Origin of the sequence: Agromyces cavernae (assembly GCF_021044935.1) — a bacterium.
Taxonomy (GTDB): Bacteria; Actinomycetota; Actinomycetes; order Actinomycetales; family Microbacteriaceae; genus Agromyces; species Agromyces cavernae.
This window is the reverse complement of record NZ_JAJNMP010000004.1, coordinates 400231-457901: the sequence shown is the minus strand read 5'-3', so window position 1 is coordinate 457901 and position 57671 is coordinate 400231. Positions and strand designations below refer to the sequence as shown.

Annotated in this window: 52 protein-coding genes (2 of these 52 only partly in view); 33 read left to right on the top strand and 19 right to left on the bottom strand. The window is 70.0% G+C overall.

Translation table 11 applies throughout. From position 1 onward, the window contains the following. The 6 genes in view from LQ757_RS17695 to sdhC are tightly spaced (at most 27 nt apart) and all read right to left on the bottom strand, a layout consistent with a single transcriptional unit that may run on beyond the window. A protein-coding gene (locus LQ757_RS17695) for an exodeoxyribonuclease III (RefSeq protein ID WP_231048590.1) crosses the window boundary here: on the bottom strand, window positions 1–754 show its 5' portion. The gene continues 86 nt to the left of window position 1, outside the view; only the first 754 of its 840 coding nucleotides appear in the window; it begins with the start codon at window positions 752–754; its stop codon lies beyond the left edge, outside the window. A 10-nt stretch (window positions 755–764) separates the two neighbouring features. Further along, on the bottom strand, window positions 765–2045 hold the full coding sequence (locus tag LQ757_RS17690) for a YhjD/YihY/BrkB family envelope integrity protein (protein ID WP_231048589.1): 1281 nt from the start codon (window positions 2043–2045) through the stop codon (window positions 765–767). A 27-nt stretch (window positions 2046–2072) separates the two neighbouring features. Beyond that, entirely contained in the window at window positions 2073–2834 is a 762-nt protein-coding gene (locus LQ757_RS17685; protein WP_231048588.1) for a succinate dehydrogenase iron-sulfur subunit, read from the bottom strand. A gap of 1 nt (window position 2835) precedes the next feature. Continuing rightward, complete coding sequence (sdhA, locus tag LQ757_RS17680) at window positions 2836–4644, bottom strand: succinate dehydrogenase flavoprotein subunit (RefSeq protein ID WP_231048587.1); 1809 nt, start codon at window positions 4642–4644, stop codon at window positions 2836–2838. A gap of 7 nt (window positions 4645–4651) precedes the next feature. After that, complete coding sequence (locus tag LQ757_RS17675) at window positions 4652–5104, bottom strand: succinate dehydrogenase hydrophobic membrane anchor subunit (RefSeq protein WP_231048586.1); 453 nt, start codon at window positions 5102–5104, stop codon at window positions 4652–4654. A gap of 10 nt (window positions 5105–5114) precedes the next feature. Beyond that, the gene (gene sdhC / locus LQ757_RS17670; RefSeq protein ID WP_231048585.1) at window positions 5115–5537 is read right to left on the bottom strand and encodes a succinate dehydrogenase, cytochrome b556 subunit; all 423 of its coding nucleotides are present in this window, start codon (window positions 5535–5537) and stop codon (window positions 5115–5117) included. Window positions 5538–5713: 176 nt separating this feature from the next. Between sdhC and LQ757_RS17665 the strand changes: the two genes are divergently transcribed. The 10 genes from LQ757_RS17665 to LQ757_RS17620 all read left to right on the top strand — a co-directional run bounded on the left by LQ757_RS17665 (window position 5714) and on the right by LQ757_RS17620 (window position 17172). Next, on the top strand, window positions 5714–6835 hold the full coding sequence (locus LQ757_RS17665; RefSeq protein WP_231048584.1) for a mannose-1-phosphate guanylyltransferase: 1122 nt from the start codon (window positions 5714–5716) through the stop codon (window positions 6833–6835). A gap of 17 nt (window positions 6836–6852) precedes the next feature. Continuing rightward, a complete protein-coding gene (locus tag LQ757_RS17660; protein WP_231048583.1) occupies window positions 6853–7914 on the top strand; it encodes a BMP family lipoprotein in 1062 nt (353 codons plus the stop codon). Window positions 7915–8104: 190 nt separating this feature from the next. Beyond that, window positions 8105–9196 carry a BMP family lipoprotein gene (locus tag LQ757_RS17655; protein WP_372459673.1) on the top strand — a complete coding sequence of 364 codons (1092 nt, stop codon included), beginning with the start codon at window positions 8105–8107 and terminating at the stop codon, window positions 9194–9196. 166 nt (window positions 9197–9362) lie between these two features. Next, entirely contained in the window at window positions 9363–10880 is a 1518-nt protein-coding gene (locus tag LQ757_RS17650; RefSeq protein WP_231048581.1) for an ABC transporter ATP-binding protein, read from the top strand. Then, entirely contained in the window at window positions 10877–12259 is a 1383-nt protein-coding gene (locus LQ757_RS17645) for an ABC transporter permease (protein ID WP_231048580.1), read from the top strand. The genes LQ757_RS17650 and LQ757_RS17645 overlap by 4 nt, the downstream gene beginning before the upstream one ends. Further along, window positions 12256–13569, top strand: a complete 1314-nt coding sequence (locus LQ757_RS17640) for an ABC transporter permease (protein ID WP_231048579.1) — start codon at window positions 12256–12258, stop codon at window positions 13567–13569. The genes LQ757_RS17645 and LQ757_RS17640 overlap by 4 nt, the downstream gene beginning before the upstream one ends. A 58-nt stretch (window positions 13570–13627) precedes the next feature. Beyond that, entirely contained in the window at window positions 13628–14047 is a 420-nt protein-coding gene (locus tag LQ757_RS17635) for a cytidine deaminase (RefSeq protein ID WP_231048578.1), read from the top strand. After that, window positions 14044–15345, top strand: coding sequence for a thymidine phosphorylase (locus tag LQ757_RS17630; RefSeq protein ID WP_231048577.1), 1302 nt, complete (start codon window positions 14044–14046; stop codon window positions 15343–15345). The genes LQ757_RS17635 and LQ757_RS17630 overlap by 4 nt, the downstream gene beginning before the upstream one ends. 161 nt (window positions 15346–15506) lie before the next feature. Continuing rightward, a complete protein-coding gene (locus LQ757_RS17625) occupies window positions 15507–16619 on the top strand; it encodes an adenosine deaminase (protein WP_231048714.1) in 1113 nt (370 codons plus the stop codon). A 64-nt stretch (window positions 16620–16683) separates the two neighbouring features. Further along, window positions 16684–17172, top strand: a complete 489-nt coding sequence (locus tag LQ757_RS17620; RefSeq protein WP_231048576.1) for a PTS sugar transporter subunit IIA — start codon at window positions 16684–16686, stop codon at window positions 17170–17172. A 34-nt stretch (window positions 17173–17206) separates the two neighbouring features. Here LQ757_RS17620 and LQ757_RS17615 read toward each other — a convergent pair whose 3' ends face one another. Continuing rightward, complete coding sequence (locus LQ757_RS17615) at window positions 17207–18928, bottom strand: phospho-sugar mutase (protein ID WP_231048575.1); 1722 nt, start codon at window positions 18926–18928, stop codon at window positions 17207–17209. Window positions 18929–18949: 21 nt separating this feature from the next. Then, the gene (locus tag LQ757_RS17610; protein WP_231048574.1) at window positions 18950–19777 is read right to left on the bottom strand and encodes a purine-nucleoside phosphorylase; all 828 of its coding nucleotides are present in this window, start codon (window positions 19775–19777) and stop codon (window positions 18950–18952) included. An 86-nt stretch (window positions 19778–19863) separates the two neighbouring features. Between LQ757_RS17610 and LQ757_RS17605 the strand changes: the two genes are divergently transcribed. From LQ757_RS17605 to LQ757_RS17590, 4 genes are all read left to right on the top strand, one after another. Beyond that, the gene (locus LQ757_RS17605) at window positions 19864–21294 is read left to right on the top strand and encodes an NAD(P)H-quinone dehydrogenase (RefSeq protein WP_231048573.1); all 1431 of its coding nucleotides are present in this window, start codon (window positions 19864–19866) and stop codon (window positions 21292–21294) included. 225 nt (window positions 21295–21519) lie between these two features. Next, the gene (locus LQ757_RS17600) at window positions 21520–22548 is read left to right on the top strand and encodes a TRAP transporter substrate-binding protein (RefSeq protein ID WP_231048572.1); all 1029 of its coding nucleotides are present in this window, start codon (window positions 21520–21522) and stop codon (window positions 22546–22548) included. A 222-nt stretch (window positions 22549–22770) separates the two neighbouring features. Continuing rightward, on the top strand, window positions 22771–23283 hold the full coding sequence (locus LQ757_RS17595; protein WP_231048571.1) for a TRAP transporter small permease: 513 nt from the start codon (window positions 22771–22773) through the stop codon (window positions 23281–23283). A 4-nt stretch (window positions 23284–23287) separates the two neighbouring features. Further along, on the top strand, window positions 23288–24607 hold the full coding sequence (locus tag LQ757_RS17590) for a TRAP transporter large permease (RefSeq protein WP_231048570.1): 1320 nt from the start codon (window positions 23288–23290) through the stop codon (window positions 24605–24607). A gap of 56 nt (window positions 24608–24663) precedes the next feature. Here the strand turns inward: LQ757_RS17590 and LQ757_RS17585 are convergent, their stop codons facing one another. Continuing rightward, complete coding sequence (locus tag LQ757_RS17585; RefSeq protein ID WP_231048569.1) at window positions 24664–25737, bottom strand: LacI family DNA-binding transcriptional regulator; 1074 nt, start codon at window positions 25735–25737, stop codon at window positions 24664–24666. Window positions 25738–25918: 181 nt separating this feature from the next. Between LQ757_RS17585 and LQ757_RS17580 the strand changes: the two genes are divergently transcribed. After that, a complete protein-coding gene (locus tag LQ757_RS17580) occupies window positions 25919–27433 on the top strand; it encodes an APC family permease (RefSeq protein ID WP_231048568.1) in 1515 nt (504 codons plus the stop codon). A gap of 48 nt (window positions 27434–27481) precedes the next feature. Here the strand turns inward: LQ757_RS17580 and LQ757_RS17575 are convergent, their stop codons facing one another. After that, window positions 27482–29251, bottom strand: coding sequence for an acetyl/propionyl/methylcrotonyl-CoA carboxylase subunit alpha (locus LQ757_RS17575; protein WP_231048567.1), 1770 nt, complete (start codon window positions 29249–29251; stop codon window positions 27482–27484). A 171-nt stretch (window positions 29252–29422) separates the two neighbouring features. Then, complete coding sequence (locus tag LQ757_RS17570; protein WP_231048566.1) at window positions 29423–30073, bottom strand: Maf family protein; 651 nt, start codon at window positions 30071–30073, stop codon at window positions 29423–29425. Between the two features lie 46 nt (window positions 30074–30119). Here LQ757_RS17570 and LQ757_RS17565 point away from each other — a divergent pair, with 46 nt between their 5' ends. From LQ757_RS17565 to LQ757_RS17550, 4 genes are read left to right on the top strand one after another with little or no spacing between them, the layout of a single operon-like run. Next, window positions 30120–31463, top strand: a complete 1344-nt coding sequence (locus LQ757_RS17565) for a class I SAM-dependent RNA methyltransferase (RefSeq protein WP_231048565.1) — start codon at window positions 30120–30122, stop codon at window positions 31461–31463. Between the two features lie 22 nt (window positions 31464–31485). Continuing rightward, the gene (locus LQ757_RS17560) at window positions 31486–32181 is read left to right on the top strand and encodes a response regulator transcription factor (protein WP_231048564.1); all 696 of its coding nucleotides are present in this window, start codon (window positions 31486–31488) and stop codon (window positions 32179–32181) included. Then, entirely contained in the window at window positions 32168–33421 is a 1254-nt protein-coding gene (locus tag LQ757_RS17555; protein WP_231048563.1) for a sensor histidine kinase, read from the top strand. The genes LQ757_RS17560 and LQ757_RS17555 overlap by 14 nt, the downstream gene beginning before the upstream one ends. Continuing rightward, complete coding sequence (locus LQ757_RS17550; RefSeq protein WP_231048562.1) at window positions 33418–34464, top strand: DUF8320 family protein; 1047 nt, start codon at window positions 33418–33420, stop codon at window positions 34462–34464. The genes LQ757_RS17555 and LQ757_RS17550 overlap by 4 nt, the downstream gene beginning before the upstream one ends. A 195-nt stretch (window positions 34465–34659) precedes the next feature. Here LQ757_RS17550 and LQ757_RS17545 read toward each other — a convergent pair whose 3' ends face one another. The 3 genes from LQ757_RS17545 to LQ757_RS17535 are packed head-to-tail and all read right to left on the bottom strand — an operon-like array spanning window position 34660 to window position 37701. Further along, window positions 34660–35790, bottom strand: coding sequence for an acyltransferase family protein (locus tag LQ757_RS17545; RefSeq protein ID WP_231048561.1), 1131 nt, complete (start codon window positions 35788–35790; stop codon window positions 34660–34662). A 51-nt stretch (window positions 35791–35841) separates the two neighbouring features. Then, window positions 35842–36093 carry an acyl-CoA carboxylase subunit epsilon gene (locus LQ757_RS17540; protein ID WP_231048560.1) on the bottom strand — a complete coding sequence of 84 codons (252 nt, stop codon included), beginning with the start codon at window positions 36091–36093 and terminating at the stop codon, window positions 35842–35844. Window positions 36094–36102: 9 nt separating this feature from the next. Continuing rightward, on the bottom strand, window positions 36103–37701 hold the full coding sequence (locus LQ757_RS17535) for an acyl-CoA carboxylase subunit beta (RefSeq protein ID WP_231048559.1): 1599 nt from the start codon (window positions 37699–37701) through the stop codon (window positions 36103–36105). Window positions 37702–37910: 209 nt separating this feature from the next. On the opposite strand from LQ757_RS17535, the gene LQ757_RS17530 reads away from it, so the two are divergent. The 3 genes from LQ757_RS17530 (at window position 37911) to LQ757_RS17520 (ending at window position 40314) form a co-directional block, all read left to right on the top strand. After that, window positions 37911–38795, top strand: a complete 885-nt coding sequence (locus tag LQ757_RS17530; RefSeq protein ID WP_231048558.1) for a biotin--[acetyl-CoA-carboxylase] ligase — start codon at window positions 37911–37913, stop codon at window positions 38793–38795. Between the two features lie 7 nt (window positions 38796–38802). After that, window positions 38803–39366: a PH domain-containing protein gene (locus LQ757_RS17525; protein ID WP_231048557.1), complete on the top strand. Its 564-nt coding sequence runs from the start codon at window positions 38803–38805 to the stop codon at window positions 39364–39366. Window positions 39367–39483: 117 nt separating this feature from the next. Then, complete coding sequence (locus tag LQ757_RS17520; protein ID WP_231048556.1) at window positions 39484–40314, top strand: DarT ssDNA thymidine ADP-ribosyltransferase family protein; 831 nt, start codon at window positions 39484–39486, stop codon at window positions 40312–40314. On the opposite strand, the gene LQ757_RS17515 is transcribed toward LQ757_RS17520, so the two are convergent. Continuing rightward, window positions 40272–40847 carry a GtrA family protein gene (locus LQ757_RS17515; RefSeq protein ID WP_231048555.1) on the bottom strand — a complete coding sequence of 192 codons (576 nt, stop codon included), beginning with the start codon at window positions 40845–40847 and terminating at the stop codon, window positions 40272–40274. The two genes, LQ757_RS17520 and LQ757_RS17515, sit on opposite strands and share 43 nt — an antisense overlap. Before the next feature lie 96 nt (window positions 40848–40943). Between LQ757_RS17515 and LQ757_RS17510 the strand changes: the two genes are divergently transcribed. The 3 genes from LQ757_RS17510 to LQ757_RS17500 all read left to right on the top strand — a co-directional run bounded on the left by LQ757_RS17510 (window position 40944) and on the right by LQ757_RS17500 (window position 44019). Continuing rightward, window positions 40944–42062, top strand: a complete 1119-nt coding sequence (locus LQ757_RS17510; RefSeq protein WP_308195663.1) for a 5-(carboxyamino)imidazole ribonucleotide synthase — start codon at window positions 40944–40946, stop codon at window positions 42060–42062. A 122-nt stretch (window positions 42063–42184) separates the two neighbouring features. Further along, entirely contained in the window at window positions 42185–42652 is a 468-nt protein-coding gene (gene purE / locus LQ757_RS17505; RefSeq protein WP_231048713.1) for a 5-(carboxyamino)imidazole ribonucleotide mutase, read from the top strand. After that, window positions 42649–44019, top strand: a complete 1371-nt coding sequence (locus LQ757_RS17500) for an LCP family protein (protein ID WP_231048553.1) — start codon at window positions 42649–42651, stop codon at window positions 44017–44019. Before purE ends, LQ757_RS17500 begins: the two co-directional genes overlap by 4 nt. 84 nt (window positions 44020–44103) lie before the next feature. On the opposite strand, the gene LQ757_RS17495 is transcribed toward LQ757_RS17500, so the two are convergent. Then, the gene (locus tag LQ757_RS17495; RefSeq protein WP_231048552.1) at window positions 44104–45240 is read right to left on the bottom strand and encodes a glycosyltransferase family 4 protein; all 1137 of its coding nucleotides are present in this window, start codon (window positions 45238–45240) and stop codon (window positions 44104–44106) included. Between the two features lie 146 nt (window positions 45241–45386). Here LQ757_RS17495 and LQ757_RS17490 point away from each other — a divergent pair, with 146 nt between their 5' ends. The 3 genes from LQ757_RS17490 to LQ757_RS17480 all read left to right on the top strand — a co-directional run bounded on the left by LQ757_RS17490 (window position 45387) and on the right by LQ757_RS17480 (window position 49667). Continuing rightward, window positions 45387–46337 carry a glycosyltransferase gene (locus LQ757_RS17490; protein WP_231048551.1) on the top strand — a complete coding sequence of 317 codons (951 nt, stop codon included), beginning with the start codon at window positions 45387–45389 and terminating at the stop codon, window positions 46335–46337. Then, a complete protein-coding gene (locus LQ757_RS17485; RefSeq protein ID WP_231048550.1) occupies window positions 46334–47161 on the top strand; it encodes a glycosyltransferase in 828 nt (275 codons plus the stop codon). Before LQ757_RS17490 ends, LQ757_RS17485 begins: the two co-directional genes overlap by 4 nt. A gap of 157 nt (window positions 47162–47318) precedes the next feature. Further along, window positions 47319–49667, top strand: a complete 2349-nt coding sequence (locus LQ757_RS17480) for an FG-GAP-like repeat-containing protein (RefSeq protein WP_231048549.1) — start codon at window positions 47319–47321, stop codon at window positions 49665–49667. Between the two features lie 12 nt (window positions 49668–49679). Here LQ757_RS17480 and LQ757_RS17475 read toward each other — a convergent pair whose 3' ends face one another. After that, window positions 49680–50759 (bottom strand): acyltransferase, encoded by a 1080-nt coding sequence (locus LQ757_RS17475; RefSeq protein WP_231048548.1) that lies wholly within the window; start codon window positions 50757–50759, stop codon window positions 49680–49682. A gap of 89 nt (window positions 50760–50848) precedes the next feature. Here LQ757_RS17475 and galE point away from each other — a divergent pair, with 89 nt between their 5' ends. After that, the gene (galE, locus tag LQ757_RS17470; protein WP_231048547.1) at window positions 50849–51835 is read left to right on the top strand and encodes a UDP-glucose 4-epimerase GalE; all 987 of its coding nucleotides are present in this window, start codon (window positions 50849–50851) and stop codon (window positions 51833–51835) included. Beyond that, window positions 51832–53790, top strand: coding sequence for a DUF6541 family protein (locus tag LQ757_RS17465; RefSeq protein WP_231048546.1), 1959 nt, complete (start codon window positions 51832–51834; stop codon window positions 53788–53790). Before galE ends, LQ757_RS17465 begins: the two co-directional genes overlap by 4 nt. A gap of 85 nt (window positions 53791–53875) precedes the next feature. On the opposite strand, the gene LQ757_RS17460 is transcribed toward LQ757_RS17465, so the two are convergent. Then, on the bottom strand, window positions 53876–54304 hold the full coding sequence (locus LQ757_RS17460; RefSeq protein ID WP_231048545.1) for a DUF2304 domain-containing protein: 429 nt from the start codon (window positions 54302–54304) through the stop codon (window positions 53876–53878). 2 nt (window positions 54305–54306) lie between these two features. After that, entirely contained in the window at window positions 54307–55008 is a 702-nt protein-coding gene (locus LQ757_RS17455) for a glycosyltransferase family 2 protein (RefSeq protein WP_231048544.1), read from the bottom strand. Between the two features lie 87 nt (window positions 55009–55095). Between LQ757_RS17455 and LQ757_RS17450 the strand changes: the two genes are divergently transcribed. The 3 genes in view from LQ757_RS17450 to LQ757_RS17440 are tightly spaced (each overlapping or abutting the next) and all read left to right on the top strand, a layout consistent with a single transcriptional unit that may run on beyond the window. Further along, window positions 55096–55707, top strand: coding sequence for an acyltransferase (locus LQ757_RS17450; RefSeq protein ID WP_231048543.1), 612 nt, complete (start codon window positions 55096–55098; stop codon window positions 55705–55707). Next, the gene (locus LQ757_RS17445; protein ID WP_231048542.1) at window positions 55700–56800 is read left to right on the top strand and encodes a DegT/DnrJ/EryC1/StrS family aminotransferase; all 1101 of its coding nucleotides are present in this window, start codon (window positions 55700–55702) and stop codon (window positions 56798–56800) included. The genes LQ757_RS17450 and LQ757_RS17445 overlap by 8 nt, the downstream gene beginning before the upstream one ends. Next, window positions 56800–57671, top strand: partial view of a Gfo/Idh/MocA family protein gene (locus LQ757_RS17440; protein WP_231048541.1) — the 5' portion only. 115 nt of this gene lie beyond the right edge of the window; the window shows 872 of its 987 coding nt (coding positions 1–872); its start codon is at window positions 56800–56802; its stop codon lies beyond the right edge, outside the window. Before LQ757_RS17445 ends, LQ757_RS17440 begins: the two co-directional genes overlap by 1 nt.

The window sequence follows — 57671 nt, the reverse complement described above, 5'->3', positions numbered from 1 at the left end:
CGGTCGCGGCGAGTGCCGGCGACGCCAGGTGGTAGTCGATGCGCCACCCGGTGTCGGTGTCGAACGCCTTGCCGCGCATCGACCACCACGTGTAGGGGCCGGGAACCTCGCCGGCTGCCCGGCGGCCCACGTCGACCCAGCCGAGGCCCGCGCCGGCGTTGTAGTCGGGTGCGTCTTCAGCACCAACGAACCGGTCGAAGTACTCGCGCTCGCGCGGCAGGAAGCCGGCCTTCTTGACGTTGCCCTTCCAGTTCTTGATGTCGAGCGTGCGGTGGCCGACGTTCAGGTCGCCGACGATGACCGCGAGCTCGGAGTGCTCGACGAGCCGGGGCATCCGCTCTTCCATCGCATCGAGGAATCGGTACTTCTCGACCTGCTTCGGCGTGCCGTCTTCACCGGAGTGCACGTACGCCGAGACGACAGTGAGGACCCGCCCGCCGACCTCGTAGTCGGCCTCGAGCCAACGGCCGGCGCTGTCGAAGTCGGGGGCGCCGAGTTCGACCCGGTGGATGTGTGCGCGGTTGCGGCTCGCGATCGCGACGCCGGCGCGGCCCTTCGCGGTCGCGGGATCGTGCAGGATGTCCCAGTCGTCACCGAGCAGCCCCTGGAGGTCTTCGATCGACGCGCGCACCTCTTGCATGGCGAGGATGTCGACGTCGCGAGCGGCCAGCCACTCGCCCATGCCCTTGCGGAACGAGGCGCGCACCCCGTTGACGTTGACGCTGGCGAGACGGAGGGGCTTCGCAGAGGGCATGCATTCGATCCTAGGGGAGGCCTCCGACGTGCTTTCGCGTCGCTTCACGAGGGGCGGATGCCTCGAGCTCGGCGAGCTCGGATTCGGCGCGGTCGAGGCGGCGCTTGGCCGCGAACCGCCCCATCCAGTTCGCGGCGGCCACGTCGGCGGTCGCCTCGCGAACACGCACGCGCGCCGCCGTGACGAGCGCCTCCTGCTCGCGCTCGAGCTGCTCGGCGGCAAGCTGCTCGGGCGTCACCTTGCGCAGCGACTCATGGGCGTCGGCGGCCTCGACGGCGATCCAGCTCGCCGCGACGAGGATGATGATGCTCGTGATGCGGAACCAGAGCAGCATTCCGATGAACACGGCGAACGTCGCGAGCAGCGGGTTCGTCGACGCCCGCCCGAGCAGGAACCCTCCGAGCAGCTGCAGCACCGACAGTGCCGCCGAACCCAGCAGCGAGCCGACCCACACGCGCCGCCAGGGCATGGCCGCCCCCGAGAGGAACCGGAACATGACGGCGAGGGCGAGCGTGTCGATCGCGAACACGACGAGGAACGCACCGGCCTGCACGAGGAGGTCGGACCAGCCCGAGTCGCTGTCGATCCCGAAGAGTCCGAGCAACCAGTCGAGGAACGACGTCGTCGCGACCGACAGGCCCGTGGCGACCAGGAGGATCGAGCCGAACGCCAACCCCGCGAGGAGATCCCGCGCCTTCAGCAGCACATAGGCCCTCATGTCCTTCGGCAGGCCGAAGATGCTGCGCACGGCGGTTCGCGCGTACGTGATCCACGCGATGGCGGTCCAGATCAGGCCGGCGAGGGCGACGGCGCCGGTCCAGCCGAAGAGGCTCGTGCTCTGGGTGGCGATCTCGGTGAGCTCCTCGGTCGTGAGCACACCGCTCGGGCCGATGAGCCCCGGCGCATAGGTATTGAGGAGTGTCACGAACGCGTCGAGGGTCGCGGGGTTGCCGGTGAGCCAGATGCCCGCGACCGCGAGCACCACGTACAGCGCCGCGAAGATCGCGAAGAGCGCCTGGTAGCTGAGCCCCGAGGAGAGGATGAACCCGTTCTGGTACAGGAAGTGCCGCCACACGCGAACCGGGAACAGTGCGAGCGTCTTCTGCGTGATCGTGCCGACCGTGCTGATCGGCTCCTCGAAGCGCTCGCGGATGGGCTCGGTGAACGCGTCGAACCGCTCCCTGGCCGACGTGCTCACCTCGCCGCCGTCATGCGGTGCGCCGGATGTCGCGGGGGGCACGTCGAGCGGGCGACCGTGGTCGCCGGAACGGCTCCCCGTGCGCTCGCTCACGCTGCCCCTCTCGCCGAGCGCGGAACCCTACGGCTTGCCGCGCATGACGGCCTGCTTGACCTCGGCGATCGCCTTCGTGACCTCGATGCCGCGCGGGCAGGCGTCGGTGCAGTTGAAGGTCGTGCGGCAGCGCCACACGCCCTCGGCGTCGTTGAGGATGTCGAGGCGCGTCTGGGCGTTGTCGTCGCGCGAGTCGAAGATGAAGCGGTGCGCGTTCACGATCGCGGCGGGGCCGAAGTACTGGCCGTCGGTCCAGAACACGGGGCACGAGGAGGTGCACGCGGCACAGAGGATGCACTTCGTGGTGTCGTCGAAGCGGGCACGCTCGGCGACCGACTGCACGCGCTCCTTGCCGGGCTCAGGCGTGCTGTTCGAGACCAGGAACGGCTGCACTTCGCGGAAGCTCGCGAAGAACGGCTCCATGTCGACGATGAGGTCCTTCTCGAGCGGCAGGCCCTTGATCGCCTCCACGTAGATGGGCTTCGAGATGTCGAGGTCCTTGATGAGCGTCTTGCAGGCCAGCCGGTTGCGGCCGTTGATGCGCATCGCATCGGAGCCGCAGATGCCGTGCGCGCACGAACGGCGGAACGTGAGCGAGCCGTCCTGCTCCCACTTGATCTTGTGCAGCGCGTCGAGCACGCGGTCGGTGGCGTACATCTCGACGTCGAAGTCCTGCCAGCGCGGCTCGGTGTCGACATCGGGGTCGAATCGCCGGATCAGGAAGGTGACCGTGAACGACTGGATTGCGGCCTCCGCGGCCGGCGGCTGCTCGAGCGTTGCAGTGCTCACGTCAGTACTTCCTCTCCATCGGCTGGTAGCGCGTCACGACGACCGGCTTCCAATCGAGCCGGATGTGGTCGGCCGCATCGGACGAGTGCGCGTCACCCGAGAGGTAGGCCATCGTGTGCTGCATGTAGTTGGCGTCGTCGCGGTCGGGGAAATCGTCGCGCATGTGGCCGCCGCGGCTCTCTCTGCGATTGCGCGCCGAGAACACGACGACCTCGGCGAGGTCGAGCAGGAACCCGAGCTCGACCGCCTCGAGCAGGTCGGTGTTGAACCGCTTGCCCTTGTCGTGCACCGCGATGTTCCGGTAGCGCTCGCGCAGTGAGGCGATGACCTGCGTGACGTGGGCGAGCGACTCGTCGGTGCGGAACACCTGGGCGCTGCGGTCCATCTCGTCCTGCAGCTCCTTGCGGATCGCGGCGATGCGCTCGGTGCCGTTCGAGCCGCGCAGCTGCGCGAGCAGGTCGCGCACGGCGCCGGCGGGGTCGTCGGGCAGGGGAGTGAAGTCGACCGTCTTGACGTACTCGACCGCGTTGTTGCCCGCGCGCTTGCCGAAGACGTTGATGTCGAGCAGCGAGTTCGTGCCGAGGCGGTTCGAGCCGTGCACCGAGACGCACGCGCACTCGCCCGCCGCATAGAGGCCGGGAACGACCGTGGTGTTGTCGCTGAGCACCTCGGCCTTGTTGTTCGTGGGGATGCCGCCCATGGCGTAGTGCGCCGTCGGCATCACCGGCACCGGCTCGAAGACCGGGTCGACGCCGAGGTACGTGCGCGCGAACTCGGTGATGTCGGGGAGCTTCGTCTCGAGCACCTCGGCGCCGAGGTGCGTGCAGTCGAGGTAGACGTAGTCCTTGTGCGGGCCGGCGCCTCGGCCCTCGGCCACCTCTTTCACCATGCACCGGGCGACGATGTCGCGCGGCGCGAGGTCTTTGATGGTGGGGGCGTAGCGTTCCATGAAGCGCTCGCCCGAGGCGTTGCGCAGGATGGCGCCCTCGCCTCGCGCGCCCTCGGTGAGCAGGATGCCGAGGCCGGCGAGCCCCGTGGGGTGGAACTGGAAGAACTCCATGTCCTCGAGCGGGAGGCCCTTGCGCCAGATGATGCCGACGCCGTCGCCGGTGAGCGTGTGCGCATTCGAGGTGGTCTTGTAGATCTTGCCGAAACCGCCCGTGGCGAAGATCACGGCCTTCGCCTGGAAGACGTGCAGCTCGCCCGATGCGAGGTCGTAGGCGACGACGCCCGAAGGCTTCCGCACGCCGTCGACCTCGGTCATCACGAGGTCGAGCACGTAGTACTCGTTGAAGAAGTTGATTCCGAGCTTCACGCAGTTCTGGAACAGGGTCTGCAGGATCATGTGGCCCGTGCGGTCGGCCGCGTAGCAGGCACGGCGAACGGGCGCCTTGCCATGGTCGCGCGTGTGGCCGCCGAAGCGGCGCTGATCGATCTTGCCCTCGGGGGTGCGGTTGAAGGGCAGGCCCATGTTCTCGAGGTCGATGACCGCGTCGATCGCCTCTTTCGCGAGGATCTCAGCCGCGTCCTGGTCGACGAGGTAGTCGCCGCCCTTGACGGTGTCGAAGGTGTGCCACTCCCAGCTGTCCTCCTCGACGTTGGCGAGTGCCGCGGCCATACCGCCCTGCGCCGCACCGGTGTGCGACCGGGTGGGGTACAGCTTCGAGATCACCGCGGTCTTCGCGCCGGGGCCTGCCTCGATCGCCGCACGCATGCCGGCGCCGCCGGCGCCCACGATGACGATGTCGAACTGGTGGTGGTGGACGCCGTCGATGATCTGGGTCTCGGCGTCGGCGGTCTGGGTGTTCACGGATCTCCTATGCGGAACAGAACGAGGGGAGCAGGTCGGCCGCGTCGGCTGCGACGGGAGGGCACGGGTCGAAGGTGAAGACGACGAGCGTGCCGAGCACGATGAGCACCGCGGCGGCGGCGAACAGGGCGCCCTTCAGTACCTTCTGCACGGCGCCGGGGTTCGTGTAGTCGTTCACGATCGTGCGCATGCCGTTGGTGCCGTGGATGAGCGCCAGCCAGAGCATCAGCACGTCCCACCACTGCCAGAACGGGTCGGCCCACTTGCCGGCGACGAAGCCGAAGTCGATGGCGCTCACGCCGTCGCCGACCAGGAGGTTCATGAACAGGTGGCCGAAGATGAGCACGATGAGCACGACGCCCGACGCGCGCATGTAGATCCAGCCCCACTTCTCCCAGTTGGTGCCGCGCTTGCGCGCGGGCCGCGCAGGGCTGCGGGGGGCTTCGATGGTGTCAGTCATGTCGCGACCCTTAGTGGCTGAAGACGTTGATGAGGTGCCGCGGCGTGAACGCGAGCATCGTAATGATCCACAGCGCGACGACGATGTAGAACAGCACCTTCTGATTGCGCGTGGCCCACGACCAGAAGTCGACGAGGATGATGCGCAGCCCGTTGAAGGCGTGGAACACGATGGCTCCGACGAGCGCGACCTCGCCGAGGCCCATGATGGGTGTCTGGTAGGTGCCGATCACCGCGTTGTACGCCTCGGGGCTCACGCGGACGAGGGCCGTGTCGAGGATGTGCACGAGCAGGAAGAAGAAGATGGCGACACCGGTGATGCGGTGCAGCACCCATGACCACATGCCCTCGCGACCGCGGTAGAGCGTGCCGCCCGGCTTCTCTCTCGCCGGCTTCGCGGGTGTGGCCAGGGTTCCTGCCGAGTTCTCTGGCATGAACAACCCTCCCTGGGATGGAACGTGCCCGAGCATGCGGGCATCCTGGGGCGCAGCGGCCCGATCCCGAGTGTAGTCCGACGGTCGAAGACGCGCCCCTTAGGTCTGCCTAATGTCTTGACGTCGAGACATCCGCCGAGCGACTGCCGCTCACCGCCGCCCGCTATCCTGAGCGGATGCATCTGGACCAGCCTCTCGACCGGTTCTACGCGGTCATCCCCGCGGGCGGTGTCGGCTCCCGGCTCTGGCCGCTCTCACGCGCCGACGCGCCGAAGTTCCTGCACGACCTGACCGGCTCCGGGCAGACCCTGCTGAAGGACACGTGGGACCGGCTCGCCCCGCTCTCGGGCGAGCAGCGCATCATGGTCGTCACCGGCCGTGCGCATCGCGCCGCGGTCGAAGCCCAGCTCCCCGGTCTGAGCGACGCCAACATCGTGCTCGAGAGCGAGCCGCGCGACTCGACGGCCGCGATCGGCCTCGCCGCTGCGATCCTCGAGCGCCGCGAGCCGGGGGTGATCATCGGCTCCTTCGCCGCCGACCACGTGATCTCCGGCGCTGCGCTCTTCCGGCAGGCCGTCGCCGAGGCGGTCGCCGCCGCCGGCGCCGGATACATCGCGACGATCGGCATCACCCCGACCGAGCCCGCGGTCGGGTTCGGCTACATCGAGTGCGGCGAGGCGCTCGACATCACAGGCGCCGAACACGCCGAGGCCGTGTCGAGCTTCGTCGAGAAGCCCGACCTCGAGACGGCCAAGCGCTACCTCGCCGGAGGACGGCACCTCTGGAACGCGGGGATGTTCATCGCCCGAGCCGACACGCTGCTCGCCGAGATCGCCCGCAACAAGCCCGACCTGCACGCCGGGCTCGTCGAGCTCGCGGCCGCCTGGGACGACCCGGCGACGCGCGGCCCGGCCGTCGACCGCATCTGGCCGGGACTCGAGAAGATCGCCATCGATTACTCGGTCGCCGAGCCGGCTGCGGCCGCCGGCCGACTCGCCGTCACCCGGGGCCACTTCCAGTGGGACGACGTGGGCGACTTCGCCTCGCTCGCGAAGCTCAACACCGCGGGACGGTCGGGCGAGCTCGCGATACTCGGCGAGAACGCGCGAGTGCTCGCCGACGCCTCGAGCGGCATCGTCGTGAGCCGGTCGAAACGGGTCATCAGCCTCATCGGCGTGCACGATATCGTCGTGGTGGACACACCCGACGCGCTCCTCGTCACCACGAGCGAGCACGCCCAGCGCGTCAAGGCGGTCGTCGACGCACTGCGGCTCGGCGGCTCGAGCGACGTGCTCTAGCAGAAACGAGGTAGCGGATGTCCCAGGGTCGGCGTTTCACCGTCGGGGCCGTGCTGGTCGCGACATCCGCTCTGCTCGTCTCGTGCGCACCCGCACCCGACGCGGGCGACGGGGTCGCGGCATCCGAGACGTGCGTTCGCATGGTGACGAACTCCGGCGGCCTCGAGGACCGTTCGTTCAACCAGTCGACGTGGGAGGGCCTGCAGGCGGCCGAAGACGAGTTCGGCGTCGAGGCCGAGGCGCTCGTCTCGACCGGCGAGACCGATCTCGCCCCCAACGTCGAGCAGGCCGTCGGGTCGGGTTGCGAGCTCGTCGTCACGGTCGGGTTCGAACTGGCCGAGTCCACGCTCGACCAGGCCGGCAAGAACCCCGACCTCGCGTTCGCGATCGTCGACGAGATCGTCACGGCGCCCAACGTGAAGCCCGTCATCTTCGACACCGCCCAGGCGTCGTACCTCGCGGGCTACCTCGCGGCGGGAGTCTCGAAGACCGGCGTCGTCGCCACGTTCGGCGGCGGCAACCAGCCGCCCGTGACCCTGTTCATGGACGGCTTCGTCGACGGCGTCGCCAAGTACAACGAGGCGCACGGCACGAACGTGCGCGCCCTCGGCTGGGACAAGGCGGCGCAGGACGGCGCGTTCACGGGCGACTTCGAGGACATCAACAAGGGCAAGGCCCTGAGCGAGGGGTTCATCGACCAGGGCGCCGACGTGATCCTCCCCGTGGCCGGGCAGGTCGGCGAGGGGGCGGCGTCGGCGGCCGTCGAGCGCGGCGGGGTCTCGGTCATCTGGGTCGACAGCGACGGGTACGAGACCCTCACCGAGGCGTTCCGGCCCGTGATCCTCACGAGTGTGCTGAAGAACACGCAGGACGCGATGGTCGAGATCGTCGGTGACGTCGTCGACGACTCGTTCGTCAACGAGGCGTACGTCGGCACGCTCGAGAACGGCGGCGTCGAGATCGCGCCGTACCACGACCTCGCGCCGCTCGTCTCGGCCGAACTCGACGCCGAGATCGAGGGGCTTCGGGCGGCGATCATCGCCGGCGACATCGTGGTCGAATCGCCCAGCGCCCCCTGATCGAGCGCAGGCCGACCGGCCGGCCACCCCTGTTCGAGGGACCTCCGTGCTGCTCATATGAGCAGAAGATCGCGTCTTCATAACCATTGGGTCGCACCGGCGCAAACCACCATGGCGTGCGATGCAACTTTCGGTAACGTGACCTCGAACGCCCCCGGACCGATGGGGCAGCAGGACTCTGGAGGACACTGTGAAGGTCATGACCAAGAAGGCGGCCCTCGGCGGCCTTTCGCTGTTGGGCGCAGCCGCGCTGCTCGCCGGCTGTGCGTCGGCCCCCGAGGAATCGACTGAGACCGGGGCCGCGGTGCCCGACTTCCAGCCGTGCATGGTGTCCGACGCGGGCGGGTTCGACGACAAGTCGTTCAACCAGCTCAGCTTCGAGGGCCTCACGCAGGCATCCGAAGAGCTCGGCGTCGAGCCGATCACGGTCGAGTCGCAGGCCGAGACCGACTACGCGCCCAACCTCGTCAGCCTCGTCGACCAGGGCTGCGACCTGATCGTCACGGTGGGCTTCGCGCTCTCGGCCGCCACGGTCGAGTCCGCGCTCGCGAACCCCGACCTCGAGTACGTCATCATCGACGACGCGGCCGACAACGACTTCAACGGCGAGATCGACGCCCCGAACATCAAGCCGATCCTCTTCGACACCGCGCAGGCGGCGTTCCTCGCCGGCTACGCGGCGGCCGACTTCACGACGACCAACAAGGTCGGCACCTTCGGCGGCATGAACTTCCCGACCGTGTCGATCTTCATGGACGGCTTCAAGCAGGGCGTCGACTACTACGCCGAAGAGAAGGGCAAGGCGGTCACGGTCCTCGGCTGGGACGGCACCGACGGCCTCTTCACCGGTGGCTTCGAGGCGAACGACACCGCTCGCCAGACCGCGCAGAGCCTGATCGACCAGGAGGTCGACGTGCTGCTGCCCGTCGGCGGCCCGATCTACCAGTCGGCCGCGGCGGCGATGCGCGAGGCCGGCCGCGACATCGCGATGATCGGTGTCGACGCCGACTTCACCGAGACCGACCCGTCGGTCGCCGACCTCATGCTCACCTCGATCCTCAAGCAGATCGATGTCGCCACCTACGAGTCCGTGCTCGCTGCGGGCAACGGTGAGTTCGACCCCGCGCCCTACATCGGCACGCTCGAGAACGAAGGCGTCGGCATCGCGCCGTTCCACGACTTCGAGACCGCGGTCTCCGACACGCTCCAGGGCGAGCTCGACGACCTGCAGGCCGCGATCATCGCGGGCGACGTGACCGTCGAGTCCTACCTCGCGGGCTGACCCGAGGGCATGCGAGCGGGGAGGTCGGCGGCTGCCGGCCTCCCCGCTCCGCGTGTCGGGGCGTGTGCTCGGGTGTCGTCACCACATCTGAGCACGCGACATCCGACGCGTTCAACATTCGCGCAGCGACTGCAACGGATGCAGTCGAATCACTAGGATCGGGAACATGAAGCTCGAACTTCGCGGCATCACGAAGCGTTTCGGAAGCTTGGTCGCGAACGACCACATCGACCTCACCGTAGAGGCTGGCGAGATCCACTGCCTGCTGGGCGAGAACGGTGCCGGAAAGTCCACGCTCATGAACGTGCTCTACGGCCTGTACCAGGCCGACGAGGGCGAGGTGCTCCTCAACGACGAGGTGAAGCACTTCGAGGGTCCCGGCGACGCCATGGCCGCCGGCATCGGCATGGTGCACCAGCACTTCATGCTCATCCCCGTCTTCACGGTCGCCGAGAACGTCATGCTCGGCAACGAGTCCACGAGGGCGGGCGGACTGCTCGACCTGCCGGCCGCGCGGGCGAAGGTGAGCGAGATCGCGTCGCGGTTCGGCTTCCACGTCGATCCCGACGCGCTCATCGAAGACCTGCCCGTCGGGGTGCAGCAGCGGGTCGAGATCATCAAGGCGCTCTCGCGCGACGCGAAGGTGCTCGTGTTCGACGAGCCGACCGCCGTGCTCACGCCCCAAGAGACCGATGAGCTGATGGAGATCATGCGCCAGCTCAAGGCCGAGGGCAAGTCGATCGTGTTCATCACGCACAAGCTGCGCGAGGTGCGAGAGGTCGCCGACCGCATCACCGTGATCCGCCTCGGCAAGGTCGTCGGCGAAGCATCGCCGACTGCATCGAACGCCGAGCTTGCCTCGCTCATGGTCGGTCGCGCGGTCGAGCTCACGGTGCGCAAAGACGAGCCGAACCTCGGCGACGACGCGCTTGTGGTCGACCACCTGACGGTCGTCGATCCCATCGGGCAACTCGTCGTGAACGACGTGAGCTTCACGGTGCGACGCGGCGAGATCCTGGCCGTCGCCGGCGTGCAGGGCAACGGCCAGACCGAGCTCACCGAGGCGCTGCTGGGGCTGGCACATGACGCGCGAGGATCGGCCACGCTCGACGGCACCGAACTCGTGGGCGAGAGCGTGCGCAAGATCCTCGAGTCGGGCGTCGGGTTCGTGCCCGAAGATCGCACCGAAGACGGGCTGGTCGGGGAGTTCACGATCGCCGAGAACCTCATGCTCGACCGCAGCGAGTCGCCGCCCTTCGTTCGCGCCGGCAACCTGCAGCGCTCGCTGCTCGCCGACTTCGCACGCGAGAAGGTCGAGGAGTTCGACATCCGCACGCAGGGCATCGACGAGTACGTGCAGCGCCTGTCGGGCGGCAACCAGCAGAAGGTCGTGCTCGCACGCGAGCTCAGCCGCGACCTGCGACTGCTCGTCGCGGCCCAGCCGACGCGCGGCGTCGACGTCGGCTCGATCGAGTTCATCCACAAGCGCATCGTCGCCGCCCGCGACAGCGGCGTGCCCGTCGTCGTCGTCTCGACCGAGCTCGACGAGGTCGCGGCGCTCGCCGACCGCATCATGGTCATGTACCGCGGTCGCATCGTCGGCATCGTCCCCGGCGACACCCCCCGTGACGTCCTCGGCCTCATGATGGCCGGAGAGGTCCCCGCAGAAGGAGCCGCCGCATGAGCGACCCCCAGCCGCCGAAGGGCGACGCCCCCGGCGCGAACGAACCCGACGCCGACGTCGCCATCGAAGAGCCCGCCGCGGCCTCGCCCGAGGGCGGCACCGCCGCCGACGACGCGCGCGCCACGGCGTCGGGGCCCGGCCAGCCGGCCGAGCCCGCCGACGTCCCGCCACCGTCGAAGTGGCAGAACATGCTGCGGGAGATCGCCACCGGCAACGCCATCATCTCGGTGCTGGCCGTCGTGCTCGCCCTCATCGTGGGCGCGATCATGATCGCGTTCACCGACGAGCGCGTGCAGCAGACGAGCGTCTACTTCTTCGCTCGGCCCGGGGACACGTTCGTCGCCATCTGGGAGTCGGTGGGCGGCGCCTACTCGGCCCTGTTCCAGGGGGCGGTCTACAACTTCCGCCGCGACACGTTCCTCGCCGGCATCCGTCCGCTCACCGAGACGCTCACGTTCGCGACCCCGCTCATCGCCGGCGGCCTCGGCGTGGCCCTCGCATTCCGTGTCGGCATGTTCAACATCGGTGGCCGCGGCCAGATGCTGATCGCGGCATCGGTCGCCGGCTGGATCGGCTTCGGCTTCGACCTGCCATGGGGCATCCACATGATCGTCGCCCTCATCGGCGGTCTCGTCGGCGGCGCGCTCTGGGCCGGCATCGCGGGACTCCTCAAGGCCCGCACCGGTGCCCACGAGGTCATCGTGACGATCATGCTCAACTACGTCGCGTTCTACCTCGTGTCGTGGATGCTGCGAACGGAGGGCCTGCTGCAGGCGCCGGGTTCCAGCAACCCCAAGACCCCCGCGATGAACCCGAACGCGATCTTCCCCGACCTCCTGGGCCCGCAGTTCAACCTGCACTTCGGGTTCATCCTCGCGATCCTCGCGACGATCGTCGTCTGGTGGATCCTCAGCCGCTCGAGCCTCGGCTTCAAGTTCCGCGCGGTCGGCATCAACCCCAACGCGGCGCGGGTCGCGGGCATCAACGTGAAGGGCATGTACTTCTACGCGATGCTCATCTCCGGAGCGTTGCTCGGTCTCGCAGGCGTGAGCCAGGTGCTCGGCACGGTCACGACCGGATTCACGGCGGGCATCGATGCGGGCATCGGATTCGACGCGATCACGGTCGCCCTGCTCGGCCGATCGACCCCGTGGGGCACCTTCGCCGCAGGCATCCTCTTCGGCGCGTTCAAGGCGGGCGGCTTCGCGATGCAGGCGGCCGAGGGCGTGCCGATCGAGATCGTGCTCGTCGTGCAGTCGCTCATCGTGCTCTTCATCGCGGCGCCGCCGCTCGTGCGCACGATCTTCGGCCTTCCCCAGCCCGGCTCCAGGCCGAAACGATCTCGCAAGGCCGACACGAAGGGGGTGCAGGCGAAATGAGCAAGACGGTAGAGCACCACCGCATCGCGCCGCAGCCCGACGCCCTCGCCACGACCGTCGTGACGAGCTGGAAGGCCCCGATCGCCTTCGCGATCTTCACCCTCATCGCGCTCGCCCTCGCGGTGTTCGCACCGCGCCCCGGCGAGACGACCTTTCGCTGGTCGCGCGAGTCCGATGCGATCCAGGTGCCCGACCTCACCGTGCCCGTGATGCAGGCCCTCTGGGCGGTCGTCGCGCTCCTCGCCGTGAGCACGCTGTACTCGGTGCTGCTCGTGCGCTCGAAGCGTCGCGTGCCGCTCTGGCTCGTCGTCGTCTTCGCGATCCTCTTCATGTTCGGGTTCCTCACCTGGGCCGGTGCCGGGGCGTCGCTGCCGATGATCGGCCTGCTGTTCGGATCGCTGAGCCTCGCCGTGCCGCTCATCTACGGATCGCTCGCGGGCGTCATCGGCGAGCGGGCGGGCGTGGTCAACATCGCGATCGAGGCCCAGCTGCTCTCCGGAGCATTCACCGGGGCGGTCGTCGCGTCGGTCGTCAACACATCGACGGGCCAGCAGTGGTTCGCGCTCATCGCGGGCACGATCGCGGCGATGGTCTCCGGCATGCTCGTCGGCATGGTGCTCGCCGCGTTCGCGATCAAGTACTTCGTCGACCAGGTCATCGTCGGCGTCGTGCTCAACGTGCTCGTCGTCGGCCTCACGAGCTTCTTCTTCTCGCAGGTGCTCGCGCCGAACGCCGCCGCCATGAACACGCCGCCGAGGTTCGACCGGCTGCACATCCCCGTGCTCGGCGACATCCCGATCATCGGCCCCGTGTTCTTCCAGCAGACGATCATCGTCTACCTCATGTACGCGGCGGTCGCCCTCGTCTACATCGGCCTCTTCCACACGAGGTGGGGCCTGCGCGTGCGAGCCGTGGGCGAGCACCCGCAGGCCGCCGACACCGTCGGCATCAAGGTCAACCGCACCCGGTTCTGGAACGTCGCACTGGCCGGCGCGATCGCCGGCCTCGGCGGCACGTTCTTCACGATCGGCTCGGGCATCGCCTTCAATAAGGAGATGACCGCAGGCGCGGGCTTCATCGCCCTCGCCGCCGTGATCTTCGGCCAGTGGGATCCGATCAAGGCGACGCTCGCGGCGCTGCTCTTCGGCTTCGCGTCGAACCTGCAGAACACGCTGTCGGTCATCGGATCACCGGTGCCGAGCGAGTTCATGCTCATGCTGCCGTACGTCGTGACGATCTTCGCCGTCGCCGGGCTCGTCGGAAAGTCCCGTGCGCCGGCCGCCGACGGCAAGCCGTACATCAAATCCTGACGCCGTGCCCCGCCACGGGGCATCCGTCGCACCGATCCGCCTGAACGGGAGCAGAACCATGACCGCAACGGATCCGATCGACTGGGCAGACCTGCGCGAGCGCGCCCGCGAAGCCATGGCGAAGGCGTACGTGCCGTACTCGGAGTTCCCGGTCGGCGCGGCCGCCGTCGTCGACGACGGCCGCGTCGTGAGCGGGTGCAACGTCGAGAACGCGTCGTACGGTGTCACGCTGTGCGCCGAGTGCTCGCTCGTGTCGGCGCTCATCATGTCGGGCGGGGGCCGGCTCGTGGCGTTCACGTGCGTCGACGGCCACGGTGCCACGCTCATGCCGTGCGGCCGGTGCCGGCAGCTGCTCTACGAGCACTCGGCCGAGGGCATGGTGCTCGACACCGTCTCGGGCCTCAAGACCATCGACGAGGTGCTGCCCGACGCCTTCGGCCCGCGCCAGCTCGCCGACTACCGAGGAGACCACGCATGAGCGCCATCGAAGCCTTCGACGCCGTCGACCTGATCCGCGCGAAGCGCGACGGCCGCGAGCTCGAGACCGCCGAGATCGACTGGCTCGTCGACGCGTACACCCGCGGCTACGTCGCCGACGAGCAGATGTCCGCGATGACGATGGCGATCTTCCTCAACGGCATGTCGCGACGCGAGATCCGGGACCTGACCATGGCGATGATCGCGAGCGGCGAGCGCATGGACTTCTCGGGGCTCGGCAAGCCCACGAGCGACAAGCACTCCACGGGCGGAGTCGGCGACAAGATCACGCTGCCGCTCATGCCGCTCGTCGCGTCGTTCGGCGTGGCCGTGCCGCAGCTCTCGGGCCGCGGGCTCGGACACACGGGCGGGACGCTCGACAAGCTCGAGTCGATCCCGGGGTGGCGGGCCGATCTCACGAACGACGAGATGTTCGCGCAGCTGCGCGATGTCGGCGGAGTCATCTGCGCCGCGGGCGCGGGCCTCGCGCCCGCCGACAAGAAGCTGTACGCGCTGCGCGACATCACGGGCACGGTCGAGGCGATCCCGCTGATCGCCTCCTCGATCATGTCGAAGAAGATCGCCGAGGGCACCGGCGCGCTCGTACTCGACGTGAAGTTCGGGTCGGGGGCCTTCCTCACCGACATCGAGCGCTCCCGCGAGCTCGCACGCACGATGGTCGAGCTCGGCGAAGACGCCGGGGTCGCGACATCCGCTCTGCTCACGAACATGAACGTGCCGCTGGGCCTCACGATCGGCAACGCCAACGAGGTGCGCGAGTCGGTCGAGGTGCTCGCCGGCGGCGGGCCCGCCGATGTGCGCGAGCTCACCATCGCGCTCGCGCGCGAGATGCTCGACCTCGCCGGGCAACCCGATGCCGACGTCGAGTCGGCGCTCGACGACGGCCGGGCCATGGACACCTGGCGGCGCGCGATCTCGGCGCAGGGCGGCGATCCCGACGCGGCACTGCCGGTCGCTCGTGAGCAGCACGTGGTGACGGCCGACCGCGACGGTGTGCTCGTCGAGCAGCAGGCACTGCCGTTCGGCATCGCCGCGTGGCGACTCGGCGCGGGCCGTGCTCGCAAAGAGGATCCGGTGCACCATGCGGCGGGCATCGACCTGCACGCGAAGCCGGGCGACGACGTGCGTCCCGGTCAGCCGCTGTTCACACTCCACGCCGACGACGCCGCACGGTTCGACCGGGCGCTCGAGGCGGTCGAGGGTGCCTGGCGCATCGGCACGGCGGGCGACCCGGTCGAGGACGGTGGGCCGCTCATCGCCGACCGCATCACCCGCTGAGCTCGCGTCGATCGAGTAGTGAGCGCCGGCGAGCGTATCGAGATCTCGCAACAGGTCTCGATACGCTCGTACCTCGCAACTCGACCGACGCGCCGCGTCATTGCTTCGAGAATGCCGACACTTCGCGGCGTCCGTGTCGCTATCGTTGAGTCGTGAACACGATTCCGACGGAGTACCGGCTCGAGGGCGACGGCGCCGACATCCAGACGCTGCCGAAGATCTCGCTGCACGATCACCTCGACGGCGGCCTGCGCCCGCAGACGCTCATCGAGCTCGCCGACGAACTCGGGCTCGAGGTACCCGCGGCCGACGCCGAAGCACTCGGTGCGTGGTTCACCGAACAGTCGAACTCGGGCTCGCTCGTCGAGTACCTCAAGACGTTCGACCTGACGACGGCGGTCATGCAGACCCGCGCGGGTCTCAGTCGCGTCGCTCGCGAGTTCGTGCAAGATCTGGGTGCCGACGGTGTCATCTACGGCGAGATCCGCTGGGCGCCAGAGCAGCACCTCACCCGCGGCCTCAGCCTCGACGAGGCGGTCGAGGCCGTGCAGGCGGGCATCGAGCAGGGCCTCGACGACGTGCAGGCGCTGGGCCGCCGCATCCGCGTCGGCCAGCTCGTCACCGCGATGCGGCACAACGACCGCGGGCTCGAGATCGCCGAGCTCGCCGTGCGCCACCGTGAGCGCGGCGTCGTCGGTTTCGACATCGCCGGCCCCGAGGCCGGCTTCCTGCCGTCCAGGCACCGCACGGCCTTCGACTACCTCGCGGGCCAGTTCATGCCGGTCACCATCCACGCGGGCGAGGCCGATGGGCTCGAATCGATCCGCAGCGCCCTGCTCGACGGTCGCGCGCTGCGCCTGGGCCACGGGGTGCGCATCGCCGAAGACCTCGTCATCGAGCGCCAAGACGACGAGAACACCTATGTCTCGCTCGGGCCGATCGCCCAGTGGGTGCGCGACCGCGAGGTCGCGCTCGAGACGAGTCCGTCGTCGAACGTGCAGACCGGTGCGATCGCGGCGTGGGGCGACGAACTCGTGGATCACCCGTTCGACCTCCTCTACCAGCTCGGGTTCCGGGTGACGGTGAACGTCGACAATCGCCTGCAGAGCGGCACCTCGCTCACGCGAGAGCTCGCGCTGCTCGGCGATGCCTTCGGGTACGACCTCGACGACTTCGAGACGTTCCAGCTGAACGCCGCCGCGTCGGCCTTCCTCCCGCTCGACGACCGCGAGGAGCTCGCCGAGCTCATCCAAGACGGCTTCGACGAGGCCTGAACCCCGCTTGACGACGGATGCAGCGACCCCGCCCGCATCCGACCGCCGCCTGAATGGACCCCCGATGACCTTCCCTCCGCTGGCCGACGCCGGGGTCATGCTGGGCGCGCACGCGACCGATTGGCGTGACGCCGTTCGCCTCGCCGGGCGTGCCCTGAGGTTGTCCGGCTCGACGCGAGCCGAGTACTCCGATCGCATGATCTCGGTCATCGAGGAGTTCGGCGCGTACGTGGTCATCGCGCCGGGCCTCGCCCTCGCGCACGCCAGGCCCGGGCCCGACGTGCGACGAGCGGGGCTCGCCGTGGTCACCCTTGCCGAGCCGGTCGCGTTCGGGCACCCGCACAACGATCCCGTGCGGGTCGTCGTGGGGCTCGCCGTCTCGAACGCCGAAGACCATGTGGCGTCGGTGGCGTCGCTCGCGAACGTCTTCAACGACGGTGGCACGGTCGCTCGTCTGGCGCGTGCGACGACGCCCGACGAGGTGCGCAGCCTGCTCGGCATCGGCCTGACCGGCGATGCATCGTCCACGAGTGAGGCCTCGCCGAGCGCATAGCCGCGTCGGCGCTGCGGCGCACCGCGACCGACGCCTACGCGACGAGTTCGCGCATGCCGGCATCGAGCGCGGCGACGGCAGCGGATGCCGCGGCTCGCCGCTCGCCCACCGTTCCGTCGACCGACACGGCGTCGATGTACACCTTGAGCTTGGGCTCGGTTCCGCTGGGGCGCACCATGACTCGTGCGCCGCCCTCGAGCACGATGCGCAGCACGTCTGAGGGCGGAAGGGCGCCGAACCCGTCGGCCAGGTCTTCGATGCGCTCGACCCGGATGCCCCCGACCGAGGCGGGCGGTTCGGCGCGGAGCCGTGCCATGACCTCGCCGATGCGCGAGAGGTCGGTGACCCTGATCGAGACCTGGCCGGAGGCGTGGCATCCGAATCGCTCGACGAACTCGTCGAGGTGGTCGGCGACCGTGCGGCCCTCGGCCTTCAGTTCGGCAGCGAGTGCGAGGAACGCGAGACCGGCAGAGATTCCGTCTTTATCGCGCACGGTGCCCGGATTCACGAGGTAGCCGAGGGCCTCCTCGAAGCCGAACACGAGCCCCGGGGCGCGCGAGATCCACTTGAAGCCCGTGAGCGTGGCCTCGAAGTCGAGGCCGTACGCGCTCGCGACCGCCTCGAGTCCGGGCGACGAGACGATCGAACACGCGAGCGCCCCGTTCGGACCCGAGTCGCCGGGCGCGTCGGCGGCGCGGCGTGCGGCCTGCCAGCCGAGCGTCAGCCCGACCTCGTTGCCGGTGAGGCGCCGGTAGCCCTCGTCGGCTGCCGGGTCGGGAATCGCGATCGCGAGCCGATCGGCGTCGGGGTCGTTGGCGATGATGAGCTCGGCGCCGACGGCTCGCGCTCGTTCGAAGCTGAGGTCCATGGCGCCGGGCTCTTCGGGGTTCGGGAACGCGACCGTGGGGAAGGCGGCATCGGGCGCGATCTGCTCGTCGACGAGGGTCGGGGCCTCGAAGCCGGCCGCCTCGAGCACCCGTGACATCGTCTGCCACCCCACGCCGTGCATCGCCGTGTAGACGACAAGTGGCTGCGCGGCGGGCGCCGCGCCCGTGGGCGAGGCGACGAGCGCCGTCTGCCGCACGTACTCGTCGATGACGGACTCGGCCGCGGTCCAGAATGTGCCACGAGGGAGGTCGGGAACGGCGCGGGTCTCGGCGATGCGGGTGATGTGCGCGGCGATCTCGGCATCGGCCGGGGCGACGATCTGCGAGCCGTGGTCGTCTCCTCCGAGGTAGACCTTGTAGCCGTTGTCGTTCGGCGGGTTGTGCGAGGCGGTGACCATCACGCCGGCCGACATGCCCAGGTGCCGTACCGCGAACGCGAGCACCGGGGTCGGCAGCAGGCGGGGGAGCAGCACGGCGCGAACGCCCGCGCCCGCCATGATCTCGGCAGAGTCGCGCGCGAACACGTCGGAGTTCTTGCGACCGTCGTAGCCGATCACGATCGACGGCGTCGAGCCCGGCACCGCGCGCTCGATGAGGTACGCGGCGAGGCCCGCCGCCGCCTGGGCGACGAGCACGCGGTTCATGCGGTTGGGTCCGGCCGCGATCGCTCCGCGCAGTCCGGCGGTGCCGAACGCGAGGCGCGAATCGAACCGGTCCGCGAGGTCGGCGGATGCCGCAGGATCGCCTCCGCGCACCGCCGCGATGATCGCGCCGAGCTCTTCGCGGGTCTCGGGATCGGGGTCCTGTGCGATCCAAGCCTCGGCGAGAGCGACGCGCTGGGCGTCACGGGGATCGATGTGCTGCGACATCCGCTGGTCCCTTCCGATGGACTACAGGGCGGCGACGACGTCGGCGAGCAGCCGGCTGATGACGGGCTCGGCCGCCTGGCCGGCCTCGATGACCTCGGCGTGGCTCAGCGGAGTCTGCTGGATACCGGCGGCGAGGTTCGTGATGAGCGACATGCCGAGCACCTCCATGCCCGCCTGTCGCGCGGCGATGGCCTCGAGCGCGGTCGACATGCCGACGATGTGACCGCCGATGGCCTTGGCCATCTGCACCTCGGCGGGCGTCTCGTAGTGCGGTCCCCGGAACTGGCAGTACACGCCCTCGTCGAGCTCGGGCGCGATCGAGCGGGCCAGATCGCGCAGTCGCCGCGAGTACAGGTCGGTGAGGTCGACGAAGGTCGCGCCCTCGAGCGGCGAGTCGGCGGTGAGGTTGATGTGGTCGCTGATGAGCACGGGGGTACCCGGCGTCCAGTGCTCCTTGATGCCGCCGGCGCCGTTCGTGAGGATCATGGTCTTCGCGCCCGTGGCGGCGGCGGTGCGCACCGAGTGCACGACGCGGCGCACGCCGTGGCCCTCGTAGTAGTGGGTGCGGGCGCCGATGACGAGCGCGCGCTTGCCGCTCGGCAGCAGCACCGAGCGCAGCGTGCCGACGTGCCCTTCGAGCGCGGGCTTCGAGAAGCCGGGCACCTCGGTCGCCGCGATCGTGTGCGTCGTCTCGCCGATGATCTCGGCGGCACGGCCCCAGCCGCTGCCGAGTGTGAGGGCGACGTCGTGATGGTCGACACCGGTGAGTTCCGCGATCTTCGCGGCCGCATCGGCGGCGATGGCGAAGGGGTCGGCAGCGGGGTCGTCGAGCGGGTTCGCATCGTGCATCCCACCACTCTAAGGGCGCAGCGGATGTCGCGGCGCGGGTCGTGCTCGGATGCGGGCGGCGGTGCCGGGACTGACAGAATGTGAGCATGGCCTACGAGTTCGAGCGCACCCAACGCATTGCCGTCCTCGGAGGAGGTCCAGGGGGATACGAGGCCGCGCGCGCGGCCGCGCAGCTCGGCGCCGAGGTGACGCTCATCGAGCGTGCCGGTGTCGGCGGTGCCGCGGTGCTCACCGACGTGGTCCCCTCGAAGTCGCTCATCGCGACCGCCGAGGCGTCGAACGCGGTCAAGGAGGCCGCCGATCTCGGCGTGCAGTTCTTCGCGAAGGGCTCGGGCGAGAAAGCGGTCAAGCCCGAGGTCGCCATCAATCTCGCGGCGGTCAACAAGCGGCTCCTCGGGCTCGCGGCCCAGCAGTCCGAAGACCTGCGCAGCAACCTGGTCGAGGCCGGCGTGCACCTCGTGCAGGGCGAGGGGCGCCTCGACGGCCCCAACGCCGTCATCGTGTCGACCGCCAAGGGCGGCACCGACTTCGATCGCATCGAGGCAGACACGCTCGTCATCTCGGTCGGCGCGAGCCCTCGAGTCCTGCCGAGCGCGGTGCCCGACGGGGAACGCATCCTCACGTGGACCCAGCTCTACCAGCTCGAACAGGTGCCCGAGCACCTCATCGTCGTCGGTTCGGGTGTCACGGGTGCGGAGTTCGCGTCGGCGTACCGTGCGCTCGGGGCCAAGGTCACACTCATATCGAGCCGAGACCAGGTGCTTCCGGGTGAAGACCAGGACGCGGCATCCGTCATCGAGAAGGTCTTCAAGCGCAACGGCATGAAGGTCCTCAACAAGTCGCGCGCCGAGTCCGTCGTGCGCGACGGCGACTCGGTGGTCGCCACCCTCACCGACGGGCGAGAGGTGCGCGGCAGCCATTGCCTCATGGCGGTCGGTTCGGTGCCGAACACGACCGACCTCGGCCTCGAAGCCGCGGGGGTGCAGCTCGCCGAGAGCGGGCATATCCGCGTGAATCGCGTTGCGCGCACGTCGATGCCGAACATCTACGCCGCCGGCGACTGCACGACGTTCGTGCCGCTCGCCTCCGTCGCATCCATGCAGGGGCGCACGGCCGTCTTCCACGCGATGGGCGACATCGTGAACCCGCCCGAGAATCGCAACATCACCTCGAACATCTTCACGCAGCCCGAGATCGCCACGGTCGGCTGGACCGAGAAGGAGATCGACGAGGGCGTCGTCCCGGGGGTGGTCTACAAGCTGCCGCTCTCGTCGAACCCGCGCGCGAAGATGATGGGCATCCGGGACGGGTTCGTGAAGCTGTTCGCCTCCAGCGGCTCGGGCGGCATCATCGGCGGGGTGATCGTCGCGCCCAAGGCGTCCGAGCTCATCTTCCCGCTCGCGCTCGCGATCGAGCACCGCCTCACGGTCGATCAGTTCGCCGAGGCGTTCCCCGTCTACCCGTCGCTCACGGGCTCGCTCACCGACGCCGCGCGCGCCATGCACATCGTGCGCTGACCCACGCGAACGTGCGGTCGTCGACGTCCGCGGAAACAACTGGCAACTGGTTGCCAACGCTTCGAGCGCCTGCGTAGATTGATGCAGTCGAGCCGCCCCAAGGGTGCTCGGCGACAACACAGCACATCGCGCCCGATCGAGCGCGCAACGCCGCATGCGACCTGCGACGGCCACCCGAGATCCGGCCGGCACGGTGTTCGTCTGCCATGCAAAGGAGCATCAGGAATGAAGATCACACGTCTGCTGCAGGCATCCGCGATCATCGGAGTGGCGGCGATCACGCTGGCCGGCTGCGCCGGCGGCTCGGGCGGGGGCGACGCGACCGCCGGGAGCACCGAGTCGACGACGATGAAGCTCGCGCTCAACCAGACGCAGGAACACCCCTCGTTCCTCGCGCTCGAGGCCTTCGGCGAGGAGCTCTCCGAGGCCACCGAGGGTCGCTGGAACATCGAGGTCTACCCCGACTCCCAGCTCGGCGACCAGGCCGAGTACATCCAGTCGGTGAGCGACGGCGTGATCGACCTGGCGATCGTCTCGGCACCGCAGCTCGAGAACGTGAACGACGACTTCGTCGTATTCAGCCTCCCCACGGTCTTCGACTCGATCGACCACCAGATGACGGTGCTGGGCGACGACGAGGTCGTCGGCGATGTCTACGCGTCGCTCGAGGAGAGCAACAACATCACCGTCGTCGGCGGACTGACCCAGGGTGCGCGGAGCATCTACCTGAAGGACAGGATCGCGCAGACGCCCGACGACCTCGCGGGCAAGAAGATCCGCGTGCAGGAGAGCCCGGTGTTCATCTCGATGATCAACGCGCTGGGCGCGTCGCCCACCCCGATGGCGTTCTCCGAGGTCTACACGGGCCTGCAGAGCGGCGTCATCGACGGCGCCGAGAACAACGAGATCTCGTACTTCACCCAGAAGCACTACGAGGTGGCGCCGTTCTTCTCCTTCACCCGTCACCTGATCGGCGCGGACTTCCTCATCAGCAACACCGACACCCTGGCCAAGATGTCCGAAGCCGACCGCGCCGCGTTCGACGAGGGCTGGGCGAACGCATGGCAGGAGCACACCGACCTGTGGACCACGCAGACCGAGGAGGCGATCGCCGGTGCCGAAGAAGGCGGCGCGGCGTTCGAAGAGGTCGACAGCGAGGCATTCGTCGAGGCGCTCACGCCGCTGCTCGACGAGTTCATCACCACGGACTCGCAGCAGACGCTCTACGACGCGATCCGCGCGACCGCGGAGTAGATCTCACCCGCACCACCGGCGCCCTCGCCCGAGAACCCGAAGAACTGCGGGGCACTCGATGGCGCTGGCCCATCGCGCGAACCAACGGAGGACAACGTGACGACCCGACCACCGGCTTCCGGCGAGCATCCGCCGGACGGGAACCCACCCGGCGGGAACCGACCCGGCGGTGCCGGGCAGCCGGGATCGACCGGGCCCGTCCGCTGGCGTGGTTTGCTCGCGGTGCTGAGCGTCATCCGCCGGGTCCTCGACCGAGTGCTGGCCGTGCTCTGCATCATCGCATTCGTGGCGCTCGTCGCCATCGTCTCGTGGCAGGTCTTCACGCGCGAGGTCCTCAACAACTCGGCGCCGTGGACGGAGGAGGCGGCGCGCTACACGTTCGTGGTGCTGGCCGTGCTCGCTGCGGCGTACGTCTTCTCGGAGCGCGGCCACATCGCCGTCGAGATCCTCGTCGAGAAACTGCCCCCGCGCCTCCAGAAGGTGATGGGTGTGGTCATCGAGGCGCTCGTCGTGTTCTTCATCCTCATCACGTTCATCATCGGCGGCTCCCGGGTCGCGGAGAACGCGTGGGACCAGGACATCGCCACGCTCCCGCTGAGCGTCGGCCAGGTGTTCCTCGTGCTTCCGATCGCCGGCGTCATCATCATCTTCTATTCCCTGGCGCACGTGATCGGCATCCTCGCCGGCGTCGAGAAGCCGGTGCCCGAACCCGACGAGAACGCAGAGGCGATCTGAGGCCATGGACACCATCACCATCATCGCCACCGTCGTCCTGGTGGGGGGTATCGCCCTCGGCATCGCCATGGGCCTGCCCGTCGCCGTCGCCATGGGGCTGCCATCGGTGCTCGCCATCGTCATCCTGCTGGACTGGGAGGGGGCGGCGCTCACGGGCGCACAGCGCATCTTCGCCGCCAGCAACTCGTTCGCCCTGCTGGCGATCCCGTTCTTCATCCTCGCCGGCGGCCTGATGAACACCGGCGGCATCGCGTCGAGGCTCATCGACCTCGCGCTCGTGATCGCCGGTCGACTGCCGGCCTCCCTGGCCCAGACGACGGTCGTCGCGAACGCCATGTTCGGCGCCGTCTCGGGTGCTTCGGTGGCGTCGGCCGCCGCGGTCGGCACCGTGCTGTCGCCCAGGATGCGCAAGGACGGCTACGATCCCGCGTTCTCAGCGGCGGTGAACGCCGCCGCATCTCCGGCAGGCATGCTGATCCCCCCGAGCAACACCTTCATCGTGTACTCGCTCGTGTCGAGCACCTCGATCGCCGCGCTGTTCATGGCGGGCGTCGGCCCCGGGCTCCTGTGGGCGCTCGTCTGCGTGATCATGGTCGCCCTGTACGCGCGCAAGCACCCTGAACTGCGTGCAGCTTCCGGACCGCGGCCGACGATCCGCCAGGGGATGATCGTCTTCCTGAAGGCGGTCCCCGCGCTGCTCATGATCGTCGTCGTGATCGGCGGCATCCTGCTCGGCGTCTTCACGGCCACCGAGTCGGCGGTCATCGCCGTGCTCTACTCCTTCGTGCTGGGCCTCGTGCAGCGCACGCTGAAGATCAGCGCGCTCCCGAAGATCATCCTCGAGGCATCGAAGGTGACCGGCATCATCATGCTGCTGATCGGCGTTTCGGGGATCCTCGGCTACGTGCTCGCCTTCGCGCAGATCCCGCAGATGGTCACGTCGGGACTGCTCGGCCTGACCGACAACGTGGTGATCATCCTGCTCATCATCATGGTCGTCCTGCTGCTCGCGGGGACCGTGATGGACCCGACGCCCGCGATCCTGATCTTCACGCCGATCTTCCTGCCGGTCGTCACGGCCCTCGGCGTGAACCCGATCCACTTCGGCGCGATGATGGTCTTCAACATGTGCCTCGGCAACATCTCGCCGCCGATCGGCAACAACCTCTTCGTCGCTGCGCGGGTCGCCGACGTCAGGATCGAACCGGTGATCGGACGGCTCTGGCCGTTCTTCTGGGCGCTGTGCATCGGCCTGCTCGTGGTGACGTTCGTGCCCGCGCTCTCGACCTGGCTGCCGACGACCCTCGGGCTGATGAAGCCGTGACGCACACGGCCGCGCCGTGACCCGAGCGGCCTCTGCCGCGAACGCGATCGCGCGGCTCAGGCCGCGCGATCGGGGGCCGGGGGAACTGCGTTCGAGTCGCGGCTCGTCGGTGCAGCGGTCGAGGTGCGCACCACGAGCAGCGCCGGCAACCGTGTCGGACGCACTGTGCCACCCGGCTCGGCCAGGCCTGCTTGCGCGCCCGAGAGCTGCTGAAGGAGGATGCGCACGGCGTGGCTGCCGAGGTGCGGCAGCGGTGCCGCGACCGTCGTGAGCGGCGGGCCGCCGAATCGGCCTGCCAGGTTGTCGAAGCCGACGACGCTGACGTCCTCGGGAACACGCAGGCCTGCCTCGGCAAGGCCCCGGATGAAGCCCGCGGCGATGAAATCGTTGAAGGCGATGACGCCGCTCGTCGGCTGTCTTGCGAATGCCTGCGCGGCGGCCACGCCGCCCGCCGGCGTGGGCTGCGTCGGACCGACTCGGCGTGCGCGAAGGCCGAGCCGGTGCGTCGCGACCTTGAAGGAACGCCACCTGATGCCGTCGGCCCAGGATGCCGCGGGGCCCGCGATGTAGGTGAGTTCGCGATGGCCGAGCGCGGCCAGGTGCTCGACCGACTGGCGCATGCCGTCGGCGCTGTCCGTGAGCACGCTCGCGACATCGGCCATCGCGCGGTTGAGCACGACGGTCGGGCGCTGCTTGGCTGCGACCCGGATCGTCGCATCGGGGAGCAGCGACGCCGCGAAGATCACGCCGTCGACGACGGGGAGCAGCCGGTCGAGGGCCGCCCGCTCGGACTCCGCCGAGCGCTGCGCGTCGACGACGACCACCGTGTATCCCGCCGCGTTCGCCGCCTCCGTAGCTCCCCGGATGACCTCGCGGAAGAACCGGTCGGGCACGTCGGGGACGATGACCGCGAACAGCCTGGTCCGTGCGGTGGACAGGGCTCGCGTCACCGGCTTCGTGCGGTATCCGAGCTCGGCCGCGACGCGGCGGATGCGGTCGGCCGTCTCGACGTTGACGCGGCCGGGCCGGGAGAAGGTGCGCGATACCGTGGAAGGCGCGACACCGGACACTCGGGCGACATCGTAGATCGTCGGATTCGTCGCGTGCGGTGCATCGTGGTCCTCGGCCATCAACTGAGCATACGTCGGCATTCCGCAGTTTGGCAATCGGTTGCGTTACCGGGAGCAACCGGACACGCCGCTCCGCAGCAGCGCCCTGTGGTCGTGCGCAGCGATGGTCGGTCCGGACCGATTCGCGTACGCTGGTACGGCGCAGCGCAGCGCGCGCCGCGGAGCATCCCCGGGGGGACCGATGAACCTGCGAGTGAAATCCGTCGAGGCCTCGATCGCCGATTCCGACGACACCGAACGGAGCCTCAAACGGTCGCTCGGCACGTGGGACCTCGCGCTCATGGGCATCGCCGTCGCCGTCGGCGCGGGGATCTTCTCGGTGGGTGCGCAGGCCGCCGCGAACTTCGCCGGCCCCAGCGTGATCATCTCGTTCGTGCTCGCCGCCATCACCTGCGCGCTCGCGATCATGTGCTACGCCGAGTTCGCCTCGACCGTTCCGGTCGCCGGCAGCGCCTACACGTTCACCTACGCGACGATGGGCGAGTTGCTGGCGTGGATCATCGGCTGGGACCTCATCCTCGAGATGTTCACCGCCGCGGCCGTCATCGCGAAGTACTGGGGCGTCTACCTCGGCGAGGCGCTGCTCGCGGTCGGCGTGCCGTTCCCGGCCACGCTCGACATCGGCGGGCTCGAGGTCAGCTGGCCGGCGTTCCTGATCGTCGCGATCTTCACCACGCTGCTCGTGGCGGGCACGAAGCTCACCGCGCGCGTCGGCGCCGTGTTCACGATCATCAAGGTCGCGATCGTGCTGTTCGTGATCGTCGCCGGCTTCTTCTTCGTCAACGCGGCGAACTACGTGCCGTTCATCCCCGAGGCTGTGCCCACCGAGGGCGGAGACGCAGACGCGTGGACGCAGTCGCTCTTCTCGTGGGCGACCGGCGCCGCACCCGCCCAATACGGCGTCTTCGGGTTGCTGGCGGCCGCATCACTGGTGTTCTTCGCCTTCATCGGCTTCGATGTCGTCGCCACGAGCGCCGAAGAGGTGCGCGACCCCCAGAAGCGCCTGCCCCGGGGCATCTTCCTCGGCCTCGCCATCGTGACCGCACTGTACGTGCTCGTCTCGATCGTGATGACCGGGATGGTCTCGTACACCGAGCTCGCCGCCGAAGAGACGCCGTCGCTCGCCACCGCATTCCGCCTCGTCGATCAGGACTGGGCATCGGCGGTCATCTCGGTCGGGGCGCTTGCGGGGCTCACCACCGTGATCATGGTGCTGCTGCTCGGCCTCTCGCGCATCGTGTTCGCGCTCAGCCGCGACGGGCTGCTGCCGCGGTGGCTCTCGAAGACCACCGAGCACACGAAGACGCCGGCGCGCATCCAGATCATCGGCGGCGCCGTCGTCGCGTTCGTGGCGGCGTTCACCGACGTCGGCCTCCTCGAGGAGATGATCAACATCGGAACGCTCTCGGCGTTCGTGCTCGTGAGCATCGGCATCGTCGTCCTGCGTCGAACTCGCCCCGACCTGCCGCGCGGGTTCCGCGTGCCGTGGTCGCCGGTGCTGCCGATCCTGTCGGCGGCGCTGTGCTTCTGGCTCATGCTGAACCTGACAACGCTCACCTGGGTGCGCTTCCTGGTGTGGCTCGCGATCGGCGTGCTCATCTACTTCGTCTACGGACGACGCCGTTCGCGGATCGGGCTGGACACCGTCAGCGAGGTCGAACTTCCCACGCCGCAGGGAGCGCCGGGAGCGCCGTAGCGCGACGAACGGCGGGTCTGGGGTTACGGGGCGCTGCGCCGCGCCGGGTCACGCGTCGGTGATCGCGAGCAGCAGGTGGCCGCTGGAAACGGTGGCCCCGGCCTCGGCGTTGACGGTGCCGACGACGCCGTCCTTGTGGGCGACGATGGGCTGCTCCATCTTCATGGCCTCGAGCACGAGCACAAGGTCGCCCTTGACGACCTTGTCGCCCTCGGCGACCGCGACCTTCACGACGGTCGCCTGCATCGGCGCCTTGACGGCGTCGCCGGTGCCGGTGTCGACCGAGTGGGACCCCGTGCGCCTGCGGGGCGCGGGCCCAGCGGTGCGAGTGGCGGACGTGCCGCCGGCGAGACGCTTCGGAAGGCTGACCTCGACACGTCGGCCGGCGACCTCGACGACCACGTTCGTGCGCGCGGCGGCACCCGACGACTCTTCGAGCTCGCCGGACCACGGCTCGAGCCGGTTGTCGTACTCGGTCTCGATCCAGCGGGTGTAGATCGCGAAGGGCTCGTCGCCGTCGGGCGCGAAGGCGGGGTTGCGCACGATGTCGCGGTGGAACGGCAGCACGGTCGGAAGCCCGGCGACCTCGAACTCGTCGAGGGCACGGCGGGCGCGCTCGAGCGCGTCCTTGCGCGTCGAGCCCGTGACGATGAGCTTCGCGAGCAGCGAGTCGAACGCGCCCGAGATCTCGTCGCCCGAGGCGACGCCCGAGTCGATGCGGATGCCGGGACCGCCCGGGAAGCGAAGCTGGTGCACCGGACCCGGGGCGGGGAGGAAGTTTCGGCCCGGGTCTTCACCGTTGATGCGGAACTCGATCGAGTGACCGGTCGTGACCGGGTCGGGGTAGTCGAGCACGCCGCCCTCGGCGAGACGGAACTGCTCGCGCACGAGGTCGAGGCCCGTGACCTCTTCGGAGACCGGGTGCTCGACCTGCAGGCGGGTGTTCACCTCGAGGAACGAGACCGTGCCGTCCTGTCCGATGAGGAACTCGCAGGTGCCGGCGCCGACGTAGCCGACCTCCTTGAGGATGGCCTTGGACGCCGCGTAGAGCGCACGGTTCTGCTCCTCGGTGAGGAACGGTGCGGGCGCCTCTTCGACGAGCTTCTGGTGCCGGCGCTGCAGCGAGCAGTCGCGGGTCGAGACGACGACGACATTGCCGTGCTCGTCGGCGAGGCACTGGGTCTCGACGTGGCGCGGCTTGTCGAGGTACTTCTCGACGAAGCACTCGCCGCGGCCGAACGCCGCGACGGCCTCGCGGGTCGCCGAGTCGAACAGCTCGGGCACCTCGTCGCGCGTGCGGGCGACCTTGAGGCCGCGACCGCCGCCGCCGAAGGCGGCCTTGATCGCCACAGGCAGGCCGTGCTGGTCGACGAACTCGAGCACCTCGGAGGCGTCGGCCACCGGGTTGAGCGTTCCCGGCGCGAGCGGCGCGCCGACCTTCTCGGCCACGTGCCGCGCCGAGACCTTGTCACCGAGGCGCTCGATGGCTTCGGGGGAGGGCCCGATCCAGATGAGGCCGGCGTCGATGACGGCCCGCGCGAAGTCGGGGTTCTCGGCGAGGAAGCCGTAACCGGGGTGCACGGCGTCGGCGCCCGAGCGGCGCGCGACCGAGAGCAGCTTGTCGATGACGAGGTAGGTCTCGGCACTCGTGGCGCCGTCGAGGGCGTACGCCTCGTCGGCGAGCTTGACGTGCCGCGCGTCGCGATCCTGGTCGGCGTACACGGCGACGGAGCCGAGACCGGCGTCGCGTGCGGCGCGGATGACGCGGACGGCGATCTCGCCACGGTTGGCGATGAGGACCTTGGTGATGCGCGGCATAATCGTCAAGCCTATTGGCCGCGTCGGTCACGCCTTTGGGTGACCTCCACAAAATGAACCCGAGACTCTTGAGGGCGGCGACAATCGCGGGTTGATCGAGTAGGCGCGCCAGCGCCGTATCGAGATCCCGCGAGCCCGTGGGTCTCGATACGCGTCGGGCTTCGCCCGGCGCTACTCGACCGGCGCAGGGCGGTTCCAGAGCGACGGCCAATCGCCGCCGAGCTCGCGCACGAGATCGCGCAGCGTCGAGAGCGAGAGCCCGACGACGGTCGACGGGTCGCCCTCGACTCGCCGGATGAACGGCCCGCCGAGGCTGTCGATGGTGAACGCCCCGGCGACGAGCAACGGCTCTCCCGACGCGATGTACGCGTCGATCTCGGCATCGTCGAGCGCGGCGAAACGCACGGTCGCGACATCCGCTCGCCCGACGGCGCCGCGCACCCGGCCGCCGCGGTGGTCGATGAGCCAGTGTCCCGACCAGAGGTCGCCGTGCGCGCCGTTCTGCGCGAGCCAGCGCGCCCTGGCGACGTCGGCGGTGTGCGGCTTGCCGTAGATCGCCCCGTCGACGACGAACGCCGAATCGCCGCCCAGGATGAACCCGTCGATGGGTTCGCCGCCGGGTGAGGTGCCCACGATCGCCTCGGCCTTCGCCTGTGCGAGCAGCTGCACCATGTCGGGCGGCGTGAGCGGACCGGTGACCGCCTCGCGCGCCGCGACCGCGGCCTCCTCGTCGACGCCCGGGGCGACGGCGATGGGCTCGACGCCCGCGGCGCGGAGCGTCTGCAGGCGGGCGGGCGACGTCGAGGCGAGGTACAGGCGCATGCCCCCATCCTGCCCCGGTCGGGCCGCGCTGTGGAATGCTCGAACCATGGCACAGACCCGTCGTCCCCGTCGCGGCAGTCGCACCGGCACCCGCGGCGGCACGCCGCGACCCGCACCGAAGCCGCCCAGCACGGACGGGCCGATCGTGACGCTCGAGGTCGAGCGCGTCGCCCACGGCGGCGTGTTCGTCGCCCACCACGAAGGCCGGGTCGTGTTCGTCGCCGACGCGATCCCCGGCGAACGCGTCGTCGCGCGCGTCGTCGACCGGTCGAAGGACCGGTTCTGGCGGGCCGAGACCGTCGAGGTGCTCGAGGCATCGCCCGACCGCCGCCCGCACATCTGGGCCGAGGCGTCGGTCGAGCGCGCTCCCGAGCGTCGGGCCGGAGGCGCCGAGTTCGGCCACATCGCGACCGGCAGACAGCGTGCGCTGAAGGCGGAGGTGCTCGTCGACGCACTCGCCCGGTTCGGCGGCGTCGAGCGCGACGTCGTCGTCGAGCCGGTACCCGTGGAGCTCGCGCCCGACGTCGACCTCGTGGCAGGCACCGGCTGGCGCACCCGCGTGCGCCTGCACGTCGCGGGCGACGGCTCGGTCGGGCCGTATGCGGCCCGCAGCCACACGGTCGTCCCCGTCGCATCCGTTCCGCTCGCGGTGCCCGCGCTCGCCGAACTCGCGCCGCTCGACCAGCGGTTCGCGGGAGCCCGCGCGATCGACCTGGTCGCGCCGAGCGTCGGCGATGCGGCCCTCGTGGTCGTCGACGACGAACGGATGCCCCGTGGCCCGCGCCCGACGATCGTCGAGCGGGTCGGCGATCGCGACTTCACGCTCGACCGCGATGGCTTCTGGCAGGTGCATCCCGGTGCCGCAGCCACCCTGACGACCGCCGTGCAGGAGCTGATCGACGGGGAGGGCTTCGACCCGCGAGCGGCGAACCACGACCTCTACGGAGGCGTCGGACTGCTCGCCGCCGCGGTCGGCGACCGATTCGGCGACGCCGTGCGCATCACCTCGGTCGAGTCCGACTCCCGCGCCACCGAGCACGCCGGAGCGAACCTCGCCGACTGGGTCGGCGCCCGAGCCGTCACGGCACGCGTCGATCGGTACCTCGACGAGCTCGCGGCATCCGCCGGGCGCGCCGAACTCACCCGACTCGGCGACGCGACCGTCGTGCTCGACCCGCCGCGCTCGGGCGCCGGCCGCGCGGTCGTCGACCGGCTCGCCGAACTGCGACCGCGCCAGCTCGTCTACGTCGCCTGCGATCCGGTCGCGCTCGCGCGCGACGTCGGCATGCTGCGGGCGCACGGCTACGAACTCGAGGCGCTGCGGGCGTTCGACCTGTTCCCGAACACGCATCATGTCGAGGCCGTCGCGCGCCTGCGCGCTATCGTGTGAGACGAACGTGAAGGGGGACCGCGTGGCAGACGCGAACGGCCGCACGGGCGCAGGCACCGCGGCGACGGTGGCGATCGTCGACGACCACGAGGCCGTTCGACTCGGCCTCCGCGCGGCGTGCGAGGCGGCGGGGTATCGCGTCGTGGCCGACACCCCCGACGTGGCACGCCTGCTCGGCGCGCTCGACGGCCGCCGATGTGATGTCGTCGTGCTCGACCTGTCGCTCGGCGACGGCACCTCGGTGACCGAGAACGTCCGGTCGGTGCTCGCCACGGGCAGCGCCGTCCTCGTGCACAGCATCGCCGATCGCGTGGCCGCGGTGCGCGAGTCGCTCGCGGCGGGCGCGGCCGGGGTCATCCCGAAGGCGTCGCCGATGTCCGACGTGATCCGCGCGATCGCGACGGTGGCCGGCGGCGGCGTGCTCAACAACGTCGAGTGGGCGAGCGCGATCGAGGCCGACAGCGATTTCGCGCGCGCCCAGCTCGGGCGCCGTGAACGCGATGTGCTGCACCTCTACGCATCGGGCCTGCCGCTCAAGCTCGTGGCGGCGCAGCTCGGCATCGCGCATTCCACCGCCCGCGAGTACCTCGACCGCATCCGGGCCAAGTACGTCGAGGTCGGGCGGCCAGCGCCGACGAAGGTCGACCTGCTGCGTCGGGCCGTCGAAGACGGGATCCTCCCGGGCCTCGACGCCGACGGTGGAGATGCCCGCCGCTGAATGGCTCGTGCCGCGCATCGTGCGGCGTCGAGCCACCGTGACCCGCGGCCAGGTCGAGACGATCTTCGCTCGGGCGCTGGGGCTCTTCGGGCTCGTGTTCGGGGCGCAGACGGTGCCGCTCGCGCTGCAGGAGGCCGACGCGCTCGTCACCGGCTCGGGTGCCGCGCTGATGGCGGTGCTCTACGGGGCGATCGTGGCGCTCGCGGCCGCGACCGTCACGAAGATCGCCGTGCGTCTGGCCTGCCTGGGCTTCGCCGCCCTCTACGCCGCATCGCTCGTCACGTGGCCGTTCCTCGTCGTCGACCCGGCAGCCCTCGACGATTCGGCGCCGTGGCTGTACTACCTCTGCACCGTCGCGACGACCGCCGCCGCCTTGGCGCTTCCACCGCTCTGGGCGGGTGCCTACACCCTCGTCGTGCCGGCGGTCTACGGCGTGATCCGGCTCACGCCGGCCGGTGGGGAGGCCGATCCGCTGCTCGCCGTGCTCGACGCGCTCTACGCCGTGGTGCTCGGCGTCGTGGTCCTCGCGATCGTCATCATGCTGCGTCAGGCCGCCGAAGAGGTCGACACGGCGCAGGAGGCCGCGCTCGAGCGGTACGACGTGGCAGCCCGTCAGCACGCGACCGAGATCGAGCGCGTCAAGGTCGACGCGCTCGTGCACGACAGCGTGCTCACGACACTGCTCTCGGCGGCCGCGGCGAGCACGCCCGACCAGCAGGCGCTCGCCGCGCGCATGGCGCGTGACGCACTGCTGCGGCTCGACGAGGCCGGGGCCACGGGCGCGAGCGCGCTCGACCGCGTCGGCCTGCCGGTGCTCGTGCGCCGCCTCCGCGCCGCGCTCACGACCTTCAACACCCCGTTCATCGTGCGCGTCGTGAACGCCGGCGGCGTCGAGTTGCCGGTCGACGTCGTCGACGCGCTCTACACGGCTTCGGTGCAGGCCATGGTCAACAGCCTGCAGCACGCCGACGAACCGGGGCGGCGTGCTCGTCGAGAGCTCCGGGTCCGAGGCGTGCGGGCCGGAGGGTGCGTCATCGAGGTCTCCGACGACGGCGTCGGGTTCGATCGCCCGGCGGTGCCCGCCGAGCGGCTCGGACTTCGGGTCTCGATCGAGGAGCGCATGGCCAACGCGGGCGGCAGCGCCCGCATCGAGTCGCAGCCCGGGCGTGGGACGACGGTGACGGTGGTCTGGCCGGCCGTGGCGACCGGTGCCGCCGACAGCGCGGAGCCGGGCGCATGATCACGATCCCGCGCTGGCTGCTGCTCCTGCTGGGTGCGCTCTTCTCGGGCTACCACGTCGTCCTCGGCATCTACTCGCTCGACATCCCCGCTTCGCCGCTGCCGACGATCGCCGCGCTCGCCGTCTACACGCTCGCCACGGTGCTGAGCCTCTGGCCGGGCAAGCGCATGCGCATGCCCGACTGGCTCGCCGCGTTCGACCTCGCCGTCGCCATCGTGCTCCCGCTGCTCGTCACGAGCCAGCTCGATCCCGACGTCGACAACGGGTACGCCACCTGGTACGTCGCCGCCGTGGGCACGCTCATGACGATCGCCGCGGCGCGTCGGCAGCTCCTCGTCGCGTGGGTGGGGGTGATCGCGCTGACCGTGCAGACCGTCGTGTGGGCGGGGCCGCTCGCGCTCGCGGCGCTCGGCGTGATCGGCAGCATCGTCTGGGTCGCGATCGCCCACACGCTCACGAGCGCGCTGACGAGCGCTGGCCGGGAGACCCGACGCTACGCGCAGGCCGAGCGCGAGGCCGCCGCCTGGCAGGCGGCCCAGGACGCGCACCTGTTCGAGGGCCGGATGCGGCTGAACCAGACCGAACGACTCGCCGCGCCGATGCTGCGCCGCATCGCCGACCGCGACGGACAATTGACCGACACGCAGCGCGATGAGTGCCGCACGCTCGAAGCCGCGATCCGCGACGAGATCAGGGGTCGGATGCTGCTCACCGATGTCGTCCGCGCCGAGGTGCGTCGTGCGCGCGAGCGCGGCATCGTCGTCACGTTGCTCGACGAGGGCGGCATCGACGACCTCGACGAGGCCGCGCGCGACCGCGTGCTCTCGCACCTCGCGGAGGCCATCGCGGCATCGAACGCCGACCGCATCATTGCGCGTACCGCGGCCGTGACCTCTGCCGCGGCGGTCACCGTGGTCGGGCTCGTCGACCCGCCCGGCGACGCCGCCGAAACCGACGAGGCCGAGGTCGAGCTCTGGCTCGAGATCCCGCGCCTGCATCAGCCCGGCGACCTCGAGGCGACGTCGGCGAACCCGGGGGAATGAGAGAGGGGGACCGATCCCCGATCGGTCCCCCATCAAGCCCGAGCCACGGCGATAACCCGAATATCGCCTTGGCTCGCCCCCAACGGCCACCGGTACCCGACCGGTGGCGGTGGCGACTCACGAAGGAGCCTGCATGACCATCATGCGCGAGCCGTGCGCGCGCGCCTAGTCAGCATTTCGGGGGACACCGTGTCCTCAGGCGGCGAGCTCGACGGCACGCCGCTCGCGCCGGCGATCCCAGGCGCGGCGGATGACCCGTTCGAGCGGCTTCTCGACGCCGTAGTGCAGTGCAGCGGCAGCGAGGATGCCGATGACGAGCATCGCTCCGTACCACGCGAGGTTACTCCAGCCGACGGGTCGGGGACCCACCAGTGCCAGCACCGCGTAGATGAGCAGCGAGTGCACCAGGTAGAACGAGTACGAGATCTCACCGAGGCGGATCGACCACCGATTCCGGGTGAACGACCACCGCCCCGCGAGGTCGCCCGCCGCGACGCTCGCGATCAGCAGCGCGAACAGGATCACGACGAACTCGGTGACGAACGGCCAGAGCGGTGCCGTGGAGGGCCACAGCGCCGTGATCGGCCTCGAGGCGTACCATGCGGCGAAGGCCGCCCCGAGCATGACCAGGAGGACGAGCGGGCGGACCTTCGGGCGCCAGCCGCACCGCATGGCCCAGGCGAGCGCCATGCCGAGCACGAACTCGGGCAGGCGCAGGATCGGCCACGGCAGCTGCGCGAACCACGAAGCGGGCGCGATGACGATGACGACCCGGGACGCGAGCAGCACGGCGACCATCGCGCCCGCGCCGATGAGGGCGCCCTTGGCCCGGACGCGTGAGAACGCGCGGCCGATGGCGGGATGCAACGCGTAGAAGAACGCCTCGCAGGAGAGCGTCCACGCGACCGGGTTCCCGCTGAAGAGCACCGCCGGGTCGCGCCACCAGCCCTGCAGCAGCACGAACGAGAGGGCGAGGACTCCGACATCCACCGGCTTCACCCATGCCTGTGCGGGATCGGGCGTGAGGCTGGTGAAGATGGGGATGGCGACGATGAGCGCCACGAGGTAGGCGGGATAGATGCGTGCGAATCGCCGCACGTAGAACGTCCCGGGCGAGACCCGGTCTGAGGCCGACCAGGTGAGCACGAAGCCCGACAGCACGAAGAAGAAGGCGACGCCGTAGTTGCCGAAGCCGAGCGCACGCGCGATCGGCAGCGGTGCGAGGTTCGCCATGTGGAACGCGAACACCGCGAACGCCGCCCACCACCGCAGACCGGTGAGCGAGTCGACGCGCGGCATGCGGGTACTCAGGGGGCTCGCGGACACGAAGCGAAATCGTACCGGAAACGAGTTGGACGACCGACCCGGCCAGCGGGTTCAGAGGCCCGAGCGCACCCATCGGCCGGGTCCGACCTCGATCGGCCGGCGCATCGCGCCGCTGCTGCGCACCCACGGGTCGCGAACGGGGTCGTCGGCGGATGCTGCGACGGCCGCATCCTCGTCGACGGACGCCAGGATCACCGCAGTGACGGCGGCGGCCTCCTCGTCGCCGATGTTGCGGCTGATGATACGAAGGTCGGCCGAGCGCTGGTCGGCGCCGGGCACTGGGGACTCGCTCGGGTCTGACACGTCGGCTCCTTACAGCGGGATGTTCCCGTGCTTCTTCTGCGGCAGGCTCGCACGCTTGGTGCGCAGGTTGCGAAGCGCCTTGACCACGGCGACACGGGTGGCGGCAGGCTCGATGACGCCGTCGAGCTCGCCGCGTTCGGCCGCGAGGAACGGCGACGCGACGTTGTAGGTGTACTCGTTCGCGAGCTTCGTGCGCACGGCGGCGACGTCTTCGCCGGCGTCTTCGGCGCGCTTGATCTCGCCCCGGTACAGGATGTTCACGGCACCCTGGCCGCCCATGACCGCGATCTCCGCGGTCGGCCACGCGAGGTTGATGTCGGCGCCGAGCTGCTTCGAGCCCATGACGATGTACGCGCCGCCATAGGCCTTGCGGGTGATGACGGTGACGAGCGGCACCGTCGCCTCGGCGTACGCGTACAGCAGCTTCGCACCGCGGCGGATGACGCCGGTCCACTCCTGGTCGGTGCCGGGAAGGTAGCCGGGCACGTCGACGAGCGTGAGGATCGGCAGCGAGAACGCGTCGCAGAACCGCACGAACCGGCTCGCCTTCTCACCGGCGGCGATGTTGAGCGTGCCCGCCATCTGGCTCGGCTGGTTCGCGATGATGCCCACCGACCGGCCCTCGATGCGGGCGAAGCCCACCACGATGTTCGGGGCGAAGAGCGGCTGCACCTCGAGGAAGTCGCCGTGGTCGACGATGCCCTCGATGACCGAGTGCATGTCGTACGGCTGGTTCGGCGAATCGGGGATGATCGTGTTCAGTCGGCGGTCGTCGTCGGTGATCTCGAGCTCGACGTCCGCGTCGTACACCGGGGCATCCGTCATGTTGTTGTCGGGCAGGAACGAGACGAGCGTGCGCGCGTAATCGAGCGCATCGGACTCGTCGCTCGCGAGGTAGTGCGCGACACCCGAGATCGTGTTGTGCGTGAGCGCCCCGCCGAGCTCCTCCATGCCGACGTCTTCGCCGGTGACGGTCTTGATGACGTCGGGGCCGGTGACGAACATCTGGCTCGTCTTGTCGACCATGATCACGAAATCGGTGAGCGCGGGGGAGTACACCGCACCGCCGGCGGCCGGGCCGCACACGATCGAGATCTGCGGGATGACTCCCGAGGCCGCGGTGTTGCGGCGGAAGATCTCGCCGTACTTGCCGAGCGCGACGACGCCCTCTTGAATGCGGGCGCCGCCCGAGTCGAGGATGCCGATGATCGGCACGCCGATCTTGAGGGCGAGCTCCATGACCTTGATGATCTTCTCGCCCGCGACCTCGCCGAGCGAGCCGCCGAAGATCGTGAAGTCCTGCGAGTAGACCGCGACCTGGCGGCCGTGGATGGTTCCCGTTCCGGTGACGACGGCGTCCCCGTAGGGGCGCTTGGCCTCCATGCCGAACGCGTGGGTGCGGTGGCGCACGAACTCGTCGAGTTCCACGAACGAGCCGGGGTCGAGGAGCGCTGCGATGCGCTCGCGGGCCGTCATCTTGCCCTTGGCGTGCTGCTTCTCGATCGCCGCCTCGCCGCTCGCGGTCACCGCTTCGTGGTAGCGCAGCTTGAGGTCGGCGAGTTTGCCGGCGGTCGTGGAGAGGTCGGGGCCGTCAGTCGCTTCGGTCACGCCGTTCACTCTACCGGCGACGATCAGGCCCGCTTCGTTGAGGGATTCCACAAATGCGCCCCCGCCATTCGTGATGTCCTGTCGTGCAGGTCCGAGTGCCATCGATCCGTCGAAAAGTGCACCACCCGAGCCCGGGAACAGCATCTTCCGACGGATCGAGCCGGGGCAGGGATCGAGCGCACGCTCGGGCGGCTGAGTAGGGTGATGCCATGGAATGGCAGCGATCGCGCGCGGCGGTGCCGCGCTTCGAGTTCCTGACCGAGGCGGGGTCGACCAACGACGAACTGCGCGAGGCGGCGAGCGGTGCGGATGCCGCGTCCTGGCCCCACGGCTCGGTCATCGTCACCGACAACCAGACGCACGGCCGCGGCCGGCTCGGTCGACGCTGGCTCGCGCCGACGGGCAAGACTCTCGCGATCTCGCTGCTGCTGCGCCCCGAGTCGCCCGGCGGCAAGCCGTTCCCGGTCGACGCCTACGGGTGGATTCCGCTCATCGCCGGTGCCGCCATGACCGAGGCGGTGCGGCGCGCGGTCGAAGCGGCATCCGCGCTCGACACGGATCGCGAAGACGACGACGACGAGAGCGGCGGCATCGAGGTCGAGCTCAAGTGGCCGAACGACGTGCTGGTCTCGGGCTACAAGATCTGCGGCATCCTCTCGGAGATGATTCCCGCGCCGACCGACGAAGCCGCGACCGACGCAGCCGCGGCCGGCGCCGTCGTCGTCGGTGCGGGCCTCAACCTCACCCTCGACGAGCACGACCTGCCGACGCTCACGTCGACCTCCCTGCTGCTCGCGACCGGCCGGGCACCCGATGCCGATGCGGTGCTCGCCGACTACCTCGCGGGCTTCCTAAAGCTGTTCCGCGCCCTCGCCGAGGCGGGCGGCGACGCAGCCGCGAGCGGCGTCGACCGCCGCGTGAGCGCACTCTGCGGCACCCTCGGCAGCGACGTGCGCGTGGAGCTCCCGGGCGAGCGTGAGCTGCTCGGCCGAGCCGAGCGACTCGATCGCGACGGCCGGCTCATCGTCGTCGACCGCGAGAACGGCGAGCCGCAGGCTGTCGCCGCCGGAGACGTCACCCATCTGAGGTATTAATGGGCGTATGACGAGTGCCCCGACGCCCGGCCCGGCCGCGCCGCCCGCGCAACCGGCGGAACGGGTCGTCGCTCGAGTGCGCCGTCATGCCCGTGTCCTGATCCTGCCCGCACTGCTGCTCATCCTCGTCACCGGGGCGACGACCTATGCCGTCGGCATCCTCGACGAGGGGTGGCAGCAGCTCGCGGCGGTCGGTGCGGCGGTGTTCCTCGTGCTGCTCGGCTGCCTGCTGCCGTTCCTCGCCTGGCTCACGCATCGCGCGACCATCACGACTCGCCGCCTCATCCTGCGCAGCGGCATCTTCGTGCGCGTGCGCGAAGAGGTGCTGCACAATCGCGCCAACGACGTGTCGGTGCGGCGCACGTGGGGGCAGGGCGCGTTCGGGTCGGGCGACGTGCGCATCGACATCGGTCGCGAACGCCCGGTGGTGCTGAAGGACGTCCCCAAGCCCCAGCTCGTGCAGGCGGCCCTCCTCGAACTCATCGAAGACGCGCACGCCGCGTTCACCGAGCGGCATCGCGCGTCGCAGCAGATCATCGACGGCGACACGGTCGCATGGGGTCGCCGCTGATTGTGCCGGCCGGCGGTTCGGTCGGGCGCAGGCACAGCGGGCGCTCGGCCCGAACGCGTAGTGTTGTCGGCTGGGCTCGCGCATCCCGAGCGCGCGTCGCACGATGAAGGGTTCCACTTGGCCGACGAATGCATCCACGGTTTCGAAGACGGCATGTGCGCCATCTGCTTCCCGCCGAAGGAGCCGGCGAAACCCGTCGCCGCACCGAAGCCGCGCACGGCGCGCGCCGGCGTGCGCACCGCTCGGCCGGCGGCTCGGGTTCCGGGCGCACCGCACGCCGCGTCCGACGCGGCGATCGACGCCAAGGCGATGCGCATCTACCACGTCACCCACCTCGACAACCTCGGCCGCATCCTGGGGTCCGGTGCGCTGCTCGCCGATGCCGCCGAGCCCGGGGCCCGGCCCGAGGTCGACATCGCCGCCCCCGCGGCACGTGAGTTCCGCCGGACGGCCGCGGTCGGCGGCACCGACGCGGTCGTCGCCGACTACGTGCCGTTCCTGCTCACGCCCGACGCGCACGTCTGGGATGCGGTGCGCACCACGACACCCGACCCGCGACTCGTCGCCACGGCCGTCGAGCGCCCCGCGGCCGACTACGTGATCTTCGTGAGCTCGGTGGGCGTCGCGCTCGGCGCGCGCACCGAGGTGCGCGGCGAGGTCGTGGTCAGCGACGCCGACGCCGCCGTGGCCGGCGCGCGCACGGCGACCGAATGGCCCGAGATCGAGCGGATGCTCCGTCGCCTCGCACGCGACGTCGACGGGGCGCCGCTCGCCTCGGCGGAGCTGCTCGTGCGCGAAGCGCTGCCGATCGAACGGGTCTCGCTCATCGCCGTCTCGAACGAGAAGGTCCGTGATCGCGTTCGCGAGGCGCTCCGGGCCGTCGGCCTCCGCACTCGTGTCGCGGTCTACCCGCCGTGGTTCCTGCCGAGCGTCGACGTCGCCGAGTGAGGGGCGGCGTCGGGCTCCTCGAACAGCGTGCGCTGCGCCTCTTCGACGCGTGCGAGGTTCGAGAGCCCGTCGGCGCGATGGTGGCCGAAGACCCAGTAGCGGTACAGCACGAAGCGGAATGCGGTGCCCAGCGCGAGTCCCACGACGTTCGTCGAGATGTTGTCGGCCACGAGGCTCGTGTAGCCGAGGAGGTGGTGGCTGATCCAGAGGCAGATGAGCGCGATGGCCATGCCGCCGAGGGACACGACGACGTACTCGGCGAACTCTCGGAGGTAGTTGCGACGCCGATGCTTGCGGAAAGTCCAGTAGCGGTTCCCGAGCCAGTTGAAGATGATCGCGACGCTCGTCGAGATGACCTTGGCGCCGATCGCGGACTGGGCCCAGTTGTCGTCGCCGAAGACGCCGAGTCGCAGCAGGTTGAAGAGCGTCACGTCGATGACGAGGCCGATGAGCCCGACGATGCCGAACTTCACGGCGTACGCGAGCAGGCCGTTCCACAGTCGAGAGGCGATGCTCGCGAGGGTCGTCGACACCGGGACATCCTATGCCGTGTCGCCCGAACTAGACTGAACCAGGCGCCGTACCGGCGCTGAACGACGGTGAACGGGGTGCATGGAGTGCGGGTCGGTGTGATCGGCGGCGGACAGCTGGCGCGGATGATGATTCCCGCCGCGATCGAACTCGGAGTCGATCTTCGGGTGCTCGCCGAGCAAGACGGGATGTCGGCCGGCCTCGCTGCAGACCGTGTCGGCGACTACACCGACACGGCGACCGTGCTCGACTTCGCACGCCAGGTCGACGTGATCACGTTCGACCACGAGCATGTGCCTCAAGACGTGCTGCGAGCGCTCGTCGACGCCGGCGTACGGGTGCACCCGGGGCCCGACGCCCTGCGATTCGCCCAAGACAAGCTGCTCATGCGCGAACGGCTGTCCGAACTCGGCCTGCCGGTACCCGACTGGGCCAGGGTCGAGACCCTCGGCGAACTCGACGACTTCATCTCCGGTCACGGCGGAGCGGCGGTCGTGAAGACCCCGCGCGGCGGGTACGACGGCAAGGGCGTCCGAGTGGTGCGCAGCGCCGCAGAGGTGGCCGAGTGGTTCGCGACGATCGCCGAAGACGGCCGGCCGGGAGCCCTGCTCGTCGAGGAGCTCGTCGACTTCCGGCGCGAGCTCGCGCAGCTCGTCGCCCGCCGGCCGAGCGGCGAGGTCGCCGCCTGGCCCGTCGTCGAGACGCTGCAGGTCGGCGGCGTGTGCAGCGAGGTCATCGCCCCGGCGCCGCGGTCGGCGGGCAAGCTCGCCGACGTCGCAGCCGACGTGGCCCTCACGATCGCCGAGGGGCTCGGCGTCACCGGGGTGCTGGCGGTCGAGCTCTTCGAGACCACCGACGACCGCATCCTCGTCAACGAGCTCGCCATGCGACCCCACAACAGCGGGCACTGGTCGATGGACGGGTCGACGACCGGCCAGTTCGAGCAGCACCTGCGGGCCGTGCTCGACCTGCCGCTCGGCGGCACGGGCAGCCACGGCGAATGGTCGGTCATGGTCAACGTGCTCGGCGGCCCCGCCGAGGGCGCGCTGACCGACCGCTACGCCGAGGCGATGGCGGGGCACCCGACCGTCAAGGTGCACAATTACGGCAAGGCGCCGCGACCCGGCCGCAAGATCGGCCACGTCACGGCCACCGGCGACGATCTCGACGTGGTCGTCTACGAGGCGCGTGCTGCTGCGGCGTTCTTCCAGGACTGACGCGCGGAAATCGAGACGCGCTCGCGCTCGTCGACCGGCGGGGCTGCGGCGATCTCACAGCGCCCGGCCGTACACTCGATCAAGTGACTGAGACGAACACCAGCCCGCTCGTCGGCGTCGTCATGGGTTCCGACTCCGACTGGAACGTCATGAGCGAGGCCTCGGCCCTGCTCGACGAGTTCGGCGTCGCCCACGAGGTCGAGGTCCTCTCCGCGCACCGCACGCCGGAGAAGATGATCGCCTACGGCAAGCAGGCGTCCGCGCGCGGCCTCAAGGTCATCATCGCCGGCGCCGGCGGCGCCGCCCACCTCCCCGGAATGCTCGCATCGGTCACGACCCTGCCGGTCGTGGGCGTGCCCGTGCCGCTCTCGCGCCTCGACGGGCTCGACTCGCTGCTCTCGATCGTGCAGATGCCCGCGGGCGTGCCCGTCGCGACCGTGTCGATCGGCGGCGCGAAGAACGCCGGCCTCATCGCCGTGAAGATCCTCGCCACCGCCGACGCGTCGCTCACCGACGCGCTCGCCGCCTACGCCGACGACCTCGCGGCCCTCGTCGAGCAGAAGAACGAACGGCTGAAGCACTCCCGATGAGCCTCGCCGCCAGCCCGATCCGCTACCCCGACGTCGCCTCACGGTCACTGATGACCCGTCGCGGGTGGTGGCTCGTCGTGCTCAACTTCTTGATCCCCGGTTCGCCGCAGGTGCTGGCCGGCAGTCGCCGGCTGGGAAGGTTCGGGCTCGGCTCCACGCTCGTGCTCTGGACGCTCGCCGTCGTCGCGCTCGTGGTGTGGCTGCTCTGGCCCGCCGCACTGCTCACCGTGCTCTCGATGTCGTGGACGCTCTGGATCGTCGCTGCGCTGCTCGCGTTCTACGCCGTGGTCTGGGTCATCCTCACCCTCGACACGCTGCGCCTCGTGCGCATCGTGAAGACGGCGCCGTCGGCCCGCGGGTGGATCGCCGGGCTCACGACGCTCGTGCTCGTCGTGCTGTCGGGCTCGGCCGCGTACGGCGCCTACCTGGCCACGACCGCGAGCGGATTCCTCAACTCGGTGTTCATCGCCGGCCCCACCGAGCCGCCCGTCGACGGGCGGTACAACATCCTGTTGCTCGGCGGCGACTCGGGGCCCGACCGCGAGGGCATGCGGCCTGACAGCATCTCGGTCGTCTCGATCGACGCCGACACCGGCCAGGCGGTCACGATCGGCCTGCCGCGCGACCTCGAGTACGTTCCGTTCCCCTCCGACTCCCCGCTCGCCGCCGTCTACCCCGAGGGCTACGGGGCCATCGACGGCTGCAACGTCGACGTGTGCCTGCTGAACTCGATCTACACCGAGGTCGAGCTCAAGAGCCCCGAGATGTACCCGAACGCCGTCGGCGAGGGCTCCGAGCCCGGCATCGAGGGCGTACGCGACGCGGCAGAGGGCATCACCGGGCTGACGATCCAGTACTACGTGCTCATCGACATGCAGGGCTTCGAGCAGCTCATCAACGCGCTCGGCGGCGTCGAGATCAATGTCGAGACCCGCATCCCGATCGGCGGCGACGAAGACAACAACAACGTCGACGGATGGATCGAACCCGGTCAGCAGCACCTGAACGGCTACCACGCCCTCTGGTACGGCCGTGCCCGCTACGGCGTCGCCGGCGGCGATTATGAACGGATGGCCCGCCAGCGCGTGTTGCAGGAGGCGATCCTGACCCAGTTCACGCCGACGAACGTGCTCGGCAAGTTCCAGGAGGTCGCGAGCGCCGGCGCCGACACCGTGAAGACCGACGTCCCGCAGTCGATGCTCGGCTACTTCGCGAACCTCGCGATGAAGACGAAGGACCTGCCGATGACGCACGTCGAGCTCGTGCCCGACAACGGCGTCGACCCCATGGATCCCGACTGGGAGTACGTCCGGTCCCTCATCGACACGGCCCTCGCGCCGCCCGCGACCGAGGAACCGGCCGAGTAACGGCGTCGGTCGAGTAGCGAGCGCAGCGAGCGTATCGAGACCACATGCGACGGCCTCGATACGCGCTACTCGACCGACGAAAGCTCAGAGGTCGGCGTGCAGCTGCCAGACGCGCTCGGCGGAATCGCGCCAGCTGAACGCGCGGGCACGGTCGGTTCCGGCCACCGACATGCGGTCGGCGAGGTCGCTGTGCTCGACGACGGTCGTGACGGCCGCGGCGAGGCGATCGGTGTACCCGCCGGTGCCGACGGGAACGCTCATGCCGGCGTCGCCCGACACCTCGAGGTACGCGGGGGTGTCGGAGTGGATCACGGGGACACCGAGACTGAACGCCTCGATCAGCGAGGTGCCCGAACCCTCTTCATGGCTCGGTGCGACGAACGCGGTGGCGCCCGCGAGCACGGCCGCGAGCCCGCCGGGGTCGCCCGCTTCGATCGCCTTGACCCGGCTCGGCGCGACGCCGGCCTCTTCGGCGACCGCGGCGAGATGGAGCTCGCCCCACGTCTCGGGGCCGAGGACCACGAGCGGGATATCGGGCACCCCTGGGCGGCCGAGCGCCTCGAGCAGGTCTACGACGCCGTTGCGGGGCTCGAGCGACCCGACCGTGACGAGGTAGTCCTTGGGCAGGCGCAGCGCCTGCACGCGTGCGGCGGCGTCGGCCTGCAGTTTCAGCCCGGGACGCGGCGCGGTGCCGATGACCCGCACGCGGTCGCCGAAGTCGGCGACCATCGCGAGGCGCTCGGCGAGCGCGTGCGTGGGCACCACGACGGCATCGGCGTGCTTGCGGGCGCGCTTCATCATTCCCTTGTGCCAGGCCACCGTCGCGGAGGTGAGCGACTCGGGGTGGGTCCACGCGAGCAGGTCGTGCACCGTGACGACGGTCTGGTCGAGGCCGGCCTCGCGGTCGTGTCGCCGCAACGGCGCGAAGAGACCCGGCGCATGGATCATGCCGCCGCCGGGCGAAGTCGTGAGCCCGAACTGCCAGGCCGCCGCGAGCTCGCGCCGCGCGAGGCTCGTCTTGTAGAGGCCCGCGAGCCCGGGGAACCGGGCGAGCACGGCGTCGTAGTCGGTGGGCGGGGAGGACGAGACGATGCCCTCGACGTCGCAGCCGCGGGGTGCGGTCGCGATGAGGGCCTCGGTCAGCGCCTCGGTGTACCGGCCGAGCGGTCCGGGCGCCGGGGCGACGACCTGGTCGACGACCATGCGAAGCGTCGTGGGCATGCCCCTCCTTCGAGTGTCGTGGTGTCGGTGTCCCAATCTAGCCGCCCGATCATCGGTGAAACCCCTGAGTGCGGTGCCCTGTGGAGAGTCGGCCCGCGAGGACAGGGCAAGATAGGGGAGAGCCTTCCCACCTTCTGCGAGAGTGAATGAGTCCGTCACCTGAGCCAGCGCGCGTCGTCGCGGTCGTCGTCGCCTACAATCGCGCCGAGCTGCTCGCCGAGGTGCTCGCGTCTCTCGCTGCCCAGCGCACCCCGCTCGCGCGGGTCGTCGTCGTCGACAACGCCTCGACCGACGGCTCGGCCGAGGTCGCGCGCGCCGCGGGCGACCTCGTGGACCTCGTCTCGCTGCCGCGCAACACCGGCGGTGCCGGCGGCTTCGCCACGGGCATGGCCGTGGCGCTCGCCGACCACGATCCCGACTGGCTGTGGCTCATGGACGACGACACCGTGCCCACCGAGGGTGCGCTCGCCGAACTGCTCGCAGCGGTCGCGGGCACCGAGGCCGTCGTAGCGGGCTCGAGGGTCGTCTGGCACGACGGCACCGAGCACCCCATGAACACGCCCCGCCAGAAGCCGTTCGTCTCGCGCGACGAGCGCATCGCCGCGGCCCGCCATGGCGGCATCGCGATCCGCAGCACCTCGTTCGTCTCGATGCTCGTCCGCGCCGACGTCGTCCGCGAGATCGGCCTGCCCATCGCCGACTACTTCATCTGGAACGACGACTTCGAATACTCGACGCGGGTCCTCCGGGGGCGTCGGGGCATCCACGTGCCCGCTTCGGTGGTCGTGCACAAGACCAAGGTGCTCGGGTCGACTGATGCCGACCCGGGCCCGCGGTTCTACTACGAGGTCCGCAACAAGCTCTGGATGTTCCGGCGTTCGTCGAGCCTCTCGGCGGGTGAGAAGGTGTTGTACGGCGCCTCGAGCGTGCGCCGGTGGGTGCGCGCGGTGGCCCGATCGCACGAGCGCGACGTGCTGCGCGACGGGTGGAAGCGCGGGTACCGCGACGGCACGCGCACGCGACCCCGGCCGAACGCGATGGCGCTCGCCGGTCTCGGCCGGGCATCCGACGCCGTGCAGCGGGTGGAACCCTCGTGAGCGGCTTCGCGCTGCTGATGCCCGTCTACCGCGGCGACGATGCCGCACACTTCACCAAGGCGTTCTCGTCGAGCGTCGACGAACAATCGCTGAAGCCGTCGCAGGTCGTGCTCGTTCAGGACGGACCGGTCGGCGACGACCTCGCCGCCGCGATCGACCGCGTCGTCGAGGCCAGCCCGGTTCCCGTCACCCGTCACGTCATCGATGAGAACGTCGGGCTCGCGCGTGCGCTGTCGATCGGGCTCGAGCTCGTCGAGCACGAGATCGTGGCGCGCATGGACGCCGATGACATCTCGCTGCCCGATCGGTTCGCGAGGCAACTGCCCGTCATCGACGCCGGCGTCGACCTCGTGGGTACCGGCATGTTCGAGTTCCTCGACGACGGCGGGGCGATCGTCGGGCGCAGAACGCCCCGCACCGGACACGACGAGATCGCGCGCTACGCGAGGTTCCACGATCCGTTCAGTCACCCCACGGTGATGTACCGCAAGTCCGCCGTCGCGCGGGCCGGCGGGTACCAGCCCCTCGGGCTCATGGAGGACTACTGGCTGTTCGCGAGGATGATCGACGCCGGGGCATCCGTCGAGAACATCCCCGACCCGCTCGTGATGTACCGCGTCGGCGCCGGCGCGTACGCCCGCCGCGGCGGGCGCGCGCAGTGGCGCAGCGAGCTCGCGCTGCAGCGCGCGCTGCGGGGCATCCGATTCACCACCCGGTGGGAGTACTTGCGCAACGTGACCGTGCGCGGCGTGTATCGGTTCGTTCCCGAGCGGCTGCGCAGGGTCGCCTACCGACGCCTGATCGCGGGGGGCACGCCCAGCTGAGCGGGCGGTTCTCGGGGGCGGCCCGACCGATGGCGGAGGGCGTGATCCGCGGACGATGATCCGGCGGCGCGCGGTGCGAACGACTGCCGCCGCGCCCGATTGCTCTTACCATGGTGCCGTTGCGCCGGCCGAGGGCGCATCGGTTCGGGGGTTCGGCATGAACGGCGCGTGGAGACTGTTCGGGGCGGTGCTGGCTGCGCTGCTCATCGTCGGGGGCGTCGGTCTCAGCACGGTCGCCGCACCGTCGCCGGCCGCGACGGCGGCCGACGGACGCGATTTCAACCCCGGCATGATCATCAGCGACGCCGTGTTCTACGACAGCAGCACGATGTCGGTCGCGCAGATCCAGTCGTTCCTCAATGCGCGCGTGCCGACCTGCCGCGCCGGGTACGTCTGCCTGAAGGACTACCGGCAGACGACGACGTCGCAGCCCGCCCGCAGCGAAGGATGCGCGGCGTACGCCGGCGTTGCGAACGAGCGCGCGGCGCAGATCATCTACAAGGTCGCGCGCGCCTGCGGCATCAATCCGCGTGCGTTGATCGTGCTGCTCGAGAAGGAGCAGGGACTCGTCAGCGACACCTGGCCATCGGCCCGCCAGTACCGCTCTGCGACCGGGTACGGGTGTCCCGACACGGCCGCCTGCGACACCGCCTACTACGGTTTCTTCAATCAGGTGTACCAGGCCTCGTGGCAGTTCAAGAAGTACCGGGCCCGACCCGCGGGCCGCGCCTACCAGGCCGGACGGACGAACACCATCCTGTGGCATCCCAACGCCGGCTGCGGCTCGTCGCAGGTGTACATCCAGAACCAAGCGACCGCCGGCCTCTACCTCTACACGCCCTACCGTCCGAACGCGGCCGCACTCGCGAACCTCTACGGCACCGGCGACGCGTGCTCGAGCTACGGCAACCGCAACTTCTGGCGCATGTTCACCGACTGGTTCGGGTCCCCGAGCGTGCCGGCGCAGGTCGATGTCCGCACCGGTTCCATCCCGCTCGTGTACGCGAGAGACGGGGCGGGCAACCTCTGGGTCTATCCCGGGACGGGCTCGGGCACGTGGGGCGGGCGAGTGCGGGTCGGGGTCGGCTGGGGAGGGATGCGCCACGTGACCGGGGCGGGAGATCTGACCGGTGACGGCCACCGCGACGTGCTCGCCGTCGACTCGGGTGGCGCGCTGTGGATCTATCCGACCAACGGCCTCGGCCGGTTCGCGGCCCGCGTGCATCTGGGAAACGGTCACGGGTCGGCCACGGCCCTGGTGAGCGCCGGCGACTTCAACTCCGACGGCACTCCCGACTTCTTCATCCGCGACGCCCGGGGCGACCTGCAGTTCTTCGCGGGCAACGGCACCGGGCAGTTCGCGCCTGCGAAGCGCGTGGGCATCGGCTGGGGCGGGATGACCGCGCTCGTCGGCGCCATCGACTTCGACCGGGACGGGCGAACCGACCTGCTCGCCCGCACGGGGAACGGCGACTTGCGGCTCTATCGTGGCGATGGGCGGACGGGCTGGGCGGACATGCGCGTCGTCGGTGCCGGATGGTCGGGCATGAACGCGATCGTCACGCCGGGCGACTTCGACGGGGACGATGCCGACGACGTGCTCGCACGCGACTCGGCCGGTCGGCTCTGGCTGTATCCGGGGAACGGGCTCGGAGGGTGGAAGGCGAAACGCCTCGTGGGCACCGGTTGGGGCGGGTTCGCGATGCTCGCCGGTCCGGGGGATGTCGCGACCGCGCCGTTCACCCCGCTCGGAGGAATGGGCGACCTCACGAACGACGGGCCATCCGACGTGCTCGCCCGGTCAGGCGACGGCACGCTGTGGCTCTATCCCACCGACGGCGCAGGCGGCTGGAGTGCGCGACGCACGGCGGCGACGGGCTGGGGCGGTGTCACGGCCATCGCGGGTGCCGGCGACCTCGACCGCAACGGTCGACGGGACGTGTTCGTACGCGACGGCGGGGGTATCCTCTGGCGCTATCCTGCGAACGGGGCCGGCGGGTTCGGCACCCGAGTGCAGATCGGTGCGGGTTGGAGCGGATTCACCGCGATCGCCGGCGGCTCGGACTTCACCGGCGACGGCAATCTCGACCTGCTGGCGCGCAACGCCGCGGGAGAGCTCTGGATCTACCGGGGCGACGGTCGCGGCCAGTTGCCCTCGAAGGCGCTCGTCGGCGCCAACTGGCAGACGATGCGCTGGATCCTCACCCCGGGAGATGTCGACGGCGATCACCGCGCCGACATCCTCGCCGTCGATGCGACCGGTGGCCTCCGTCTCTATCGCGGTACCGGGAACGGCGGGTTCTCGAGTGCGCTGATCGTCGGGAACTCCTGGCAGGCGATGACCTGGGTGATGACACCCGGAGACTTCGACGGTGACGGCAACCCCGACCTGGTGGGCCGCACGGCCGACGGTCGCCTGATGCTCCACGGCGGCGACGGCCGCGGTGGGTGGAAGGCGGCACGGCAGATCGGCGCCGCATGGCAGGGGATGAACTTCATCGGATGACTGGCGAGCGCGTCAGAATACGGCGCGCAGGTAGGGGATTCGGGACGCCCCGATCGAGATCGCATACGAGACGACCAGCACGAGCGCGAAGACGACCGCAGTGCGCGCGAGCGACGAGCCGTCGGTCCACCCCGGAATGAGGCGGATCAGCACCGCGACGATGACGAGGTGCACGAGGAACACCCCGAAGCTCGCATTCGAGAGCATGACGATGACACGGGAGGTGCGCCGACCGAAGTGCACCCGATCGAACCAGCCGACCATGAAGACGAACACCGACAGGCTGAGCAGGGCGACGACCGGGAAGTAGTACCCCACGGGTGAGACCGCGTCGAGCAGGGGCGCGCTTCCGCGGGTCGCGTACTGCCAGATCGTCAACGCGCCGGTCGCGAGCGCGACGCCCAGGGCCGTCCATCGCGCCCATGCGGGCAGGTCGTCGAGGCTGAGGGCGTACCCCGCGAGGAAGTACCCCACGTAGGGGAGCCAGAGCAGGAGGAAGCTGACGGCGATCGGGCGCTCGACCCCGAAGAGCGCCTCGACCGTGACCGGAAGGGTGAACACCGCCAGCACCCAGGCGAGTGCGACCGCCGCAGTGATATAGGCGCGCCGTGCCGAGCCCGCCTGCAGGAACGCCGCGAGCACGGGCGCCACCACGTAGAGACCGAGGATGATCCAGAGGAAGTAGAGCTGCGTGTAGAAGCGGCCGTCGACGAACATCTCGACGAGGGAGGTTCGCGACGGCGCGGTTCCGAGGATCACCCAGCGCACGACGAGCAGGTACACGAGGTTCCAGAAGACCAGCGCCGGCACGAGTCGCACGGCACGGCTTCGATAGAAGGCGGGGATGCCCCGCGCGAACGTGGCCGGACGCAGGATGAGCGCCCCCGAGATCATCACGAAGACCGGCACCGCCCAGATGAATCCGAGGTCGAGGACGATCGCGACGGCGCGTTGCGCGGTGCCGGTCTGGTCGGGGTTCGTCACGACGAAGCTGAACGTGTGGATCGCGACGACACCGACGATCGCGATGATGCGCAGCACGTCGAGGCTCATCCGGCGCGGGCGTGACGCGGGCGTCGGTGGCGATTCCATCCGCCCATTCTGGCAGGACCGGCGCGCCCGCATCGTGGCATCGCGGCGGTACAGGGAGCCGCGAGTCGCCCCGGGTATGCTTGTGCGTCGTGTCAGTCCTCATCACCGGTGGCGCCGGGTACATCGGTGCGCATGTCGTCAGGCTCCTTCGCGATCGGGGCGATGACGTGGTCGTCGTCGACGACCTCTCGGGCGGCGACGCGACCCGCTTGGGCGACACCCCGCTCGTCGAGTTCGACCTCGTCGCCGTCGATGCGGTCGATCGGCTCCGCGAGGTCGTCGAGCGGCACGCGGTGACGAGCATCATCCACTTCGCGGCACGCAAGCAGGTGGGGGAGTCCGTCGCGCATCCCGAATGGTACTTCCGCGACAATATCGGCTCGCTCGCGAACGTGGTCGAGGCGAGCGCCGCGGCGGGCGTCACCCGGCTCGTGTACTCGTCGTCCGCAGCCGTATACGGGCTTCCGGGCGGTGCCGCGGTCACCGAGGACGATGCGACCGTACCGATCAATCCGTACGGCGAGTCCAAGCTCGTGGGCGAGTGGCTCGTGCGCGATGCGGCGAATGCTCACGGCCTGCGATCGGTGAGCCTGCGCTATTTCAACGTCGCCGGCGCCGGCTGGAACGACCTCGGCGACCCCAACGTGCAGAACCTCGTGACGATCGCCATCGACCGCACGGCGCGCGGCCTCGCCCCCGTCGTGTTCGGCGACTCCTTCGACACTCCCGACGGCACCGGCGTGCGCGACTACGTCCACGTGATGGACCTCGCCGAGGCGCATCTCGCGGCCCTCGACGCGCTCGCGACCGCCGAAGGCCCGGCCGATGCCGTGGTCTACAACGTCGGCACCGGCCGCGGTGCGAGTGTGCGCGAAGTGCTGGCGGGCCTCGCCGCCGCGTCGGGTACGGACCTCGAGCCGATCATCGACCCGCCCCGGCCGGGCGATCCGCCGTCGGTCGTGGCCGATGCGAGCCGCATCGCCGCCGAACTCGGGTGGCGGTCGACCCGTACGCTCGACGACATGGTCGATTCCGCCTGGCGCGCGCACGAGTGGCGCGCGCGGACGAGCGCATGACCTGGCTGGAGTTCGCGCCGGTCCTGCTGCTCGCGGTCGCGGTGCTCTACGTGCCCGGCCTGGCGCTCGGCCTCGCGATCGGCGCGCGGAGGTTCACGCTGTGGGCGACGGCGCCCGCCATCACGGTTGCGTTCGTCTCGCTCGCGGCGATCGTCTTCGGTCGCCTCGGCATCGACTGGTCGCTCGTGAGCGTGTCGGCGGCCGCCGGCGCGGTTGCGATCGTGGTGGGCACCGCGCGGCAGCTCGTGCGGCGTCGGGCCGCCAAGGGTCCTGCACCCGAACCGCTCTTCACCGGGTGGACCATCGCATCGCTCGCGGTCGCAGCCCTCATCATCGGCGTGCAGCTCGTCATCGGCTTCCAGCGCCCGGACAGCATCTCGCAGACCTTCGACGCGTTCTTCCACCTCAACGGCATCAGGTACATCGTCGAGACCGGCAGCGCCTCGTCGTTCGACCTCCAGGGGCTCGTGCTCCCGGCCGGCCAGACCGCCTTCTACCCGGCCGGATGGCACGGCGTGACCTCGCTGGTGGCCACCTCTGCCGACGTCGCGATCCCGGCCGCCGTCAACGCGGTGAACCTCGCGGTCGCCACGCTCGTATGGCCGGCCGGCTGCATGCTGCTCATGCGCTCGCTGCTTCCGAAGAGCCGTTCGGCGATCGCCGCGGTCGGAGTGCTCTGCGCCGCGTTCCCGGCGTTCCCGCTGTGGATGCTCACCTTCGGCGTGCTCTACCCCTACTTCCTCGCGCTCGCCCTGCTCCCGATCGCCCTCGCTCTCGGCTTCTCGCTCGGCCAGGAGCGCGCGTGGCGTCGCCGCGGGCTCATCTTCCGTTCCGTGCTCCTCGTGATCGCCATCGTCGCCGTCGCGTTCGCTCAGCCGGCGGCGGCGTTCGGCTGGGCTGCGATCATGCTGCCCCTCGTGGTGATCAGGATCGTCGGCGCCGTTCGAATCCTGTCCGGGGGGCGTCAGGTCGCCGGATGGATCGGGCTCGGCCTCGCGCTCGTCGCGTTCGCCGTCGCGTGGGTCTGGTTCGGCCGCATCGGCGAGAACACACCGTGGCCCGCGTACACCAACGCGATCGGCGCCCTGTTCGAGGCTCTGACCTACGGATTCGACGGCCGCGTCATCGCCATCGTCGCGGGCGTGCTCACGGTCGTCGGCGTCGTCGACCTGATCCGCCGACGTGACAAGCTGTGGTTCGTCGCCGGCTGGGCGATGGCCGTGCTGCTGTTCGTCGTCGCGGCCGGCGGGCCATCGTGGCGACTGCGAGCGCTCGTCACCGGCATCTTCTACCGCGACCCGCCGCGTCTCGCCGCGCTGCTCGTCGTCGTCGCGGTGCCGATGGCCGTGTTCGGCGCACTCGCACTGTGGCGGGTGCTGCAGCGCCATGTGCTGCCGAGGATCGGCGTCCGGCCGGGCGCCACCAAGTCGACCGTGGTCGCGGCAGGCCTGCTCGCGCTGCTCGTCGTCGGCACGCAGAGCGCGGCGGTCTGGGGTCAGCTCTCGCTGACCGCACGCGCGTACACCGACGCGGAGGACGCTCCGATCCTGTCCGGCAGCGAGCGGGCCCTCATCGAGCGGATTCCCGAGCATGTCCCCGAAGACGCGGTGATCGCCGGCAACCCGTGGACGGGGGCGGCCTTCACCTACGCGCTCACGGGCAGACACATGCTCAACCCGCACTTCAACTCGTACGTGTACCCGCAGGCCCCGCTCATCAACGCCAGGCTGAACGAGGCGCTCGAGGACTCCGAGGTGTGTGAGGCGGTGCGCGAGGCGGGCGTGACGCACGTGCTCGACTTCGGCACCTACTTCCGCGACTCAGGCGAGACCGGCGTGAGGATCGACGGGTCCACGCCGTTCGTGGGCCTGAAGGACCTCGAGGAGGCCGGCGTCGCCGAGGAGGTCGACCGCGAAGGCGGTGCCGTGCTCTCTCGCATCACGGCGTGCGACTGACCGGTCGGCGTACGAGACCGACCGGTCTGCCTCCGCGAGCGTTCGGAGTCCGCAACTGAACGCTCGCCCAAGGGGCGGCTCCCGCTCAGCCGACCTGGTCCGCGGCGTCGTCGCGGCCCGGCGCCTCGACACCTGAGGCGCGCTCGACACGCGCCGAATCGAGCGCGGCAGCGCGACGCAGGGCGTCTTCGGCCTCGGCGCGGGCCAGGGTGATCTCACGCGCGAGGTGGGTGATGCGACGGTTGAGCTGCACATTGCGCCGGTAGGTCGTGGCGACCGAGATGAGGAACGCGAGCACGAGCGCGTACAGCAGCAGGTCGGCTCCTCGGCCCACGCCGATGAGGTTGGCGATGTAGCTCAACCACTGCGGGAACAGGATCGAGACGATCGCGACGATGACGAACGCGAACATGAACAGGCGCCGGATCGCGAGATGGCTGTCGCCGCCCGTGGGCCGGGCGAGGAACAGGCCGATGACGATGACGGCGACGACGAGGAGGATCTGGATCCACATGGTCACTTCACCAGCAGGTCGACGAGGATGTTGACCGAGTTGAGCACGGACTGGCCCTTCGATTTCGAATAGTCGGTGTACAGGAGCTCCACCGGGAACTCGCGCCACGGCAGTCCGGTGCGGCCGAGCTTCAGGACGATCTCGGTGGCGTGCGCCATGCGGTCCTGTTCGAGGGTGATGCGGGACGCGGCATCCGCTCGGATCACGCGGAGCCCGTTGTGCGCATCGGTGAGCTGGAGCCCAGTGGTGCGGTTGGTGACCCAGACGGCGGTCTTCAGGACGACGCGCTTGACCCAGCCGGGGTTCGTGCGGTCGTCGAGGAAGCGCGAGCCGAAGACGATGGCCACGTCGTCGCGCTTGGCGAGGTCGAGCATGAGCATCGCGTCTTCGATGCGGTGCTGGCCGTCGGCATCGAACGTGACGATGTAGCCGGCGTCGGGTTGCGTGCGCACGTACTCGAAACCGGTCTGCAGGGCGGCGCCCTGGCCGAGATTGACCGGATGCCGCAGCACGCGCGCCCCGGCCGCCTCAGCCGCGGCGATCGAGCCGTCGGTGCTGCCGTCGTCGATGCATACGATGTGGTCGAAGTGCTCGCGGAGCTCTGCGACGACACGGCCGATGACGGATTCTTCGTTGTACAGCGGGATCACGATCCAGGTGTCGCGAGAGTGGCGCCGCGGGTCGACCTGGGCGGAACTGTCCATCAGGCCATTCTTGCAGAACAGGATAGGCTGGGCGCGCACCCGCGACCGCCGTTCACGCGACCGCCGTTCAGGCATAGGAGTCCCCGCTTGTCAACCACTTCGCGCATTCGCGTCGCCGAATCCGCCGATGTCTCCGCTGACGCCTCGATCGGCGACGGCAGTTCGATCTGGCACCTCGCGCAGGTGCGCGAGCAGGCGGTGCTCGGCGAGAACTGCGTCATCGGCCGCGGCGCCTACATCGGCACCGGAGTGCGGCTCGGCGACAACTGCAAGGTGCAGAACTACGCACTCGTCTACGAGCCGGCCGAGCTCGGCCACGGGGTGTTCATCGGGCCGGCCGTCGTGCTCACCAACGACACCTATCCTCGCGCGGTGAACCCCGACGGCACGCTCAAGAGCGCCGACGACTGGGAGGCCGTCGGCGTGACCATTCGCGAGGGGGCGTCGATCGGCGCGCGCGCGGTGTGCGTCGCGCCGGTTACCATCGGTGCGTGGGCGACGATCGCGGCAGGCGCCGTGGTCACGAAAGACGTGCCCGACCACGCCCTGATGGTCGGCGTCCCCGCCCGGCGCATCGGCTGGGTCGGCAAGGCCGGTCAACCGCTCGAGCGCGATGGCGACGAATGGCGGTGCCCCGTGACGTCCACGAGATATGCAGAGGCCGACGGAGCCCTGAGAGAGGTAACAACGAATGACTGACGCCTTCATTCCGCCCGCGAAGCCGATCATCGGCGATGACGAGCGGGAGGCAGTCGATCGCGTGCTCCGCTCCGGCATGGTCGCGCAGGGGCCCGAGGTCGCCGCGTTCGAGCAGGAATTCGCCGACGTGCTCGTGCAGGGGCGTGCCTCGGTGGCCGTGAACTCGGGCACCTCGGGGCTGCACCTCGGCCTGCTGGCCGCCGGCATCGGCCCGGGCGACGAGGTCATCGTGCCGTCGTTCACGTTCGCGGCGACGGCGAACTCGGTCGCGCTGACCGGCGCGACGCCGGTGTTCGCCGACATCGAGCCCGAGCAGTTCAGCCTCGACCCCGCTGCGGTCGAGGCGGCGATCACCGAGCGCACGGCGGCGATCATGCCCGTGCACCTCTACGGCCACCCCGCTCGGATGACCGAACTCGGCGAGCTCGCCGAGCGTCGCGGTCTCGCCCTCTTCGAAGACGCCGCGCAGGCGCATGGAGCGTCGCTGCACGGCCGCAACGTCGGCACGTTCGGTCGTTTCGCGATGTTCAGCCTCTACCCGACCAAGAACATGACGAGCGGTGAGGGCGGCATGGTGAGCTGCGATTCCCCCGAGCTCGTTCGAGCGGTCAAGCTGCTGCGCAACCAGGGCATGGAGGCGCAGTACCAGAACGAGGTCGTCGGCTTCAATGCGCGCATGACCGACATCCACGCCGCCATCGGCCGCGTGCAGCTCACCAAGGTCGGCGGGTGGACCGCGACGCGCCAGGCGAACGCCGCCACCCTCGACCGCGAGCTGCGCGGCGTCGTCGTGCCGCCCGTCGCCGACGGAGCCGTGCACGTCTACCACCAGTACACGATCCGGGTTCCCGATGACCGCGACGGGTTCGTCGCCGCGCTCAAGCAGGAGTACGCCGTCGGCAGCGGCGTGTACTACCCGGTCCCCAATCACCGGCTCGCGTCGCTCGCGCACTTCGCACCGGGCCTGCATCTCGAGCAGACCGAGCGTGCGGCTGCCGAGGTCGTCTCGCTGCCCGTGCATCCGTCGCTCAGCGAGCGCGACCTCGAGCGCATCGTCGAAGGTGTGAACGCCCTCGCCGGAGCGGGCGCCTGATGGCCGAGCTGCGCGCCGGGCTCCTCGGCGTCGGCATGATGGGACGCCACCACGCCCGGGTGCTCCGCGAACTCCCCGGCGTCGACCTCGTGGCCATCGCAGACCCGGGCGGCGACCCGCACGGCGTCGCCGGCGACCTCGCGATCCTCCCCGATGTCGAGGCGATGATCGCGACCGGCATCGATATCGCGGTCGTCGCGATTCCCACCCGCTTCCACTACGACGCGGCGATGAAGCTCGCCGAGGCGGGTGTGCACACGCTCGTCGAGAAGCCCATCGCGCAGACCGTCGAGCAGGGGCGCGAGATGACCGAGGCGTTCAAGGCGCGCGGCCTCGTGGGTGCGGTCGGACACATCGAGCGATTCAATCCCGCGCTCCAGGAGCTGCGCCGTCGCATCGCCGCCGGCGATGTGGGCGAGGTGTACCAGATCGCCACGCGCCGCCAGGGTCCGTTCCCGGCGCGCATCGCCGACGTCGGTGTCGTGAAGGACCTGGGGTCGCACGATGTCGACCTCACCGCGTGGGTCGCCCAGAGCGACTACGCATCGATCGCCGCGCAGACGCTGCACAAGAGCGGCCGCGAGTATGAGGACATGGTGCTCGCCACCGGGCGGCTGCGCAACGGCGTGCTCGTGAGCCACGTCGTCAACTGGCTGAGCCCCATGAAGGAGCGCGTCACGATCGTGACGGGCGAGCAGGGCGCGTTCGTCGCCGACACCTCGACCGGCGACCTCACCCTCTTCCGCAACGGCACCGTGCCCACCGAGTGGGAGGCCGTGTCGGCGTTCCGCGGCGTGAGCGAGGGCGACATGACGCGGTTCGCCTTCGCGAAGCGCGAGCCGCTGCGGGTTGAGCACGAGGCGTTCCGCGA

Coding starts and splice junctions, on each gene's coding strand:
- LQ757_RS17480 (WP_231048549.1), top strand. CDS start 47,319: ATGAACGGCGCGTGGAGACTGTTCGGGGCGGTGCTGGCTGCGCTGCTC.
- LQ757_RS17455 (WP_231048544.1), bottom strand. CDS start 55,008: ATGGACAGTTCCGCCCAGGTCGACCCGCGGCGCCACTCTCGCGACACC.
- LQ757_RS17465 (WP_231048546.1), top strand. CDS start 51,832: ATGACCTGGCTGGAGTTCGCGCCGGTCCTGCTGCTCGCGGTCGCGGTG.
- LQ757_RS17575 (WP_231048567.1), bottom strand. CDS start 29,251: ATGCCGCGCATCACCAAGGTCCTCATCGCCAACCGTGGCGAGATCGCC.
- LQ757_RS17615 (WP_231048575.1), bottom strand. CDS start 18,928: ATGTCGCAGCACATCGATCCCCGTGACGCCCAGCGCGTCGCTCTCGCC.
- LQ757_RS17660 (WP_231048583.1), top strand. CDS start 6,853: ATGTCCCAGGGTCGGCGTTTCACCGTCGGGGCCGTGCTGGTCGCGACA.
- LQ757_RS17550 (WP_231048562.1), top strand. CDS start 33,418: ATGATCACGATCCCGCGCTGGCTGCTGCTCCTGCTGGGTGCGCTCTTC.
- LQ757_RS17650 (WP_231048581.1), top strand. CDS start 9,363: ATGAAGCTCGAACTTCGCGGCATCACGAAGCGTTTCGGAAGCTTGGTC.
- LQ757_RS17445 (WP_231048542.1), top strand. CDS start 55,700: ATGACTGACGCCTTCATTCCGCCCGCGAAGCCGATCATCGGCGATGAC.
- purE (WP_231048713.1), top strand. CDS start 42,185: ATGGGTTCCGACTCCGACTGGAACGTCATGAGCGAGGCCTCGGCCCTG.
- LQ757_RS17675 (WP_231048586.1), bottom strand. CDS start 5,104: ATGACTGACACCATCGAAGCCCCCCGCAGCCCTGCGCGGCCCGCGCGC.
- LQ757_RS17600 (WP_231048572.1), top strand. CDS start 21,520: ATGAAGATCACACGTCTGCTGCAGGCATCCGCGATCATCGGAGTGGCG.
- LQ757_RS17525 (WP_231048557.1), top strand. CDS start 38,803: ATGACGAGTGCCCCGACGCCCGGCCCGGCCGCGCCGCCCGCGCAACCG.
- LQ757_RS17665 (WP_231048584.1), top strand. CDS start 5,714: ATGCATCTGGACCAGCCTCTCGACCGGTTCTACGCGGTCATCCCCGCG.
- LQ757_RS17605 (WP_231048573.1), top strand. CDS start 19,864: ATGGCCTACGAGTTCGAGCGCACCCAACGCATTGCCGTCCTCGGAGGA.
- sdhC (WP_231048585.1), bottom strand. CDS start 5,537: ATGCCAGAGAACTCGGCAGGAACCCTGGCCACACCCGCGAAGCCGGCG.
- LQ757_RS17620 (WP_231048576.1), top strand. CDS start 16,684: ATGACCTTCCCTCCGCTGGCCGACGCCGGGGTCATGCTGGGCGCGCAC.
- LQ757_RS17570 (WP_231048566.1), bottom strand. CDS start 30,073: ATGCGCCTGTACCTCGCCTCGACGTCGCCCGCCCGCCTGCAGACGCTC.
- LQ757_RS17555 (WP_231048563.1), top strand. CDS start 32,168: ATGCCCGCCGCTGAATGGCTCGTGCCGCGCATCGTGCGGCGTCGAGCC.
- LQ757_RS17645 (WP_231048580.1), top strand. CDS start 10,877: ATGAGCGACCCCCAGCCGCCGAAGGGCGACGCCCCCGGCGCGAACGAA.
- LQ757_RS17580 (WP_231048568.1), top strand. CDS start 25,919: ATGAACCTGCGAGTGAAATCCGTCGAGGCCTCGATCGCCGATTCCGAC.
- LQ757_RS17630 (WP_231048577.1), top strand. CDS start 14,044: ATGAGCGCCATCGAAGCCTTCGACGCCGTCGACCTGATCCGCGCGAAG.
- LQ757_RS17460 (WP_231048545.1), bottom strand. CDS start 54,304: ATGTGGATCCAGATCCTCCTCGTCGTCGCCGTCATCGTCATCGGCCTG.
- LQ757_RS17490 (WP_231048551.1), top strand. CDS start 45,387: ATGAGTCCGTCACCTGAGCCAGCGCGCGTCGTCGCGGTCGTCGTCGCC.
- LQ757_RS17565 (WP_231048565.1), top strand. CDS start 30,120: ATGGCACAGACCCGTCGTCCCCGTCGCGGCAGTCGCACCGGCACCCGC.
- LQ757_RS17610 (WP_231048574.1), bottom strand. CDS start 19,777: ATGCACGATGCGAACCCGCTCGACGACCCCGCTGCCGACCCCTTCGCC.
- LQ757_RS17635 (WP_231048578.1), top strand. CDS start 13,628: ATGACCGCAACGGATCCGATCGACTGGGCAGACCTGCGCGAGCGCGCC.
- LQ757_RS17475 (WP_231048548.1), bottom strand. CDS start 50,759: ATGGAATCGCCACCGACGCCCGCGTCACGCCCGCGCCGGATGAGCCTC.
- LQ757_RS17530 (WP_231048558.1), top strand. CDS start 37,911: ATGGAATGGCAGCGATCGCGCGCGGCGGTGCCGCGCTTCGAGTTCCTG.
- LQ757_RS17590 (WP_231048570.1), top strand. CDS start 23,288: ATGGACACCATCACCATCATCGCCACCGTCGTCCTGGTGGGGGGTATC.
- LQ757_RS17585 (WP_231048569.1), bottom strand. CDS start 25,737: ATGGCCGAGGACCACGATGCACCGCACGCGACGAATCCGACGATCTAC.
- LQ757_RS17495 (WP_231048552.1), bottom strand. CDS start 45,240: ATGCCCACGACGCTTCGCATGGTCGTCGACCAGGTCGTCGCCCCGGCG.
- LQ757_RS17500 (WP_231048553.1), top strand. CDS start 42,649: ATGAGCCTCGCCGCCAGCCCGATCCGCTACCCCGACGTCGCCTCACGG.
- LQ757_RS17640 (WP_231048579.1), top strand. CDS start 12,256: ATGAGCAAGACGGTAGAGCACCACCGCATCGCGCCGCAGCCCGACGCC.